This is a genomic window from Psychrobacillus sp. PGGUH221, from assembly GCF_042055255.1.
Lineage (GTDB): Bacteria > Bacillota > Bacilli > Bacillales_A > Planococcaceae > Psychrobacillus.
This window is the reverse complement of the sequence record NZ_JAQMHQ010000004.1, coordinates 57,672-115,342: the sequence shown is the minus strand read 5'-3', so window position 1 is coordinate 115,342 and position 57,671 is coordinate 57,672. Positions and strand designations below refer to the sequence as shown.

The following is a 57,671-nucleotide window of genomic DNA, read 5'->3' as shown; positions in this document are numbered from 1 at the left end:
GCCATCTCTGATGAGCAGTTTTGATCGACAGACATAACCATTGAAATTACTTGAACTTCATTACGAAATCCATCTGGGAATAAAGGACGAATTGGACGGTCAATTAAACGACTAGTTAAAATTGCTCTTTCAGAAGGGCGTCCTTCACGTTTAATAAATCCACCAGGAATCTTACCAACAGCATATAATTTTTCTTCATAATTAACTGTCAATGGGAAGAAATCCAGATTCTTAGGATTCTTTGAAGCAGTTGCTACTGATAATACGCTTGTATCACCATATCTTACTAAAACTGCACCGTTTGCTTGTTTTGCAAGTTGTCCTATTTCCACTTGCAATGTACGGCCAGCCCATTCGTACGTAAACACTTTCTTTTCACTCATTTAATCAGAACTCCTCTCAACTTAAAAAAAACTCCTTATACAGGGCATATAAAAGTATATGTATCATAAGTAGTGTATCAAAAATATCGAAACTATGCGAAGTATTTTATGCAAAAGAAAAAGCGGGACGAATCCCGCTTTCAGACTGATGACAAACGCTTTCATTCTTCGTTCCTTGCATATCGTTGTAAGCTCATGAACCATTAGTTCAATTCGCTTCCGCCTCATGCTGGCGCGCCTAGACTGACAAGCGTTTTCAAGCCAGACTGAAGTAAAAACTTCAACAAACTTTTGTCACAATCTAAAAGGGGAAAATAATCCCGCTTTCTTCCATGTTATAATTATCGACGTAAACCAAGTTTAGCGATTAACTCGCGGTAACGTTGTACTTCGTTTTCACGTAAGTATTTTAACAAGTTACGGCGACGTCCAACCATTTTGAAAAGACCACGACGTGAATGATGATCTTTCTTATGTGTACGCAAATGTTCGTTTAAAGAATTGATTTCTTCTGTAAGAATTGCGATTTGAATATCAGCAGATCCAGTGTCACTTTCGTGAGTTCTGAACTCAGCGATAAGTTCATTTTTGCGTTCTTGTGTAATTGCCATGTTATTTTCCTCCTAAAATTTCATAGTATCCCCAGTTCCTGAGCAATCGTTGGAGAATCGAAAAAGCCAAGGAATGGTTAAGTACAGTTTTGTACTTTTAAAATATACCATAGGAATGAATGAGAATCAACTTATACGTTTTCTTTAAAAAAATTAATAGCAACTAATTTATCTTTGGCAATCTGTTCTTTTAATTCCTCTATGCCATTAAATTTCTTTTCTGAACGTATTCTCTTGTACCAATGTACATCGACTTCTTCTCCATAAATAGACTTATCGAAATCTATAATATGTACTTCAATCGAAAGTTTTTTATCATCTGGATTGTTAAAAGTTGGTTTATATCCAACATTGCATACACCTTCAAACCAATTTTCCTGTACTCTAATTTTCACAGCGTAGACACCCGTTGCAGGCGTATATTGGCCTTCTATTGGTTGTACATTTGCAGTTGGAAAATTAATCGTTCTTCCTCTTTTATCTCCGTGAATAACTACCCCCGAAAGTGTAAAAGGACGACCTAAAAGTTCTTTAACTTCTCCTACGTTACCCGCTTTAAGATTAGCTCTAATTCGAGTAGAACTGATTTTCTCTTCATTCATTTCTTGTTTATCGACAACTGAGACAGAATACTTTCCTTCAGCAAGTAAATCCATTTCTTTCATAGTCCCTTTACCATAAGCTCCAAATGTAAAATCAAAACCAGCTGTCACATGCTTTACATTTGCTTTTTTGATAAAAGCTTCAATAAATTCAGCTGGGGTTAACTTAGCAAAATCGGAAGTAAAACGAACTACAAATAAAGTATCTACGTCTAGTTTTTTTAGAATTTCTATTTTCTGCTCCAATGGAGTAATATAAAATACTTGTTCTTTACTTTTACCAAGCACTAAAGATGGATGAGGATCGAAGGTCATCACAGCAGTTTTGATATGAAGCTCTTTAGCCTTTTTGTATGCTTCTTGAATAACTGCTTGATGCCCTCTATGTACTCCATCAAAAAAACCTATAGCTAAAGAGAAGCTATCCTTGTTTAAATTCTCAAATAAATGATTTGGGTAAGATAAGTGATGTACTTCCATATTAATCTCCTTTTTCCGTTGAAAACATTTTCTCCGGTTTCATCATACCATTTTTTGTTGGATGCTTTACATAAACTGCTCTAGGTACCGAATTTTGCGTATATACAATTTTTTCATCTTTTTCAAGGAGTGAATGTGCTTTAATCACCTGTCCATTTTCTATACTTTTTTCTACTTCTGCTGTAATCTCAATACTTGGCCAACTTTGCAAAGCATATTTTATCGGAAACATAAAATCATTTAACCGCTCGTCATCCTTGGCAATTTCTACCTCTGATAATGTTAGACATTGCTCTTTTGTAAAGCTCCCTGAAGCAGTCCGAACTAAAGAAGACATATGTGCAGGGTACCCTAATAGCTCACCAATTTGCACCGCAAGCGTCCGAATATACGTACCTTTACTGCAACTTATTTCAATTGAAAAGGAAACATTTTCACCGATGAAATCCTTTGTTTCATCTAATAGATTTAATTGGTAAATGGAAACTTTTCTACTTGGACGTTCGACTTCTTTACCTTCTCTTGCATACTCATATAACTTTTTCCCATTTACTTTTACTGCTGAATACATCGGTGGGGTTTGAACAATTTCACCTGTCAATTGATCCAGAACGGTTAAAATTTGTTCACGAGTAAAATGTTTTTCGGTTTGATCGTGGTGAACAATTTCACCATCGGCATCCTCAGTTGTAGTAGAAGCTCCAATACTGACTGTAGCAATATAAGTTTTTCCTTGCTCCATAATATATTCAGAAACTTTAGTAGCCTGACCTAGACAAATTGGTAATACACCTTCGACACTTGGATCAAGCGTACCTGTGTGTCCAATTCTTTTCATTTTTAATATTTTTCGCAGTTTAAATACACAATCATGGGAAGTCATCCCCTTTTCCTTCCATAACGGAAGTATACCTTCATACATCTTTTCACCTCTTATAACAATAATTTACAACAAAAAAGTCTGCTTGTAATAGTAAGCAGACTTCTCTTGTTTTTTATTCTTCTGATGATTTGTTAATTTCTCGTAATAAATCATCAATACGATTTCCATAAGCTGCAGATTCATCAAATTTAAATAGTAGCTCTGGCGTAATTCGAAGTCTTATTCTATGTCCAATTTCGGAGCGAATAAATCCTTTTGCTTTTTCTAAAGCTTTTAAAGTATCATCACGTTTTGTTTCTCCGCCAAGAACAGTTAAATAAATTGTCGCTTGTTGAAGATCTCCCGTAACTTCTACATCCGTTACAGTAACAAAACCGATACGAGGATCTTTAAGTTTTCGGACAATAATTTCGCCTAACTCTTTTTTCATTTGTTCAGCAACTCGGTTTGCGCGCATAGACATGATCGCTACACCTCATATTCTGATTATAAATATTCTTTTCTTAATTCAATACGTTCCCACTCAGGGTTAGAATCAAGATAGCGGATGGCATGCATTAGTTCACGCTCTGCTGCTACTTTATCTGAGGCAACAGTCACTATACCAATACATGTTCTCTGCCATACATCCTGATGATCCAACTCTCCAATAGAAACATTAAATTTTTGTTTTGTTCTTGTGAGCATTCGTTGAAGAACAGCTCTTTTTTCTTTTAAGGAATGTGCAGTAGAAATGATGTATTCACACTCTGCATATACAATCATTATCGTTTAATCTCTTCCATGATAAATGCTTCAATAATGTCGTTTTCTTTAATATCATTAAAGTTTTTAATCGTTATACCACATTCATAGCCTTTTGCAACTTCTTTTGCATCGTCTTTGAAACGTTTTAACGTATCTAATTCACCCTCAAAGATAACGATAGAATCACGGATAATACGAACACCGCTATCTCTTGAAATTTTACCTTCCGTTACGTAAGACCCTGCAATTGTTCCTACTTTAGAAACCTTGAACGTTTCACGCACTTCTGCTTGACCAATAATTTTTTCTTGGAATTCAGGATCTAAAAGTCCTTTCATAGCAGACTCAATCTCTTCAATTACTTTATAAATAACTCGGTGTAAACGAATATCTACGCCTTCTTGGTCAGCTGCTCGTTTTGCATTCACATCAGGACGAACATTAAACCCAATAACGATAGCATTAGAAGCAGCTGCTAATGTTACATCCGACTCAGTAATCGCTCCTGCCCCAGTGTGAATGATTCGAACATTTACACCTGCTACTTCAATTTTCATCAAGGAAGCAGCCATTGCCTCTACAGTACCTTGAACGTCTGCTTTAACAATAATGTTTAATTCTTTCATTTCCCCTCGTTTCATTTGATCAAACAAATTATCTAATGTTACACGGGTTTTTTCAGAACGTTGGTTAACTTGAGCTTGTGATGCACGAGTTTCCCCTACTTGACGAGCAGTTTTTTCATCTTCAAATACGACGAATCGATCCCCTGCTTGTGGTACTTCATTTAATCCAGTGATTTCCACTGGCGTTGATGGGCCAGCATCTTTTACACGACGTCCTAAATCATTAACCATAGCACGAACACGCCCGTATGCATGACCTACTACAATTGGGTCACCTATTCGTAAAGTTCCATCTTGAACTAGTAATGTTGCAACTGAACCTCTACCTTTATCTAGCTGTGCTTCGATAACTGTACCAAGTGCTAGGCGTTTTGGATTTGCTTTTAATTCTGCTACTTCTGAAACAAGTAATACCATTTCAAGAAGGTTGTCGATACCTTCCCCTTTTAAAGCAGAAATTGGTACGAAAATTGTTTCTCCACCCCATGCTTCTGGTACTAATCCATGCTCAGTTAACTCTTGCATTACACGGTCAGGATTAGCTGATGGTTTATCCATTTTGTTTACAGCAACAATAATTGGTACTTCGGCTGCTTTTGCATGATTAATCGCTTCGACTGTTTGAGGCATTACACCATCATCAGCAGCAACTACAAGAATGGTAATATCAGTCACTTTAGCACCACGAGCACGCATTGTTGTAAAGGCTGCATGTCCAGGGGTATCAAGGAACGTGATCTTTTTACCATTATCAACGATTTGATATGCTCCAATATGTTGAGTAATTCCACCTGCTTCACCAGCAGTAACCTTTGTATGACGAATGGAATCAAGTAAAGTTGTTTTACCGTGGTCAACGTGTCCCATGATTGTAACTACTGGAGGACGTTCCTTCAGGTTAGCTTCATCATCTTCTGTCGATTCGAAATGCACTTCTAAATCAGTGATATCGATTTTGATTTCTTCTTCCACTTCTACACCATAGTCTGCACATATTAATTCAATTGCATCCTTGTCAAGTTCCTGGTTAATTGTTGCCATTACTCCAAGTAAAAACAGTTTTTTAATAATTTCAGATGGTTCACGACCTAATTTTTTCGCTAGCTCTGTTACTGTTAATGACTCAGTGAATGTAATTTTTTCAGGGAGTTCTCTTTCTTTTCTTGGTACTGGTGGTTGAACAGGAGTAGTAGGTCCTTTTCTTCTCTTTTGAAATTTTTGACCTGGTCGATTTTGTCCACCTGGTCTGTTTTGCCCTCCTGGACGATTATTATTGAAAGGTTTTTTATCTTTCGAATAATTGTTTGATCCTTGGGAAGTATTTCCTTGGGAAGATTGTCCTTGGTTAGAAGGTCTAGCTTGCCCTTGGTTTGATGGTCTTGATTGACCTTGATTTGATGGTCTTGATTGACCTTGATTTGATGGTCTTGCTTGACCTTGATTCGAAGGTCTAGAACCTTGGATTGAAGGCTTTGATTGACCTTGCCCTGTTGGTTTTGATTGTCCTTGATTTGATGGTCTTGATTGTCCTTGATTTGATGGTCTTGATTGTCCTTGATTTGATGGACGATTGCTTTGTCCTACTTGTTGTGATTTTGTAGAAATCTGTGGTGTTGATTGAGCAGTGTTATTAGTAGTTTCTGTTGATTTTTTGTAAACACTATCTAATTTTTTTACAGCGTCTCCTTCAAGCATTGACATATGGTTAGCTACTTGTATATTAAGCTTTCCTAATTGCTCGATAACTTCTTTACTAGATTTTTCTATTTGTTTCGCGTACTCATGAACTCTGATTTTAGTCATTAGCTCACCCCCGGTTATATTCGTTGAGAAGGCCGGACAGTTTTTTGGCGAAACCGTCATCCATAATGGCTATTGCCACTCTGGCCTCTTTTCCCGTCGCATGTCCGAGATCGTGCCGGTCTCCAAAGACATGCAGCTCAACGTTAAAAGATGCACATTTATCATTAATTTTTTTTGCAGTATTTTGAGAAGCATCTGAAGCCAGTAAGACTAGCTTCGCTTTTTTGCTTCTTATTTCTTTTACTACTAATTCTTCACCAGAAATAGTTTTTCTCGCTCTTGTTGCAAGTCCTAATAATTGTGTTATTTGTTGCTCTACTGTCATTTTAATTTTTCTCTTTCAATTATGACGATTAACTCATCATAAATTTCATTTGGTATAGGTGCTTCTAAATGATTACCTAAGGAGTTTTTCTTTTTAGCTTGATTTACCGCTTCAATCGTTTTTGAAACGTATGCGCCTCTTCCTGACTTTTTACCAGTCAGATCGACAGAAACTTCTCCTTCTTTTGATCGGACGATGCGAATCATCTCTTTTTTAGGATACATTTCGCCTGTAGCAACACATTTGCGCAATGGAATTTTCTTTTGAACTGCCATCCAAACTCACCATCCTTGCTTACTCTTCGTCTTTATAGAAGTCAAAGTCATCCATTTCATCGTCTAGAGTTTCTAAAATAACTTCAGGAGAATTCTCATTCGGATAAATACCTAATTCTCTTGCGTCCGTTTCACTTTTAATATCAATTTTCCAACCAGTTAGTTTTGCAGCTAGACGTGCATTTTGCCCTCTTTTACCAATTGCAAGAGAAAGTTGATAATCAGGTACAACAACAGTTGTAGATTTTTCTTCCTCATTTACTTGTACATCTAACACTTTGGATGGACTAAGTGCATTTGCAACAAAGACAACTGGATCTTCTGACCATTCTACGATATCAATCTTTTCTCCGCTTAACTCGTTCACTATTGTTTGTACACGTGCACCCTTTGCTCCAACACAAGAACCAACTGGATCAATTTCATCATTGTGAGCAAATACAGAAATTTTTGAACGATCTCCTGCTTCACGAGCAATCGATTTAATTTCTACAATTCCTTCAAATATCTCAGGTACTTCCATTTCAAATAAACGACGAAGTAAACCTGGATGCGTTCTAGATACAAATACTTGTGGACCGCGAGTTGTGCGCTCTACTTTTGTAATATAAACTTTAATACGATCATGTGGACGATACGTTTCAGTTTGAATTTGTTCATTCACTGGTAATACAGCTTCCACTTTACCCAAGCCAACATAGATATTGCGTGCATCTAAGCGTTCAACGATACCATTGACAATATCATCTTCACGATCCACATATTCTTCATAGATGAGACCACGTTCCGCTTCACGAACTCTTTGTGTTACAACTTGTTTAGCTGTTTGTGCTGCGATACGTCCAAAATTACGAGGTGTAACTTCTTCCTCTACTACATCCCCCACTATATAGTGTGGGTTAATAGCTCTTGCATCATCTAGAGAAATTTGTAAACGATCATCTTCTACTTCTTCTACTACATCTTTTCTTGAATACACAAGCATAGTACCTGTTGCTAAATTTATGTCTACACGAACATTTTGCGCTTGATTGAAATTTCTTTTATAAGCTGTCACTAATGCAGCTTCAATTGCTTCTATTAATACATCTCTGGAAATTCCTTTTTGTTGTTCGAGCGCAGTTAGCGCATCTAATAAATCACTACTCATAGCTATCACTCCTCAATATACATTATGCAGAGAAATCGATTGCTAAACGAGCAAGCGCAATTTTCTCTTTATCAATTTGAATTTTAACTCTTCTAGTTTTCACACGCACTTCAATTAAAGCACCTTCATCATCTGAATAAGAAAGTAATGTCCCTTCAAATTCTTTTGCACCATTTACAGGCTCATACGTTTTAATATAAACATATTTTCCGACAGCTTTTAGAAAATCTGCATCTTTTTTCAATGGACGTTCTGCACCTGGTGATGAGACTTCTAAAAAGTAGTTTTCTTTAATTGGATCCACGACATCTAATTTTTCACTAAGCTTTTCACTAACTTGAGCACATTGCTCGATATCAATTCCACCAGCTGGTGTATCAATATATACTCGTAAAAACCAATCGCGACCTTCTTTGACATATTCAATATCTACAAGCTCTAAGTTCAACTCCTGTAAAATCGGGGTTACAAGCTCTTCAATTTTACTTGTTATATTACTCATACATACCTCCTATATAACAATATTTTCTATATAACAACAGAAAAGAGCGGGAAATCCCACTCTTTCGTCACAGAACTATGAAACATTGGTAGTTTTATATTACCATACTACTCAAATTCATGCAAATTGAGAACAAAAGTGGAAGCATTGAAGCGGTGACTTTCAAAGGAAAATTAACCCGATTCATTTTAAAACAAAGAAAGCTGGTTTGCATCTGGAAGTCCATCTAAACAACCCATTGCATCCATGTATTCAATAATTGTTTTGGAAACTTTACCTCTTTGTTGTAGATCCTCTTTAGACAAAAACTCTCCATCTTGTCTAGCTTTAACAATTTGGAATGCAACATTGGTTCCTAATCCTGGAATAGCATTAAATGGTGGTATAAGCGTATTTCCTTCAATTGTAAATTCACTTGCTTTTGACTTATATAAGTCCACTTTTTGCAAACGAATACCACGTTCTGACATTTCAAGTCCGATTTCAAGTACGGTTGCTAAACTCTTTTCTTTAGGAGATGCATCCAAACCTTTTCCATTTATTTCTTCTAATTTTGCTCGGATTGTTTGGGAACCATTAATCATGGATATCAAATCAAAATCAGAAGCACGAACAGTTAAATACGCCGCGTAATATAGTATGGGAAAATGCACTTTGAAATATGCAATACGCACAGCCATTAATACATATGCAGCCGCATGGGCTTTTGGGAACATGTATTTTATCTTTTTACAAGATTCAATATACCAATTAGGAACTCCCTCTTTTTTCATCTCTGATTCAAACTCTGGAGATAAGCCTTTCCCTTTACGAACCGATTCCATTATTTTAAATGCTAACGAAGGTTCTAGACCTTGGTAAATTAAATAAACCATAATATCATCACGACAACCTATAACGTCCGAAAGCTGACAAGTTCCATCTTGAATCAGTTCCTGTGCATTTCCTAACCATACATCTGTACCATGTGAGAGACCTGAAATTTGAACAAGCTCTGAGAAAGTAGACGGCTTCGTTTCTTCTAACATTTGTCGAACAAATCGAGTACCAAATTCGGGAATCCCGAGTGTACCAGTTTTACAATCTATTTGTTCTTGCGTAACTCCGAGAGTTTCAGTTCCGCTAAAGATTTTCATCACTTCAGGATCATCTGTAGGAATTGTTTTAGGATCAATTCCAGATAAATCTTGTAGCATACGAATAACAGTAGGATCGTCATGTCCAAGAATATCAAGTTTTAATAAGTTATCATGAATGGAGTGAAAGTCAAAATGTGTTGTTTTCCATTCAGAATCCTGTGCATCTGCTGGGAACTGTATAGGAGAAAAATCAAAAATATCCATATAATCAGGTACTACAATTATTCCCCCTGGATGTTGCCCTGTTGTACGTTTAACTCCCGTACATCCTTGTACTAATCGATCCACTTCTGCTCCGCGTAAAGTCATATTATTATCATTTGTATACCCACGGACATATCCATACGCCGTTTTTTCAGCAACAGTACCAATAGTACCTGCTCTAAAAACATTATCTTCTCCAAATAATACTTTCGTATAATTATGTGCCTGTGGTTGATATTCTCCACTAAAATTTAAATCGATATCAGGAACTTTGTCTCCTTTAAAGCCAAGAAAAGTTTCGAAAGGTATGTCTTGTCCATCCTTTACATACGGAGTATCACATTTTTCACAGTTTTTGTTTGGCAAGTCAAATCCTGACCCTACTGAACCATCTTGGAAAAACTCAGAATGCTTACAGTTAGGACACACATAGTGTGGTGGTAATGGGTTCACTTCCGTTATCTCTGTAAGCGTCGCTACTAATGAGGAACCAACCGATCCTCGGGAACCAACTAGATAACCATCATCCAGCGATTTTTTAACTAGTTTATGTGAAATTAAATAAATAACCGCAAATCCATGTCCAATAATAGAAGTTAATTCTTTTTCAATTCTTGCTTCCACAATTTCAGGTAGGTCTTCCCCATAGATTTCTCTACCTTTAGCATACGTAAGTGATCTAACTTCTTCATCTGCTCCTTCTATTTTAGGTGTATATAAGTCATCCTTAATAGGTTTTATATCTTCAATAGAATCGGCAATTTTTTGAGGATTGGTTACAACGATTTCTTTCGCTAGCTCTTCACCTAAAAATGAAAATGCATCTAGCATTTCATTTGTAGTACGAAAATGGACTTTAGGTAGTTCATGACGGTTTAGCGGATTTGCTCCACCTTGTGAGTTTACAAGTATTTTTCTAAAAATAGCATCATTTTCATTTAAATAATGGACATTACCTGTAGCAACAACCGGTAAATTAAGTTTTTTCCCTAGCTTTATCATCTTTCGAATAATATCTTCTAAATTCCATTCATCTCTTACTAATTCTAATTCAAGTAAATGAGAATAAACTTCTTTCGGATGAATTTCTAAATAATCATAGAATTTTGCAATGTCCTCTACTTGCTCTAATGGTTTTTGCATTAGGCCCTCAAATACTTCTCCTCTATCACAACCGGAACCGATGATAAGTCCAGCACGGTGTTTTTGAAGAGTAGAACGAGTAATCCGAGGAACTCTGTAAAAAGTAGAGATGTGAGAAAGAGAGACTAATTTAAATAAGTTTTTCAAACCTTCATCATTCACCGCTAGAATTGTACAATGCGATGGTCTCGCTCTTTTGTAGGAATCCCCTTGACCGATGTGTTTGTTGAAATCATCATGATACTGAATCTTTTTTTCTTCCGATTCCTTCAATAGATGCATAAGTAAATATCCAGTCGCTTCACAGTCAAATATAGCTCTATGCGCCTGAGTTAACTCTATATTAAATTTTTTAGCCAAGGATCCTAGTCTATGTGTTTTTAACTCTGGATGTAAGAATCTTGCTAGTTCTAATGTATCGATTACAGGATGAGTAAAGTGATCAATGCCACATTTACGATACCCTTCATATAAGAAGCCCATATCAAATGAGGCATTATGCGCTACTATTATTCCATTCCCTATAAATTCATAAAAATCTCTAATAACATCTTCGATTTCCGGAGCATTCCTAACCATATCATCCGTAATTCCAGTAAGTTCGATTGTAGTAGCAGATAAAGGGTGATGTGGATTAACAAAACGCTCAAACTTATCAATTATCTCACCGTTTTTCATTTTAACCGCAGCTAATTCGATGATTTTATCATAATTAGCTGACAAACCCGTAGTCTCCACATCAAATACAATATAAGTTGCATCTTCTAGCGCTATATGTTGTTCGTCATAAGCAATCGGAACGCCATCATGAACTAAATTAGCTTCTAAACCATATAAAATTTTAATCCCATTCTTTTTTCCCGCAGCATACGCTTCCGGAAAGGACTGAACATTCGCATGATCTGTAATTGCAATAGCTTTATGCCCCCATTTGGCGGCTTGAGATACTAACGCAGAAACGGATGAAACAGCATCCATTTGGCTCATAGGGGTATGTAAGTGCAATTCGACTCTTTTTTCTTGTGCCGTATCCAATCGCACAACAGGATTAATTTCAGACATATCTTGTGCCATAATGATTAAATCTCTTACGAAGGTATCGTTCTGAACTGATCCTCGAACTTTAATCCACATGCCCTTTTTCAATCGTTCCATCATTTGAGCATCCTCTTTGTCACGAGAGAACATTTTTACTAGGATGGAATCGGTATAATCTGTCACTTTTGCTGTCAACAGGGATCTTCCACTTCGTAACTCTTTTACTTCTACATCAAAAACAAATCCCTCGATCGTTACTCTGCGTTCCTCATCTTGAATCTGGCGAATATCCATGATCGGTTCTTCCTTTTTAAGTGGAATACCGAGCTGGAAGGGACCATCTGCCGCTCCATCTGCACCATTTTCCTGACGATCCTGCTCTCTTTTCTGTAAATCAACTAGAGCTTTTTTTCCAAGTTCTTCTTCTTCTAATTTTCGCTGTTCTAAAAATGCTAACTGTGCCTCAGCTAATGCTTGAGTATCCTCTACTAATTTAAAGTCTATAGCCATTTTAGGAAATCCAAAGTTAACGTATGTTTCAGCTAATTGATCTACATATTTTCTTTTTAATGTACGTAGTTCTAGTTCTTGGCCACAAGTAAGTTGGATCATTTGTCCGTTCCACTCTGGTTGTTGCTGAAGTAAACAATCTTTTAGAGGCGGTGCCATATCACTTAATTCTTTCATGACAACCATCCAATAATCTTTAATCTGGGTATCTGAAACTATTGAATTTTCACTTTCAATTGTCAAATGAACACTTGCAATACCTGTAAATTTCTCTTCTAATCTTTGTCTGAAGATAGTAAAAATATCTATCGGTAGAATAGCAGAACAATGAATGTGAAAATGCCATTGTCTCACTTTTTTATGTACAGTAAATCTAGAGATAGATGCATTTTCAAAATGTTTAACTAAAGAATCTTCCGTTAAATCAAGCTGTTGTAACAATATGTGCATTCTTGCTATGCCATCTTGCATCATGTTGAATCCCTCCCTATCAAATCGCCTTGGAATAGTGTGACATCCACCCGAGGCTTAAAATATTTCTAGCAGTTATCTGCCTAACAGAAAAAGAAAGGAAAGTTCAAATGATCGAACTTTCCCTTCTCTAAGATGTTAAATCAATTGGCCCATATGAAGCCGTTTAATAATAAAGCTTAAAAGAAGAAACGCTGTATATCATTCCATGTTACAACTACCATAAGCACCATTAAAAGCATGATTCCAACAAAGTGAATCATTCCTTCTTTTTGCTTGTCGACAGGTTTGCCTCGAATTGCTTCGAATAAGAAAAATAATAGTCGACCCCCATCTAGCGCAGGTAAAGGTAATAAATTCATGATACCTAAATTTATACTTAAAAGAGCTGCCCAGTACATTAAATTATATACACCAGATTGTGCAACCGTTTCTGTAACTTTATAAATACCAACTGGTCCTGACAAATCATCTATTGAAAATTGACCAGTTATAAGATTTCCAAGAGCTGAAAAGATTAATAGCGTAGTATCATATGTTTGTTCTGCCCCATAAGCAATTGCTTTAACCGGATTTTTTTCCATTGGACTAGTATATTGAACCCCAATTTGTCCAACTTTCTCTTTTCCAGTCGTTACTTCGTTTGGTGTAATCGTTAAATCTAATATTTCACCATTACGTTCTACAGAAAAATCCATTTTTTCATTTGGACTAACTCTTACTTCTTCAGACAACTCTTCCCAACTAGTAATAGGATTTCCATTAATCTCTGTTACTAAGTCACCGTCTTTCATTCCAGCCTGAGCTGCAGGACTATCAGCAACAACAGTTGTTATGATAGGTTCATATGTAGGAACCCCTTGCAGTAAAGCTAGTATTATAAAAATGAAAAAGGATAGTATAAAGTTGAAAAGTGGACCTGCAAAAATAGCCATTGATCTTTGTCCAACCGACTTAGAGCCAAATTGACGATCGTATGGGGCTATAAATGTTTCATTTCCATTTTCATTAATAACTGCATTTCTTGAAACTTTATAACGAACTAATCGTTCGTCCTCATCGTATCCTTCTATAAACATTTCTTTAGACAAGTCAGATCGCTCAACTTCTAAGAAAAGCATGTCAGGGAATTGTTTGTTTTGGTTTAATACAATTTGATCTATTTCATTGTTTTCATTGAGATGTATACCTAATCGATAACCTGGTTGAAGTTCCACACTGTCCATGTCTTCTCCAGCCATACGCACATACCCACCTATAGGCAATAAACGAATTGTATAAAGTGTTTCTCCTTTTACCATACCAAAAATTTTAGGTCCCATTCCAATCGCAAACTCTCGCACCATTATTCCTGCTCTTTTTGCAAAAATAAAATGACCAAGCTCATGAAAAAAAACAATACTACCAAATATTATAATAAACGCAATGGCCGTTTCCATTATACCCCACCTTTATAGTAAAACAGCATGTCCTACATTATTTCCTCATTTTATCATGTTTTGTACGGTTTTTCTCGTTTGAGTATCGACTTGTAAAATTGTTTCTAAATCTGGACTTGATATGTTCACATGTTCGTTCATTGCTCTTTCAATTAACTCATCAATCGCTAGAAAAGGAACTTTTTCTTCTAAAAACAACGCCACTGCAGCCTCATTTGCCGCGTTTAAAACTGTAGTCATAGAACCACCAGCTCTTCCTGCTTCAATTGCAAGCTTTAAAGCATGATATCTAGTATAGTTCATCTCTTCAAAATGTAACTTACCTATCTCAGCTAAATTTAACCTTTTTGCGTTCACACGCTCCAAACGATTTGGATAAGATAACGCATATTGAATAGGAACTCTCATATCAGGTGTCCCTAGCTGTGCAATAATGCTTGTATCTTTAAACTCCACCATAGAATGAATAATACTCTCTCTATGTAATAAAACCTCAATATCATCATAGGAAGTATCAAATAATACATGAGCTTCAATTACTTCCAAGCCTTTGTTCATCATAGTGGCACTATCAATCGTAATTTTTGCTCCCATTGACCAATTCGGATGGTTTAATGCATCTTTTACAGTTACATTTATTAACTCATCTCGAGTAAGATCTCGAAAGCTACCTCCCGAAGCAGTTATGACTAACTTAGAGATTTCTGATTTTTGCTCACCATTCATCGCTTGAAAAAGAGCTGAATGTTCACTATCTACCGGCAATATCGGAACATTTTTTTCTCTTGCAGCTTGCATAACAAGGTGACCAGCTGTGACAAGTGTTTCTTTGTTTGCTATCGCAATTGTAATACCTTTTTTAATGGCTTCTAAAGTTGGTTTTAATCCAATACTACCAAGTACGGCATTCACTAATACATCTGCATTTGTATTAGCAGCAACTTGAACAAGTCCTTCGTCTCCATAAAAAACATGAACTTTTGGAAACTCAGTTTGTAACAAACGAGCATCTTCTTCTTGTGATACCGAAACTACTTCAACTGAAAACTGCTTCAATATTTCCCTTGTCTTCTCCACATTTTTTCCAGCAGAGAAAGAAACTAAATGGAATTTGCTTGGATGCTCTTTAATAATATCTAATGTTTGTATCCCAATAGAACCTGTTGCTCCTAATAAGCTTATTCTTTTTGCCATGATTTAATGTCTTCTCCTTATAGAAAATGTAAAAAGTGCAATAACGGAATGACAAAAAGTAAACTGTCAAAGCGATCTAATATTCCACCATGTCCTGGCAATAACTTACCAGAATCTTTTACATTATAATGTCTTTTAATTGCTGATTCTACTAAGTCTCCTAATTGCCCAAAAATGGAAGCGGCTATCGTAATAGCTATTAATATTATATAAGATGAACTTAATGGTGTAATCCAATGAAGAATAAATGCAGCAATTAGAGCCCAAACAATTCCCCCAATAAATCCTTCTACTGTTTTATTAGGCGAAATTTCTGGCCAAAGTTTCCGTTTCCCTAACTTTCTACCTGTAAAGTATGCACCCGAATCAGTTGTCCAAACTACTAATAATGCAAAGATTACATAAGTTAAACCAACTTCTCGAGTTTCAATAAAGTAATAAAATCCAATTCCTACATATAATGTAGCCATAAGCGTAAAGGCCGCATCATCAAAGGTAAAATTATTTTTAACAAGTACTGTATAAATTAATAGAACAAATACTGCAACGAATAACCATTCTATTTTTGTATGACCAGTAACTTGAAACACATCTGTTGCAATAGAGGAAGGAATTAATAATATGAATAAAAGTAGAATTGATATTAGTCCAGCAATAGAAAATAACTTAATTCCTTTCATTCTTAAAAGTTCAAATAAGCCAACAACTGCCATTACGTAAATCAATATATTAAAAATTGGACCCCCTAACAGTACGATGGGAACAAAAAGTGCCATTGCTATTGCACCTGTGATAATACGTTGTTTCAATTAACTTCTTCCCCCTTAAGGCCGCCATACCTTCTATTTCTTGTTTGATAGCTCTCAATAGCATCAAGTAAACATGCCTCGTCAAAATCTGGCCATAAAGTATCCGTGAACCAAAATTCTGTATAAGCAAGCTGCCAGAGCATGAAGTTACTTAATCGAACTTCACCACTAGTACGAATGAGTAAATCAGGTTCCGATAAATCTTTTGTCATTAAATAGTTGTCTAATAATTTTTCAGAAATAACTTCAGCTGAAATATTGCCATCCTGTACATCATTTACGATGTTTCGCACAGCTTGAACAATCTCATCCCTGCTACCATAATTTAAAGCAAAGTTGAGTATTAGACCATCATTATGTGCGGTTTGTTCCATCGCCTTTTTGACTGCTCTTTTCGTATGTTCTGGTAAAGATTCAATGTTACCCATCATTTTCACTTGAACATTTTGCTCAATTAGTTCTGGTAAATATGTGCCAAGAAACTCTTCAGGTAAACGCATTAAAAACTCCACCTCTAATTTTGGTCTTTTCCAATTTTCCGTTGAAAAAGCATAGAGGGTTAAGGTTTTAATCCCGATTTCATTGGCAAATCGCGTTATTCTCTTTACTATTTTCATGCCTTCGTGGTGACCTGCAACACGTGGTAGGGTTCTTTTTTTGGCCCATCTACCATTTCCGTCCATAATGATAGCAATATGACTCGGCAATTGTTCTTGTTGAGCTCTCTTTATTCTTTCTGTTAAGTTAATACTTATCGTTTGTTCATTTTTACGAATAAGTTTTTTTAGCATACTCAAGCCTCCACTTTACACCAACTCGGAACATATATATCTTATCATATCAAATTTCTCCAAATTTTACTTCTATGAATTCAGAAACATAAAATTCATATGGAGTAAAAAGCAAAAATCTCCTATTTTAAATAAAAAGACGTCCCTTTTAAAGGACGCCTCTCCATATGAAAAGTTCAAAATGGCTTAATGAATCAGAATCCATTAAATAATATAAAGGATTGATTGATGTTAAACTTCCAAAATTTCTTTTTCTTTTTCTTTCGTAATAGCATCTATTTTTTCAATATTGGAGTCTGTAAGCTTTTGAATTTGCTCCGTATAGTTTCTTAAATCGTCTTCCGTGATTCCTCCAGATTTCTCTAGTTTCTTCAAATCATCGTTTCCATCACGGCGTACATTACGGATATTTACCTTTGCTTCTTCTGCTTCTTTTTTAACTTGTTTCACTAAGTCTTTACGGCGCTCTTCTGTTAACGCAGGAATTGCAATGCGAATAAGTGTTCCATCATTCGTAGGAGTAATTCCTAAATCAGATTTCATGATTGCTTTTTCAATATCACCTAAAATTGTTTTATCGTAAGGTTGAATTGTAATTAAGCGAGCTTCAGGAACAGCAATACCAGCCATTTGATTGATTGGAGTAGGTGCACCATAATAATCTACAGTAATTTTGTCAAGTAAAGATGCGCTAGCGCGACCAGCACGAATAGTTGATAGTTCTCTACTAAAAACTGCAATCGTTTTAGCCATTTTATCTTTTGTTTGTTCCAATACTTGTTTCGGCATTATGAATTCCTCCTAACGACTGTACCGATAGTTTCTCCAAGAACAGCCTTTTTAATATTTCCATTTTCCATTATTGAGAATACAATAAGTGCAATATCATTGTCCATACACAATGTAGATGCTGTTGAATCCATCACTTGTAACCCTTGTTGAATTACTTCTAGGAAAGAAAGCTCTTCGTATTTAAATGCTGTTTTATCAGTTCTTGGATCTGCTGAATAAACACCATCTACATTATTTTTAGCCATAAGAATTACGTCTGCTTCAATTTCAGCCGCTCTTAGAGCTGCTGTTGTATCTGTTGAGAAGTATGGATTTCCTGTACCAGCAGCAAAAATAACTACTCGCTTCTTTTCTAAATGACGAATTGCTCTTCTACGTATGTATGGTTCTGCAACTTGGCGCATTTCAATAGAAGTTTGAACTCGAGTTTCAATTCCTACTTTTTCTAAAGAATCCTGCAAAGCAAGTGAATTCATTACTGTTGCAAGCATCCCCATATAATCAGCTGTAGCACGGTCCATTCCCATTTCACTACCAACTTTTCCTCGCCAAATATTACCCCCACCTACTACTACTGCAACTTCAACGCCAAGTTCTACTACTTCTTTAACTTGTTCAGCCACAGATTTAATAATTGCCGGTGATAGTCCAAAACCTTGTTCTCCAGCTAACGCCTCGCCACTTAGTTTTAAAACGATTCTTTTGTATTGTGGTGTGCTCATAGGTATCCTCCGTCTCTTTATCTTGAAAAATAGGGAACACAAATTGCGTGCTCCCTAGTAGTTCTTTGTTATTTATAAAAATTCTACACTCTGATAATAAAAATTAAATTCTTATTTATGAAGTAATTGCCCAACTAAGACGCCAATCGCTTCTGCTTATAGTTCCCCACAGAGTAAAGTTGTCGATAGTTGTACACTGACTTCTATTGTTAAGAATTAGTTTCCTTTAACTTGGTTCATTACTTCTTCCGCGAAGTTGTCTTCACGTTTCTCGATACCTTCACCTACAGCGTAACGAGTGAATGATTTTAAGTTACCACCAGTAGATTCAACAAAAACGCGAACTTTTTGATCTGGATTTTTAACGAAAGATTGGTCAAGTAAGCAAACGTCCTCAAAATATTTACCAAGACGGCCTTCAACCATTTTAGCAACGATATTTTCTGGTTTGCCTTCATTTAGTGCTTGTTCTGTTAATACTTTGCGCTCATGTTCTACTTCTTCAGCAGATACTTCATCGCGAGAAATATAAGCAGGGTTTAAAGCAGCAACGTGCATCGCAACATCTTTAGCTGCTTGTGTATCAGTAGAACCTTCCAGAACTGTAAGAACACCAATACGTCCACCCATGTGTAAGTAAGGACCAAATGCATCAGCATCTGTTTTAGTTTCAACTACAAAACGACGAAGAGTAATTTTTTCTCCGATTTTTGCAACAGCGTTAGAAATTAAGTTTTCAACTGTTACACCTTCTTCAACAGTAGAAGCTAATGCTTCTTCTACTGAAGCAGGCTCAGTTGCTAATAGATGAGTAGCTACTTGTTGTACTAATTGTTGGAAAGCTTCGTTTTTAGCAACAAAGTCTGTTTCTGCATTCATTTCTAATAATACAGCTTTATTTCCTTCAACTTGGATATAAGTAGTTCCTTCAGCGGCAATACGATCTGCTTTTTTAGCAGCAGAAGAAAGACCTTTTTCACGTAAGAAGTCAATTGCTGCTTCTAAATCACCGTCTGTTTGAACTAATGCTTTTTTACAATCCATCATACCTGCGCCAGTTTTTTCACGCAATTCTTTTACCATTTGTGCTGTAACTGCCATTATAAATTCCTCCTAGTACAAATAATGTCATTGTCTCAAAAAAAGGTGATAAGTGGTTTGGCCGCTTATCACCTGTTACTTACATGTGTGTTACTCAGCAGCAACTTCAGCTGGAGCTACTTCATCTTCACCTTGTCTTGCTTCAAGTAATGCATCCGCCATTTTAGCAGTTAATAATTTTACTGCGCGAATTGCATCATCATTTGCAGGAATTACATAGTCGATTTCATCTGGATCACAGTTTGTATCAACGATACCTACTAATGGAATGTTCAATTTACGAGCTTCTGCTACAGCAATGCGCTCTTTACGTGGATCAACAACGAACATAACATCCGGGATAGCTTTCATATCACGGATACCGCCTAAGAATTTTACTAGACGTTCGTGTTCTTTTTTAAGTTGAACAACTTCTTTTTTAGGAAGTACAGAGAAAGTACCGTCTTCTTCCATTTTTTCAATCGCTTTTAGACGAGCTACACGTTTTTGAATAGTACCGAAGTTAGTTAAAGTACCACCTAACCAACGTTGGTTAATGTAGTAGTTACCTGAACGTTCCGCTTCTTCTTTAATAGCCTCTTGAGCTTGTTTTTTAGTTCCAACGAAAAGAACTTTACCACCATCTTGACCTACTTGACGCATGAAATCATAAGCTTCTTCTAATTTTTTCACCGTTTTTTGAAGATCGATGATGTAGATTCCGTTACGTTCAACAAAAATGTATTTTTTCATTTTTGGATTCCAACGGCGAGTTTGGTGACCGAAGTGTACACCAGCCTCAAGTAATTGTTTCATAGAGATTACTGACATGATTATTTCCTCCTGCTTTGGTTTAGTCTTCCGCAGTCATCATTTTTCTTTAGCTACTCTAATAAATAGAGCACCTGCTAAATCCATCCGAACTGCGTGTGTATTCATACCGTATTGTAATATACCATACATATTTTATACTTTCAACTATTTGTCTTTAAATTTTAGGAAAAGCTCCACTTCGGTCTTGCCAATTTGCAATAGTTTTGCAATTTCATCCTTGCTTTTACCTTCATCAGCATAAAACAAAACTTTTTCCTTTATCGTTACAGGCTCTTTTTTCTCAGTAGTTGCAGCCGTTTTTAAATAACTATTTGCTGCTAGTTGTTTAGAAATATACGATTTAGGTATTTCATTTGACACTTTAAATTCTTTCTTACTATTTTCATTCTTAGCGTATTCATGTGAAGTAGTAGCAATTGTTCTTTCTGAACTATTCAATTCTTGTATAAGCCTATTATTTTCATCTATTATTTCCGCGATATAAGCTCCAAAAGAATCATCCATTTCAGCTAAAACTTGTTCATGTTTTTTCTCAATATCTTTTAGGCTAGAGAATTTTGCATACAACAACGCAATTAAATAAAAACTGAATAATTGAAGTAAAATTAATATAACTAATATTACAGATGTCATAATTTCTCCTACCCACTAAAATCAACAAAGTTTCCTTTAAAAGGATGCTTTATCTCTTTCATTTCTTTTTCTCTTTTTTCACGTTTTTTTCTTTCTTGTTCTTCACGCTCTTGTTTTGAATCCTCTAATTCAGCTTTAGCCGTATTTTCCGATTTAGTTACTGTTTCTCGATTTTTTTCTAATTGTCTTTCGGATGCAGCTTGTGCATTCGCTTGATTGACAGAACTTTGCTGTTGTAGCTGTTCTGCTACTTTACCAGCATCAAATGTTTTTGGTATTGCAATTTGGAGCTCAACACCCTTTAAACTCATTTGACAGGGCCCCCTCTATCTAGACATTCATAATTTCATTCCCTAACAATTTACGAAGTTTAAACAATGCCTTAGAATGTATCTGTGAAATTCTGGATGTAGATAAACCAAGCATTTCTCCAATTACTGTTAATGTTAACTCTTCCGTATAAAAAAGACTTAATACCAATTGTTCATTCTCATTTAATTGATTAATTTGTTTGGCTAGATCTTGGATTAGTTCATGTTTTACCATGTGTTGCTCAGGTGTTTTCTGTGAATCATCTCTAATATTAAATGATTTACTATCCATTTCTTCATTGTCTTGAAGTTGTTCATCTATAGACAATACATTTGAAAAAAAATGTTCTTGGACTGTTTGATACACATCTTCAACAGGCATTTCAACAAAATCGGCAATTTCTTCTGCTGATGCATGTCTCATTAATCGCTGCTCTAGTTCTTCGATTTTGGCTTCAAGCTTTTTAGCTTTTTCTCTTGATGATCTAGGAAGCCAATCTTCTTTTCTTAGGCCATCAATGATAGCACCTCTAACCCGAAACGATGCATACGTATCAAATTTCAAGTCTCTTGAGTAGTCAAATTTATTAAGAGCATCAAATAACCCCATCATCCCAAGGCTTTTCAATTCGTCTCTTGATATATTTTTAGGGATGCTTGCACCAATACGTTGAACATGATACGAAACAAGAGGCGTGTATTTTCGTATTAATAAATCTCCAGCTTGAGGATCTTTGTATTCTATCCATTTTTTCCAAAGAAGGTCTTCTTCTGTCGAATAATGTTTTGCCACAATTATCCCCCTCTCCTAATATATCTACTGAATATGTTTATTATAGCAAATATAACTAAAAAAGGGGCGTCGAATATAAATTCGACACCACCTAGATTCACTGAGCGTAATGGAAAAGTCCTCAATGAGATTCATAATAGTATGTGGACGACAAGCTGTCGATTCTCACTTTTAATTTTGAACCCGTTAATTTCCGTTCCAGGCGGACGCGTTCCGCCGGCATGGCTTCAGCCACTTCCCTCACTACGTTCAGTCCAGGGTCTTCAGCTCATGCACCTGCCACTACGCTTTCGGTGCAGAAAACATTTGCTATTCCGGCTGGAGTCGCCGCCTTCCACTTCAATCAATTATTAACCGCTTTTCAATTTAAAAAACATTGCCATCAATAGAGCAAGTTTTTATCAATTAAATTCTTAAAATTAGTATTTATAGAAAATCGTTGAAAAAGGCGACACTCCTGCGGGAATAGCGTTAGCCGAAGACCCCGCAGTTGAGGGGAAGGCAATCTAAGTTCGCCGCATCCTGTGGCAACGATTGCATGACCAACATCGTGTTGGCCTAGGAGGCTAAGGCAACGCCCGCGGAAAGGGAGCCATTTCAAAGATTTTCTTATTTATTGGACTACATTATTTAGTAAATTCAAATTCTATAGATTTTTTCAGTGCCCTCGATTCTCTGACATTATTCATCCTCATTCAACATAGATTTCACTACTCTTGCTAAATCCTCAGAAGAAGGTAACTCGTTCATTTCTTCCGAGTTTAATGTTGTTCCTAGAACTTCTTCGTTTACAACTGGACCTTCCATTACAAAAGCAATAATTGCACGTACAAGGAATGTCAGAAAAAATACGATAATTGCAATAATACTTGCATGGAGTAATATACTCTTTGGATTAACAAATGGATGAGTTGAAAAAAAATAAATACTAAAAGCAATAAGCGCAGCCCAAAAGTTAGATAGAACTGTTCCCACCATTATATCTCTCTCACTCCTTGGTTAACGGTTCTTATATTTAGCATGCTAGTAGAAGGATTGAACTCTATTGTTCTTCCACTATTACCTCCTGTATCTTCTGAAACAATCGGTATTGTGAATTTTTTTAACTGCTCTTTTACAGCATCTACATTTCTAGGGCCAATTCGCATTGTATCTCTGCTAGAAGAAAACTGAAACATTTGTGCACCTCCAGCAATTTTTGCTCGAAGCTTAAAGGGCTGTACCCCTTCTAATTTAAGCTGCTCAATCATTGCAGGAATTCCAGTATCCGCAAATTTTGCAATATTGATGTTCTCTCCTCGTCCTAAACTAGAATCAGGAAGCATTACATGGATTAATCCTGCTATTTTAGATTTTTCGTCATATAATACTACACCTACACATGAACCAAGTCCGGAAGTCCGTATTGTATTCGGTAGTTTTGCGATATTCATATCAGCAATACCCACTTTAACTACTTGACCTTGTTCACTCATATTAACTTACTCCTAATGCTTGAAAAATAGCTTCAAATGATTCAGGATCAGGTAATAAGAAGAAATGTCCTCTTACACTTTCTTCATTTGGCACATCTTCTTCATTTATAGCAGTATCAATTACAATGACATAGTCACTAACATGAGAGACTTCTACAATTCCAAAACTTATAATTGCACCAACCATATCAATACTTAAAGCTGGAACAGTAGGGTAGATTTTCAACCCTGTGAAATCGGATAGAGCTGATAGATAAGAACCCGAGAGTATGTTTCCTAGTTCTTGCATAGCAGATGCACCGATTTCGGATATTGCACCTGATTGAAAGTCAAATTGATCATCCTGGACCAATCTTCTTATGAAACGATTTGCTTGTTCTACAGGTAACACAAAAAACATACTGCCAGTGACGTCACCTTCTATTCGTAAATAGATTCCGGCTACTACACTATCTGGTCCTCCTGCAAGTTCCATCATTTCATCAAAAGAAACCATTTCGACTTTTGGAACCTTCATGTCAATCTTTTTATTTAATAGTGTAGATAATGAGGTAGCTGCATGTGCAGCACCAATATTACCTATCTCTTTTAATACATCTAAATGCATCGACGTTATACTTTTTTCGTACATACCTTATACACCTGTCTTAATAGGATTTAATACTAGATTCAAATGTAGAAGAATTAACAACCGGCGATCTAGTTTTGCTACACCTGCTATAAAATCTTGCTCCAACCCTCCTACTACTTCCGGTTGAGGCTCGATGGCATCTGTTGGAATATCTAATACATCATTAGCAGAATCAACAATTACACCAACATTCATATTCTCTAGTGTGATAATAATGATTCTACAAGAATCGTTTAATTCACTTTCACCGAGTCCAAATCTATTTTTTAAATCGATAATCGGCGTCACTACACCTCTTAAATTAATAACACCCTTTACATAAGAAGGTGTTTTTGGAACACGTGTAATATGAATTAATTTTTCAATTCCTTGTACATGACTTACAGGTATTACATACTCTTTTCCTGCTAACTGAAAAACAACTACTTTCACACTTTTAACGTCTAAAGCTTCTGTCATATAGTTTACGCATCCTTCCTAAGAGAATTGCTCTTAAATTATTAAAGCATTGCAATCAACAATAAGAGCTACTTTACCATTACCTAAAATTGTTGCTCCTGAAATTGCAAATACACTAGTCAAATATTCTCCAAGAGATTTAAGTACAACTTCTTGTTGGCCAATAAACGAGTCAACTACTAATCCAGCTAGTTTATCTCCTTTACGTACAAGAACTACTGAGTGGAATTCTTCTTCATTACTTTCTCTAGGGACATCAAAAACGTCCTCAAGGAAAACTAGTGGGACAACTTTGCCACGGAAATCTATTACTTTTTGATTATGCGCATTTAGAATATCGGATGAACGGATAATAGCTGTTTCAATAATAGATGATAAAGGAATTGCATAAATTTCTTCTCCAAGCTCTACTAACATTACAGAAATAATGGAAAGTGTTAATGGTAACTGTATAGAAAACAATGATCCTTTTCCTTCTGTGGAAGAAATATCAATTGTTCCACCAAGCGACTCTATAGTTGTTTTTACAACATCTAGACCAACACCGCGACCAGATACATCTGAAATCTTATCTGCTGTTGAAAAACCAGAAGATAGTATAAACTCAGCTACTTGTTTGTCACTTAAAGTGGAAGCTGTCTCTTCAGATACAAGCCCTCTAGAGATCGCTTTTTTAAGAACTTTTTGACGGTTAATACCAGCACCATCATCTTCAATTTCTATAAAGACATGATTTCCACTATGGTATGCACGTAATACTACTGTACCCTCTTCTGGCTTGCCATTAGCAATACGAATTTCTGGGCTTTCAATTCCATGATCTAATGAATTTCGAATTAAGTGAACGAGTGGATCTCCAATCTCATCAATGACAGTACGATCTAATTCTGTCTCTGCGCCAATAACTTCAAGATTAATTTTTTTGTTCAAATCTCTTTCGAGTTGACGAACCATTCGTGGGAAACGATTAAAGACTGTCTCCACTGGTACCATTCGCATATTTAAAATAATATTTTGAAGATCTCCAGTTATTCTAGACATACGTTCTACAGTTTCATCTAATTCACCATTATGCAGTTCCTCTGAAATCGATTGAAGTCGACCTCGATCGATTACTAACTCCTCAAACAAATTCATGAGGATGTCTAATCGTTCAATATTTACACGTATCGTTTTATTCCCTGTAGAATGATTCGCTTTAGAAGGTGTAGATTTTTCTGTTGAAGCAGGTTTTGTTTCATTTGCGTTATTAACTTGTTCCTGTTCAACTACAATTTGTTGAGAATCTTCTACTTGGTTAAGTTCAACGTTTTGACGATTTTTTAATTGCTCGATTGTCACAGAATTGACTTTTACTTCTGTAACCTCAGAAACTTTCATTAGTTTCTTTTGAACATCATCTTTCGGTTCAGAAGTAACTAATGCAATATAGAAAATGTTATCAAATTGTTCGTCCTCTAGCTTTTCAACGGATGGAGAAGATTTAATCACATCTCCCATTTTTTCTAGTAATTCAAACACCATATATACTCGTGCAGCTTTTAATAGACAGTCTTCTCTAAGCTGTACAGAAATTTCATATGTGTGATAGTCCTGTTCAAACGATTGCTGAATCACTGTAAGCTCATAATCATCGTAAGAAAGCCAGTTCGTATCATTTACTTCCGCTTCCTCTTTTGTTTCAACTGTAGTTGCAGCAACAGGTACTTCTTCGCCGGTTTCAATTTTATGTAATTTCTGAACGGTATCTGTCACATCTAACTTTCCATCTCCCCCAGCAGCAATGTCTAGGACCATTCCTTCTAATTGATCTACCGCAACAAATACTACATCTAACAATTCAGGTGTTACATCTAATTTATTGTTTCGGATTAAATCTAAAATGTTTTCCATTTTATGTGTCAAATTTGCAATATCCTCGTAGCCCATAGTAGCGGACATACCTTTTAATGTATGTGCAGAACGAAATACTTCATTAACAATCGCAATGTTGGATGGATTTTTTTCTAGTTCTAATAAATGTTCATTACAAGCCTGTAAATGTTCTTTACTTTCTTCTATAAACATTTCTAAATATTGATTTGTATCCATGGATTAACACCCCTTTAAGGTAAGTATTGTATTATTGCCTGTGCTATATTATCTAAATCTACTACTTCATTTACTAAATTAGTTTCAACAGCTGCTTTAGGCATTCCATAAACGATGCATGTATTAGCAGATTCTGCTATTGCGACTACATTTCCCGTTTTCTTTAATTTTTGAAGTCCAAGTGAGCCGTCCGAACCCATTCCCGTCAAAATCACTGCGATTTTATCGAAATCATTAAACTTACTATTATCTTCAAATAAAACATCGACTGCTGGTCTGTGCCCTACTCTTGGAGGCTCGACGTTATCTAAAAGGATCGTATAAACACTCCCCGTTTTTTTTAATCGTAAATGATAACCTCCTGGTGCAATATAGGCATGTCCATTTCGTAAAATGTCCCCATTTGCAGCTTCCTTCACTTCTATTTCAGATAATTGATTGAGTCGATCTGCTAATGACTTTGTAAAGCCAGCGGGCATATGCTGCACAATAAGTACAGGAGCTTTCAAGTCTTTTGGGAACTTAGTAATTACTTCTTGAAGTGCTCTCGGCCCTCCCGTTGAAGTACCTATCAATACTATTTTCTTATTGTTTTTATTCCAATTGTTCACTTTACTAGAAGTAGTCAATTGTGTTGCCTTGTGCATTACAGAATCAGTTTCTACTTTTGTGTGCACTTGCTTTTGCCTGTTCAGTTTTACTAAAGGAATATTAGCTGCGTTTTCAACTTTTTGAATTAATTCTTCTTTAATTTTATGTAAATCTAATGAAATCGTACCGCTTGGTTTAGCTACAAAATCTACTGCACCATGTTCCATCGCAAGAAGTGTGCTGTCTGTACCTTTTTGAGTTGTACTGGATAACATCACAACCGCCACAGGTGTTTTCGACATTATTTCTTTTAAAGCTTCTATCCCATTCATTTCAGGCATTTCAACATCCATGGTTACTACGTCTGGTTGAAGCGTCTTAATTTTTTGAATGGCATCTTTTCCATTGCGGGCGATTCCTATAACTTCAATAACGTTATTATCTTTAAAAAAATCGGTTATTAGCTTACGCATAAATGCAGAATCATCCACAATTAATAGCTTCTTTTTTTGTAAGGGCTTCACTGATTCAAGACCTCCTCGAAAAGAGATTTTTCAATCGAGAGATGAATTTACTTTGTCTAGGAATATTTTCTTCCTCTTCTTCAAAATCAGAGAACCGATTGACAATCATTCTTAACTTTTTAGTAATTTCTGCTTCAGGATAGAGTATAGAAAATGGCACTTGCTCTTTTACTGCTTTTCTTACAACGGGATCTTCCGGTAACGAACCAAGTAGAAACACTTCTTTTGATAAGAATTTAGACATTGCTAATTTCAGTCGAGAAACTGTATCAATTCCTTCCTCTTCGCTGAAGGCTCTGTTACAAAGCAGAAAAAAGTTCTTATCAGGATCCTTGTAATAAATGAACTTCATCATAGAGTAAGCGTCAGTTATAGATGTCGGTTCTGCAGTTGAAATGACGATAATATCATCAACTGATACGAGCAAATCCAATGTCTGATTGGTCGCTCCCGCACCCATATCAAATACGATATAATCATAGTTTTTTTGTAAAAACTCGAATGCCTCAATTAATCGTGTGAACATACCTTCATTCCATTCCATTACGCCTGATAAACCAGAGCCACCTGAAATATATTGAAGATTATTTGGTCCTTCGAATAACACTTCATCTATTGATGCGTCACCTACTAAGTAATCTTTCAAATTTGTTTGCACGGTTTTTCCAAGTAAAATATGAATATTACCCATTCCTATATCCATATCGATTAATACAACTTTTTTGCCTAAAGAACTTAACATAGTAGTAAAGTTCATAGAAAAATTACTTTTTCCAACTCCTCCTTTACCACTAACTACCGCAATAGAACGACCTAATTTATTTTGAGTACGAAGCATTTTAATTCTTAATTCCTCAGCTTGATCTCTCATAACGAATCCCCTTTAAAAGCAAATTGAGTAATTCATTTAGATTAGCCTCAACAATATCCTCAGGGACTTCTTGCCCATCCGTATAGTAAGCAAGTCCCTTCTTATATTTAACCATTAAATTAATGATAGAGCCAATAGAATTTGTTTCGTCTAGCTTCGTAAAAATAAATTTTTCAATTGGAAAATCCATAAATTGTTCAATAATGACTTCCATGTCCTTTTGTTTAGATGTTGTAGACAACACTAGGAAGGTTTCTGTATTTTCTTCTAGATTAATTAACTTCTGCAAATCTTCCACAAACTTTATTTCTTTATAGTTGCGACCTGCAGTATCAATAAATACAAGATCCAAAGCTTCATACTTTTCCATTGCATCTTGTAAGTCTTTCTCATTATAAACAATTTCAATTGGAGCTTGTAAAAGCCCTGCATAAGTTTTTAGCTGCTCAATTGCAGCTATTCTATATGTATCTGTTGTAATAAAGCCAACTTTTTTCTTTTTTTCTAATACTGCACGAGCAGCCATTTTTGCAATTGTTGTTGTTTTTCCTACACCAGTTGGGCCTAAAACATTAATGTATTTTTTATGAAAAGATATTCCACCAACAGGATGCTGTTCTAAAAGAGAAACAAGAACTTTCTTCGTTTTCTTGATTTGCTCAGCTAGCTCCAGTTTTTCATTATTACTTTTCATATGCACAAAAAGCTCATCACTAACTGTTGTGATAAGCTCATCTGCTAACTCTTGATCCTTTAAATGCTGAATAAGAGCTCCAAACTCAGGTGGATAATTTTCATCTAATGGAGAACGTTGAATTGATTTCACCATATGCTTTAAGTCTTCTAAATCTTTTTTAATTTCATCTGTAGCATCGCTAGCTTGAAATAATTGCATGGACTGATTTTCTTTTGGAGCAATAGGCGCATCATAAGAATCCATACCCGCTAAAACTTCAATCGATTTCTTTTTAAAGAGCCCTAGAAACCCTTTAGAATAAACAACTTTAGAATTTAAAATGACAGCATCTTCGCCTAGTTCTTTTCGGATCAATTTCATTGCTTCAGGCATTGTAGTAGCCGTATATTTTTTCATTTTCACTCTACATTCACCACCCCAACACTTTGTACCTCAATTGACGATTCTAGTTCATTGTAAGATAGAATCGGAATTTGAGGGAAATATCGTTCCGTCATTTGACGTAAATACATTCGAACTGCAGGAGAACACAAAATAATTGGTGATTGCTCCATCAATGACGCGCGTTCTATCTCTCTTGCCATAGATTCTAAAATAGCTTGTGAATCATTTGGATCGATTGATAAATAATTTCCATGCTCTGTTTGTTGAATGCTATCGGCAACAATTTTTTCTACTCTACCTGAAACAGTTAATACTTTTAATACATTACTATTACCTGCATACTGAGATGTAATTTGTTTCGCTAAAGACTGTCTAGTATATTCGGTTAATATATCGACATCTGATGTCATTTTTGAATAATCCGCCAATGTTTCAAAAATAATAGGTAAATTTCGAACAGAGACATGCTCTCGTAGTAAATTACCCAAAACTTTTTGAATTTCCCCAACAGTAAGAGGTGTTGGAGTTAATTCATCCACAAGAATTGGATATGTTTCACGAATATGATCTATTAGTTGTTTCGTTTCTTGACGGCCTAATAAATCATGCGCATTATTACGAATTATTTCAGTCATATGCGTAGAAACAACACTAGGTGGATCTACAACTGTGTAACCTAGAATTTCAGCTTCTTCTTTTACGGATTCCGTAATCCATTTAGCTGGTAACCCAAAGGAAGGCTCGATTGTATCTATCCCTTCAATTGAAACATCATCTCCAGGACTCATGGCCAAATAGTGATCAAGTAATAGTTCTCCTCTAGCCATTTCATTTCCTTTAATTTTAATACGATATTCATTTGGCTGTAACTGGATATTATCTCTAATGCGAACGACAGGAATGACAATACCAAGCTCTAAAGCAAGTTGTCTTCTTATCATCACAACACGATCCAATAAATCTCCACCTTGAACTGCATCCACTAAAGGAATTAGACCATATCCAAATTCAAACTCGATTGGGTCAACGTTTAGGAGATTAATAACATTTTCAGGACTTTTCATATTATCCGTTGTAATTTCTTCTTCAAATTCTTCTATTTCATTTGGATCTTCTTTACTTGCTTTGCTCATCATAAATGCGCCAATTGCAAGTGCGATTGAAACAGGGAATGTTAATATGATTCCAATTGGTGTTACTATCCCAAGAAGTGCAATAGTTGCTGCTGCAACATAAAGAAGTTTAGGCTGATTGAATAATTGTTCAGTAATGTCTCCACCAAGATTCCCTTTAGATGCCGCTCTTGTAACTACAATACCGGTTGCAGTAGAAATTAGCAGAGCAGGAATTTGAGATACTAGACCATCACCTACAGTTAATGTAGAAAAAAGAACTGCAGCTTCTGCAAAAGGTAGTCCTAATTGAACAACACCAATGATAATACCAAATATAAGATTAATCAGAACAATAATTATTCCTGCTATCGCATCCCCTTTTACGAATTTCGTAGCACCGTCCATCGCTCCGTAAAAGTCTGCTTCTCCACTAACCTTTTCACGTCTTTCTCTTGCTTCTTTTTCAGAAATCATCCCAGCATTTAAATCTGCATCAATGCTCATTTGTTTACCTGGCATTGCATCAAGAGTAAAACGTGCAGCAACTTCTGAAACACGCTCAGACCCTTTAGTAATGACAATAAAATTTATAATTACTAAAATAGCAAAGACCACTAGACCTACTAGCATATTCCCACCGGTTACGAACGTACCGAAAGTTTCAACTACTTTACCAGCGTCTCCTTCTGCTAAAATTGCTCTCGTAGTCGAGACGTTCAGTGCAAGTCTAAATAAGGTTACAAGTAATAAAACAGTAGGGAAAACGGAAAACTGTAAAGCCTCTTGCATATTCATAGCAGTCATTAATATCAATAACGCTATTGTAATATTGATTATTATCAGAAAACTTATCAACCAATGAGGAAGAGGTATTACTAGCATAGCCACAATTGAAATTACAGCTGCTAAAACGGATATATCGCGGATTTGCATATACTTCCACCTCAATCTTTACATCTAAATTTTTTGTTTAATACGATATACATAGGCTAATACTTCTGCAACTGCTTTAAAAAACTCATCTGGAATCCGTTGCCCTATTTCCACTTGATCATACATAGCTCTAGCAAGTGGACGGTTCTCTACCATTACTACATCATTTTCCCTTGCGATAAGCTTTATTTTTTGTGCTACAAAATCAGCACCCTTTGCCACAACAATCGGAGCATCCATTGAATCATCATCGTACTTTAATGCAATGGCAAAATGGGTTGGATTTGTAATAACTACATCTGCGGAAGGAACTTCTTGCATCATTCGACGCATAGCCATCTCCCTTTGACGCTGTCTGATCCTTGATTTAATAATAGGATCTCCGTCAGAGTTTTTATGTTCATCTTTAATGTCTTGTTTCGACATTTTTAGATTTTTTTCATAATCATAACGCTGATAAAAGAAATCTAGAACAGAAATAAATAATAGGACAGACGAAGCAGCAATTCCCATCATCCCAGTTAACCAACCAATTGTGGAAAGTGTATCCCATGGTGTTTTAAATGATAAAGATAACACTTGTTCTAAGTTCATCCATATGATGAGAGTCGTAACCGAACCGATGAAAGAAATTTTTAATAAAGATTTTAATAGCTCTATAATTGCTTTTAATGAAAATATTCTTTTTAATCCTTGGATAGGATCAATCTTTTTCAAATCAAACTTTAATGGTTCAGTTGTAAATAATAAACCAAATTGAAAAAAGTTAGCCGCTATAGCAGCAACAACAGCAACGCCCATAATGGGTAGCAAAATTATTGCCATTTCTATAAGTAAATCTTTATATATCTCGACAGCTGTTTCAATTGTTAAAGTTTCAATCAACATGTATTTAGTGAACGTTACATTGAAAAAAGAAAATATTTCTGTCCTCAGAAATCCTGCACTAAAAAACAAAAAGATAAAAACTGCAAGTAAAACAATAGCACTTGTTACATCCGCACTCTTTAAAACTTGTCCCTTTTTACGAGAATCTTGACGCTTCTTAGGTGTCGCTTTTTCTGTCTTTTCTCCAGCGAAAAACTGTAAATCTAATCGCATTTCAAACAAGTTTAGCCACCACCTAATATAATCATTAAATCTCGCATACCAATTACCATTATTTCAAACATTTTTTGAACAACAGCCATAAGAACACCCATCATCACGAGAAGCACTAAAAAACTTACCCCAATTTTAATTGGAAATCCAACAACGAATATATTTAATTGAGGAACTGTTCTGGCCGTTATCCCCAAAGCGATATCTACTAAAAACAATGTTGCAACGATTGGTATTGACATTTGAAAGGCTACCGCAAAAACACCAGCAAAAGTCTTAATAATGAATTCAACATAGTTCTCTTGCCCGAAAGCAAGTAATGTCATATCCATGGGAATAAATTGATAACTATAAAAAATACCATCCAATAACAAATGGTGACCATTTAAAGCTAGTAATAATAAGAGAGCCAAAGTATTTAAAAACTGACCAATTAACGGACTTTGGGCTCCTGTTTGTGGATCAATAACATTTGCAATGGCAAATCCCATCTGAAAATCTATGAACCCTCCGGCAATTTGAATAGCTGACATGATAATATAAGCTAGTAAGCCTATAAATAATCCAACCATTACTTCTTTGATTATTAATATTATGTAATCCCCGTTTATTTCAAATGGTGCAACATCCATCGTATAGTACATCATCCAAGAAAGGATCACTGCAAAAGCAATACGATGTGTCGCTGGAATTGTCCGATGAGAAAAAAGTGGTAAAGTGACGAAAAATGCCGATACACGAGCTATTATAAGTAATAATACGGTTAGTTTAGGTATAAGTTCATCCATTGATCTAACCTATATATCTTATTAAATTTTCAAAGATATCCGCAGCGTATGTAGTTACTTGTGATAGCATCCACGGTCCAAAAAAAACGATTCCCACAAGGACCGCAATAATTTTAGGAACAAAAGCTAATGTTTGCTCTTGAATTTGTGTAGTTGCTTGAAAAATACTTACTGCCAGACCAGTGATTAAAGCAATCAAAAGAAGAGGACCTGATGTAAGAAGAATGACCCAAATAGCGCGTTCTGCAATAGAGATTACCATTTCATTATTCATTACGATCAGCTCCTAAAAACTTTGTAAAATGGATTTCATGACTAAATACCAACCATCCACTAAAACAAACAATAATATTTTAAATGGTAATGAAATCATTACTGGTGGTAGCATCATCATACCCATTGACATTAAAACACTAGCAACAATCATATCTATTACTAGAAAAGGTATAAATATCATAAAACCAATTTGAAATGCCGTTTTGATCTCACTTAATGCAAAAGCAGGAACCATAATCGTTAAAGGTATATCATTTATAGACTCTGGTCGTTCCGCCTCAGTATATCTCAAAAACAGCTCTAAATCTTTTTGTCTCGTATGCTTACTCATAAATTCTTTAAATGGAACACTAGCACTCTCGTAAGCTTCCTCTAATGTAATATCTTCATTAAAAAGAGGAGTAAGCGCTTTTTCATTCACTTCCTGAAAAGTAGGAGCCATAATGAAAAAAGTTAAAAAGAGAGCTAAACCTACAATGACTTGATTGGGAGGCATTTGCTGTGTAGCAAGCGCCGTCCGTACAAATGATAAGATAATAACGATTCTAGCAAAGGAAGTCATGAGTATTAAAATACTTGGTGCCAAAGATAAAACCGTTAGTAATAGCATTAATTTGATTGAAGTGGAGACACTCGATGGATCACTGTCCGAAAAAAACTGGACGAAATCATTCATTTTCTTCTCGCTCCTTTGTCTTCCAATCATTTAATACATCACTACGGTCTTTTTTGATTTCTTGTAATCTTTTTTGGAACGTTTCGTTAAATGAAGGATCGTTTTTTACTTTGTTATTTGCCTTGGAAGAGATGGTGCCTTTTAAGTTATTAAAAATCTCTGCTATAAATGGCACTGTCTTTCCGATTTCTTGCTTCTCTTCATAGATTTTCGTCAGTTTAGTTATTTCCTCAGGGTCCGTTATTTCTTTTAATAATGAAACATCTTCCCCGACACCAACTAAAAATAACGAGTTACCTACTTGAAGTAATTGTACTGACTTACCTTGACTAATCCCAACTCCACCTAAATTCTGAACAAGTTGGTTTGTTTGAAACGTTCTATTTCTACTATTTACAAAGCGCAATAGTCCATATAACAAAAGAATGACGAAAAGTAAGGCAAAAATCATTTTCACATAATCCCAAATAGTTATGGAAACACCACCAGATTCTATTTCTTCTGGAGTTTCGGTTTGTTCAACCGGTGTCTTATCTTTCTCATCTTTAGTTTTGTTAAAATATTCTTCAATACTTTCATTAGAATCAGTTGCTGCATAAACTTCTGCTTTTAATGGGTAGAACACTAGTAAACAAATGAAACAGAAAACGAGGGTAAATTTCCTCATCCTATTATTACCCGATTGCTTTTGAAATTGCTTCAATTACACGGTCCGCTTGGAATGGTTTAACGATAAAATCTTTTGCCCCTGCTTGTATTGCATCAATAACCATCGCTTGTTGTCCCATTGCTGAGCACATAATAATAATGGCATTCGGATCTTTCGCTTTTATTTCTTTTAATGCAGCAATTCCGTCCATTTCTGGCATTGTAATATCCATAGTTACTAAATCTGGTTTTAATTCAGCATATTTTTCAACAGCTTGGACGCCGTCTCCAGCTTCTCCTACAACTTCAAAACCATTTTTTGATAAAATATCTTTGATCATCATACGCATAAACGCAGCGTCATCGACTATTAAAATTCTTTTTGACATGTTTTGTTTCCTCCATTGGTTATCTTAAATTATGAATGCGCTCTGCTTGACTTAAGATATCTGTAATACGAACTCCAAAATTCTCATCAATTACAACAACTTCCCCTTTTGCGATATGTCTATTATTTACAAGAATATCAACAGGTTCACCTGCTAGTTTATCTAGTTCAATGATAGATCCACTAGTGAGTTCCAGAATATCTTTTACAGTTCTTTTTGTACGACCTAATTCTACTGTTACTTGAAGTGGTATATCAAGTAGCAAATTTAAATTTCTTGATTCATTTTGAGTCAGATTAGGTGCATCGAAACTTGCAAATTGCGCTTGTTGTACTTCCACTTGCGGCGCTTGTGGACGAGGTTGCGTAAATTGCATTTGCGCTTGCGGCTGAGATTGTTCTTTTAATGGTTGTTGGTGTGATGGACTTGGAGTAGTTTCTACTCTTTCTTCCATAATTGTAGCAGCAACCTGGTCTTCTTCATCCTCACCCATCAATGATTTAACTAACTTCAATCCAAATTCTAAAGGTAGTAATTGCATAATATTTGAATCAATTAATTCTCCTACTTTTAATCGAAAGGAAATCTTTATTAGTAAATCGTCATTAGGAATTGCATCTGTTCCTTCATCTACTTCTAAGTTCATTAAATCTATAGATGGAGGAGAAATATCCACTTTTTTATTGAATACAGTTGACATAGATGTTGCTGCTGAACCCATCATTTGATTCATTGCTTCTTGTACTGCACTTAATTGAATTTCACTCATATTCGGTTGCGGGTTTGTACCATCTCCGCCCAGCATCAAATCTGCAATTATCGCAGCATCCGATTGCTTAATAACGAGTAAATTCATTCCTATAAGTCCCGCAGTGTACTGAACTTGAACCGCAACATATGGATGTGGAAACTCTTCTTTTAATTTAGTACGATTAATCATACTAATGTTAGGTGTTGTAATATCAACTTTTTGACCTAATAGTGCAGATAATGCAGTTGCTGAGCTACCAAAAGAAATATTTCCTATTTCACCAAGTGTATCTTGAGCAAATGAATCTAAATAATCCTCAACATTAATAGTCTCAGAATTTGTAGTTTTTCCTTCATCTAAAGTTGTTCCTCTAAGGAGGGCTTCAATTTCTTCTTGGGAGAGCATATCATCACTCATCATCATCCTCTCCTCCTTTCAAAGTTTCAATGACTTGTACAGCCATTCTTTTTTTTAGTTTACCAGGTTGTGCTGTAAATTTCGGTATTTCTCCAACATTAATTATTAGTGGATCTTCTATTTTTGAATTCAACTGAATAACATCACCAAGTTGTAAAAACAGTAAATCTTCAATTGAAATGTCTGTTCTTCCTAGCTCGGCAACTACTGGAATTTCAGCTGATTTTACTCGTTTCTCTAATACTTTTAATTGTTCCGGAGAAACTTCTTTTTTGTTTGTTTGCATCCAATAACGAACAGATAAGTTAGGAACAATCGGTTCTAAAACCACATGTGGTATACAAATATTAATCATACCGCTCGTTTCTCCAATTTCGGTATTGAATGAAATAACAACTACTGTTTCGTTTGGCGAAATCATTTGTAAAAATTGCGGATTTACTTCGAGCTCTGTTAAGATTGGGTCAATATCCGCAATATTAGACCATGCTTCGCGAAGATTATCAAAAGACCGCTCAAATAAGTTTGTCATAATTTTCGTTTCAATTTCTGTCATATTATTTACTTTTGCATAAGCTTCCCCTTTACCACCCATTAACAAATCTAACATAGAATAAGCGATATTCGGATTAATCTCCATGAGAATATTTCCTTCAAGAGGAGGCACTTCAAAAACATTGATTAATGTCATATGAGGTACCGAACGGATAAATTCTTCAAATGGAATTTGATCTACAGAAACTACTGAAATTTGTACATAAGTTCTTAATTGGGCAGAAAAAAATGTTGTTAACAAACGAGCGAAGTTTTCATGGATACGTGTTAAGCTACGAATCTGATCTTTTGAAAATCGAAGTGCACGTTTAAAATCATACACTCTTACTTTTCTTGCTTCTTGTTCACTCTTCATTTCATCTGCTGTCATTTCTCCTGTGGAAAGCGCACTTAACAACGCATCTATTTCGGATTGAGATAATATATCTCCTGCCAATCTGCCCACCTCCATTCAAAAAAGTTACGATTACTGAATTATATAAGATGTTATATAAACTTGTTGCACTTCTCCATCATTCATTAATTCATTTATTTTAGTTTTCAATGATGACTGAAATGTTGCTTTACCTTGTTTACCTTCTAAATCTTCTGGTGTCATTTCAGAAAGCTCTGTAATAACAATGTTTTTTACTTGAAAATCACGTTTTATTAATTCTTCCGCAGCTTCTTTACTATCCGTTTGTACTTTTAAGGAAATACGGATAAATTTATTTCCAGCTAAATTTGTCGTTATTTCTGGTATATCTATGGAAGATTCAACAATTTCATCAATTGTTGGTCCTGTCTCCTCATCTGGTTTGTTTAACTGAGAAATAAAAAGCAATGCTACAACACCAAGTAATGTAATACAAACTAAAATAATTAGCATGATGGTTAAAAGTTTATTTTTACTCTTCATGTTCTTCACCTCTTAAATGGGGGTTCGATAAAATATGTATTTCTTTATAAAACTGAGCGATTTTTTTGGCCACATCTTCTCTAGATTCTAACGCAACATACTTATGACCATTTGTGAGCGTTATCGTAGTATCCGGAAAAGATTCAACCGTCTCTATGTATAATGCATTCAACAAAAACTCTTTACCGTTTAAACGAGTCAAATTTATCAATATAAAGGGCCGGGCCATAAAAGGAACGGCCCAACCCTCCCTTACAAACATCATTTTTAATTGATTTGCTCTGTTATCGTATACTCTTGATTTCCGTTACATGCGGACGCTTTCCGCGGGCGGTCCGTGAGCCTCCTCGTCGCATGCTCCTGCGGGGTCTCACCTGGACGCGCTTTTCCCGCTGGAGTCGCCGCATTTCACTACAATCAATTAATGCCAAAAAATCAACAACAAAACATACCCTAGCAAATTTTTTTAAAATATTATCGTTTTAAGTTAACAAGTTCTTCTAGGATTTGATCAGACGTTGTAATAATTCGAGTGTTAGCTTGGAACCCACGTTGCGCAACGATCATGTCTGTGAACTCTTCAGAAAGGTCTACGTTTGACATTTCTAGGAATCCGGAGTTGACTGTTCCCATCCCCTGTTCGGTACCAACTGAATAAAATGGAGTTCCAGAGTTAGGAGATTCTTGATAATAATTCGAACCAGTTTTTTGAAGACCACCAGCATTTGGAAACTTTGCTAGTACTAATTGCCCTGCATATCGTAACTCACCAGTTGAATCAACAAATGTCACATTTCCGTTTTGAGATATAGACATACTTTGAGCATTTGTCGGTATTCTAATAGGAGTATTTACTTCCCCACCAGCAGGTACTGGTAAAACACCATCAGCAGTTGTCGGTAAAGATACAGCGTCCTTTGCTAATACAAAATCTGTGTCCGGTGTTGTTGGGTCTTGTGCAGCTGGATCAGCAAACCCATAAACATATTTACCATCTGAATTAACTAAATAACCATTTGCATCCATATAAAAATTGCCTGCCCGAGTATAAGATGGATTAGTAAAAGCAGTAGGTGGACTTGCATTTCCGTCAGCAACAATAAAAAATCCATCACCAGAAATAGCTAAATCAAGCGTATTACCTGTAGATTGCAAAGAGCCCCCAGAATGTATAGTATCTATAGCTGATAATTGGGAACCTAACCCAACTTGCTTTGCATTAATACCTCCACGACTTTGTGAAGCAGCAGAAGCACCTGAAGTTGTTTGTGAGATCAAATCTTTAAATACAGTGCGTCCTTTTTTGAAACCGTACGTGTTTACGTTTGAGATGTTGTTACCGATAACATCCAATTTTGTTTGGAAGTTTTTTAAGCCTGAAATTCCTGAGTACATTGAGCGAATCATGTATGTTTTTCTCCCTTCGATTTGCGTGCTAGCGTCTATCAGTCAGCTGCACATAGCATCCTTTTAAAGGTCCTGCTATCTATTTAGTTCAGCACAATGGTGCCGTCGATATTGGTGAATAATTGATTTTTCGCTTCCGTGCGATTCATGGCAGTAATCACTGTTGCATTTTTTGCACTTATGATTAATGCTGCTTGGTCCATCAATACTAATGAGTCATTCACACCTTTTGAGCGTGCTTCTGTTACTTTGTCACTCACCAGTTGCCATTCTGCATCTGTTATGTGAATATTTCTCTCAACTAAACGTTGATTTGCATGTTTACTTACTTTCAATTCTATTTTTGCATTAGCCTCGTGCAATTGTTGCAAAAACGATTGTTTTGGCGAAGTGACTTGTTTAGATGTGAGTGGTTGACGGATTGTAGTTTGCAGCGGAACGCGATTAATATTAATTTTGTCCATTGCATATCTCCGTTCTAATTTATTTTATTGCTGTAATTTGATCTGCGGTAATAGATTTACCTCCAGCGATATTAAAGACAATCTTTCCATCTTTTTTCGAAACAGATTCAACTTGAGCAGCGCTTTCTGCTTCCCCGTCCATATAGCTTACTGTTTTTCCAATTAACATACTTGCTTCTACTAAACTATTGGAATTTGAGTTATTCGACAGAACTTCTGATATATTGCCTGGTGTAATAACTTTTCCATCAGCAAGAGTGAATTGTACTCCCCCATTAACAAACTTAACTCCAGCAATTGTACCGGTACCTTCTTTTGTAATTGGTTTACCATCTTCGCCTAATTCATCTGTTATTTCATGCCATTTCACAGACTTCCCAACGAAATTAGTATATTCAATCATTTGGGTTTGTTCTTGCGCCAACGCATATTTTTCAAATGCTGCCGTCAAGTTAGTCATTTGTTCTAACGAAGAAAACTGAGCCATTTGTGCAATGAATTCGTTGTCTTTCATTGGATTCGTTGGATCCTGGTTTTGTAATTGGGCCATTAATATTTTCAAAAATTCATCTTTTCCAAGCGTACTATTCCCTGTGGTACGTGTTGCTTTTTCCTTTGGCAAGTACATGCTGCTTGTGATCGGATTCATTTCAGCCATATATTAAACCTCCACTTCTTTTAAAAAGTCTTCGAAAGTAGCAATTTCTTCTTTCTCATCCTTTTTAGTTTCTTGTCGTTCTTGTTGTTGTCTAAATGATTCTTGGAAAGATTGATTTCTTTCCTGCCTTGCTGAATCTTGTACAGATTGTGTTATCTCTAATTTCTCAATTTGAATGTTCTGGTTAACTAACCCTTGCCTTAACTGATTTGAATGAGAATCTAACAAATCTTTACCAAGTGTAGTCGAAGCTAGCATTTTAGCTGTAAGCATTCCATCTTTTTGAATTAATTCAATTCGAATTGTTCCGAGATGTTCAGGATAAAGCTTGACGACAAGTCTATTTGCTCCACCTGCTTGTCCAAATTGAACACGATTCATCACTTTTTGCAAATCTTTTAGAAATTCCTCTGATTGTCCAGGTTTTTCATTTGGCAATGTTACTGAAACAGTTTCAACCTTTGTTTGTACAATCATTGACGACTGACCTTGTATAGGAGAAACTACTTCTCTCGTCTCAATTACTTTTTCGGTCGGTGTTGCTACTTGTTTAATTACAACTTGTTGAACACTTGGTTTCATTGTTTGATCTAGTGAAAGCTTATTCATAGTAGTATTTACAGCCTTATTGTTAGACATATCAGTTGGAAGTGTCAATGGAAGTTTAACTTCTTTAGATACAGCATCTTTCAGGTCTTTCACTAATTGATTTAAATCAAATAAAGTAGATTCTTGTTTTAGTGTCAAATCAGATTTCTTTCCAATAAGTTGTATTATCTTCAACAATTGCACAGCTTGACTTGCTTCTACAGAAGATACAGGACCTTGTCCATTTAAAGATTGAACGATTGCATCTTTCAGTTGGCTAGCTTGTACATTTGTACCTGCTAACAAATCCCATACGTTAGATTCTGATAACTCTTCATCTGTTGTCGCATTTTCACCTAAGAGCTTACTTAATAATTCTTTCAGTTCTTTTGGATTTACTATCAAGTCTTTAGAACCTATTAGACTTTCCGCTTCTTCCAATGCATCTACATCTAAAATGTTAAGTAACTCTTGTACAAGATTTACTTGAGAATCATCAGGTATAGGGGGTGACTGAACTTGTTGATTAGATAATACTTGTCCAAAAACATTTCCAAATAGTTGATTATTCGTATTCATATCTGGTACTTTACCTTTTGATTGGACCACTATATTATTTCCTAGATTTGCAACAGCTGCGATATTCAATATTTCACCTCCTCTCAATTGAAAATCACTCTTATTGCTTTGTCATTAATTCTGTATATTTTGCTGCTTCTTCTGGTGTCATTTTTTCATAAATTTTTGCCACTGTATCTGGTTTTAAGCTATTTAAAATTCTTAATGCTTCTGCGTCACTCATTTTAGAAATGACAGGTGCAGCAGATTTCGCAGACATTTTTTCAAAAGTAGAAACTATTTCAGCGTATTCTTGTTTAGTGCTCGTTTGTTGTCGTTGTAGATTCTCTATTTCATCCAACAAACGTTGCTGTTCAACTAATAAATCCTCATTTTTTTTTGCCGAATTATCTATTTCTGATTGTAAGTTATCTATTTCTACTTCTTTTTCTTGGATTTCAGCTTGTAGAGAAACGACTTTTTCCTCTAAACGGTTTGTTTTTACATCCTCTGTTACTGTTTCCGGTTGACCAGCACCTGATAATTCTTTTGCTTTTTCAAAAACATTTATATTCGCTATTTGAGCAACTATCAAGAGGACCGCTAAAGCGAATAGAAAAGGAATGATAAACCAATAAAAGAACATTTTTATTTTGCCTATGCCTTTTGTTTCATCGTCTACTTTTTCAATGTTTTTAGTTTTTTTGTTTCTATTAGCCATGTTCTACTCACCTAATCTCTTTTTTGAAACTTTAAGGATGAAATTTCATCCAATTGGATTGTTTCAAGTCTAAGTTGATCTTGCTGAAAAAGTTCGTAATCTTTTTCCTTTATCTTTTCAAATTTACGAACCTCTAAAGATTTTTCTAAAAGTTTCTCTTCAAACCAGTTCATTTTAGAACGTGCTTGCATAACTTCTTTTTGTACTTTATCTATTCTTTTTTGCAACCCGTCTATAAAGTTCGAGAAATGATGAATATGGTTAATAGATAATCCTTGCTTAAGTTGGTTATTTTGAGCATCAACTGTATCTTCTTTCTTTTTCAACAAATCATATAATTCCGTAGCAACGGTTTCAAAAGCGATAACAGATTCTTTGTATGCTAGCTCTGTTTCTGATTTTTCTTGTTCACGAACAGTCAATATCTTAGCAAATTTATACTGATAAGCAACCATTATTTAACACCACCATTTGCTAAAGTAATTATTTCATTCACACTAGACTCTAGCGACACTTTGTCTAAATAACCTTGCTTTAAATAAGAAGTTATTAAAGGTTCATATTGTATAGCCTCATCTATTTCTTTGGATGTACCTCGTTTATATGCACCAATATTAATCAGGTCTTCTGATTTGTTGTAGGTGAAATACAAATCACGTAAACGTTCAGCTGCTTTTTTGTGTTCTTCATCAGATATATGGTTCATTAATCGACTAATGCTTTTTAAAACGTTAATCGCAGGGTATTGACCTTTATTTGCGAGAGAACGATCGAGTACTATATGTCCATCGAGAATCCCTCGTACTGTATCAGCAATTGGTTCATTCATATCATCACCATCAACTAAAACTGTATAAAAGGCTGTAATCGTCCCATTCTCATTTGTACCTGTACGCTCAAGAAGTTTTGGTAAGATGGAAAATACAGATGGGGTATAACCCCTTGTAGCAGGTGGTTCACCAACTGCTAAACCTATCTCACGCTGTGCCATAGCAACACGTGTGACAGAGTCCATCATTAACATGACGTTAAGTCCTTTATCACGAAAATATTCTGCTATAGCAGTAGCTGTAAAAGCCCCTTTTATACGCATCAGAGCAGGTTGATCGGAAGTAGCGGCGATAACAATAGATCGTGCTAAACCTTCTTTACCCAAATCTCTTTCTATAAATTCTCGTACTTCTCGCCCACGCTCTCCAATAAGAGCTATGACATTTAAATCTGCATTTGTATTTCTTGCAATCATACCAAGCAATGTGCTTTTCCCTACTCCAGATCCTGCAAATATCCCGACTCTTTGACCTTTCCCTACCGTAAGCATGCCATCGATTGCTTTAACTCCTACTTCAATTTGTTCATCAATTGGTGGTCTAGTTAATGGATTAGGAGGGTCTTGTTCTGTCCCAACAGTCATCAAGCCTTTTGGTAATACTGTTCCATCGATTGGGTTTCCCATTGAATCGAGGACTTTTCCAATTAAATCAGGTCCAACTTTCACTTCTAACGGTCGATTTGTTCCTTCTACTAAACAACCAGTTGAAATTTCACGGATATTTGTATAAGGCATTAATACAACAACCTCTTCTTTAAAACCAACAACCTCAGCTAAAATGACTGAATGCCCATTTTTAGAAGAATGTATGTGAATTTTACATACATCACCTATCGAACTTTCTGGCCCCTGTGACTCAATCATCAAACCAACAACACGATTCACACGTCCATATTTCTTAAAGGTTGAAAGATTAGGGATTTGTTGTATTAAATCAACTGCTTTCATCAAGTTCACTCCATACGATCCAGAATTTCTACTAGTTTTAGTCTTAATTCTTGTAGTTGTTCATCAATACTTACAACAATTCTTCCATGGTTCGTTTCAATATAACAATCTGTATCATTCATATCCTCGTCAACAAAAATCATAAACGGAACATCGACTGGGAATATGGATGCAAGTTCGTCCCGATTATTAGAAACTAACTTAAAATATGTCGGAGACACATAAAGCTTTATTTCCTTCATCTCTCTAACTTCTTTTAAACCCCGTTTGACAACAGATAGAAAGAGTTCTTCCTCTTCTTCTAACTTCGTTCCAATAATTCGCTCTGCAGTTCGAATTGCAAGTTCTAAAATAACCTGCTCCTGATGTTGTAAATAATTTGTTGCGTTTTCATGTGCTACTTGTATTGTTTCATTCGCAATAGATAAAGATTGTTGCATATCCGCTATAGCCTTATTTCTACCTTCTTCTAGCCCTTGCACAAAGCCTTCATCATAAGCAGTTTGCTGATATGCAATTTTTTGTTCTTCCCACGTTTTTAATTGTTCATCCACATATTGTTTAGTTTGTTCTATTTCTTGGGCTAATGTTTCTTTTGTCAAAGCAATTTGTTCTTCCGCTTCATGGAGCAATTGATCTCTTTCTTTCAGAATTACATCAAGCGAAAGAGGTTGATCTATATCTATTTCTTCTCTTAATTGCAGACTTTTTATTTGAATTGGTCTTGTTTTTTCACTGTTATCATTCACTTGTACGTTTCGGAAAATCCTAGACAATAATGTCATCTCCTCCACCACGAGCAATTATTATTTCACCAGCGTCTTCCAATCTTCTAATGACAGAAACAATTCTTGTTTGGGCTTCCTCTACATCTTTTAGTCGTACAGGACCCATAATTTCCATTTCTTCTTTAAAAGATTCAGCCATACGCGTAGACATATTTCTAAAGATAATATCTTTTACTTCTTCACTTGAAACCTTCATAGAAAGAAGCAAGTCTTCATTTTCACAATCACGTATAACTCGTTGAATGGAGCGATTATCAAGCGTAACAATATCTTCGAAGACAAACATTCTCTTCTTGATCTCTTCGGCAAGTTCAGGATCTTGAATTTCAAGGGCATCCAAAATTGTTTTTTCAGTTGTTCGGTCTACACCATTTAATACTTCTACGACTGCATCTACTCCACCAGTTTCTGTATAATCTTGTGTAACTGTAGAAGACAACTTTCGCTCTAGTACAGATTCAATTTCACTAATAACCTCCGGTGAGGTTGAATCCATTGTTGCAATTCGCTTGGCAATATCTGCTTGAACCTCTTGCGGTAAGGAAGAAAGAATAATACCCGCTTGTTGAGCTTCTAAGTAGGATAAAATTAGCGCAATTGTTTGTGGATGCTCGTTTTGAATAAAATTAAATAATTGCGTTGGTTCAGCTCTTCTTGCGAAATCAAATGGTCGTACTTGTAAGGATGATGTTAATCGATTAATAATCGCTTGTGCATGATCTGAACCAAGTGCTTTCTCTAACACTGTTTTTGCGTAACCAATACCACCCTGCGAAATATAATCTTGAGCGAGTGCAATATTATGAAACTCTTCTATAATATCTTCTTTAATTTCAGGCTCCACTTTTTTCACACCTGAGATTTCTAATGTCAAGCGCTCGATTTCTTCTTCGTTTAAATGCTTATAAATAGAAGCTGAAACTTCTGGGCCGAGAGAAATTAATAAGAGCGCGGCTTTTTGTTTCCCACTAAGTTCTTTTTCCTTTTTTATCATAGCCGTCCTCCATTAATCCTCTGCTATCCATGTTCGTAATAATTTTGCGAAATCTTCTGGCTTGTCCTTCGCCATTTTTTCCAATTGTTTACGTCTTAAAGTAGCTTCTGTCTCTTTTTCTTTATTAATATCATCTATTTTTAGTTCTTCTCTTTGTTCCTCAAGAATGACTAATTCTTCTTCTTCGTTTCTACGTGAACGAATAATGAAAACAATTAGTAGAATAATTGCTGCTAAAAGTATTCCTCCGATTACGTAAACCCACCAAGGAATCATTGAATCTGTTGCCGCAACTGTAGTTGCTTTTCCATTGAATGGTTGTACCGAAACAACAATTTTTTCTTGTAGTTGCTCTTCAGTTAGCTGTTCAACTTCATCTTTATCGATGGAAGTTCGTACAATCGTTGCAAGAATTTGTTCAATATCTCCTTGAACACCCTCAGGCATAGAAGTTATATCATCAGGAGTTGGTGGTTCAACCATTACTTGAATTCCTAAATCTCTGATTTTGTAAGGACTTTCTACAATTTCTTTTCGAATACGATTTACCTCATTATTAATCGTATCCTCTGTTCTTTCGTAATCTCCGTTTGCATTAGAACCCTCTACATAGTTTGTAAAATTATCGGTAGCATCCTCGCCTTGTGGTGTTCCACCTGCTGTAGGATTAGTTCCAGTAAACGTTTCTGAAATTCGTTGTGCACTTATTTCAATACCCGCCATATTTTCTTCATCAACTGGTTCCACTAAGTTCTCTTCTCTTTTTTCTTGTTGAAAGTCAATATCTGTTGTAACGGAAACTACAACTTTGTCTGGCCCCATTAAAGTACTTAACATTGTTTGTACTTGTCTTTGTAAATCGCGTTCTATTGATTTTTTAATAGCCATTTGGTCGCCGACATTAGCTCCCGTTGAATTAGAGTTAGCAGTTTGAAGATCAAAGTATTCGAAGTATTGATTTGTAATAACAATATCTTCTGTCGATAAATTCGGTACTGATTTAGATACTAAATTATAAAGAGATTGAATTTGTACATCTGTAAATTGGTATCCTGGTTCTGTATTAAGGACAATAGATGCGCTAGCTGCATCATTGCTTTGAGATAAAAATACTCCTTCCTCAGGCAATGAAATCATTACTTTTGCATCTTTAACTCCCTTTATGCCTTTAATTAAATTTGCAAGTTCTGTCTGAGTAGAGGCCAATTTTAAAACATTGAACTCATTATCAGTCATCCCAAATCCAGCATTTTGAGAAAAGAAGCTATAATCAATCATCCCTGATTCAGGGAAGCCTTCAGCTGCAAGTTGAACCAATAACGAATCAACCTGATCAGATGGAACTAATATAGATGTTCCGCCAGGAGCAATTTTATTTTCTACCCCTTGAGCATCCAATGTTTCTTTTATACGTCCTACTTCAGATGGTGCTACATCAGAATACAAAGGAACAAACTCTGTTTTTGTCGAAAAGAATGTGATAATAGCAGCGATTAGTATTACTCCAATCAAGCTTCCAATTATCGTTCCTTTTTGTATTTTCGTTCGACTCTTCCAAAATGTAGAGACATCGCTTGTGATTTTTTTTATTCGTTCATTCATTATTATCCTCCGGCTATGGTGAATATTTTTACTCGATATTTAAATATAACCGAGGGTTTATACAGGCATTCTCATGATTTCTTGATACGCTTCGATCACTTTATTTCGAATTTCCATTGTTGCATTCAAAGTTATACTTGCCTTTTGAGAAGCAATCATCACATCATGCAATTCTACATTTTCTCCACGAATTAACTTCTCAGTTACTACATCTGAAGCTTTTTGATTAGCATTTACTGACTCAATGGCACTTTTCAAAAAATCACCAAAGTTCTGTTGTGCCTCAAATGGACTAATTTTTGGAGTAGAAGAAGTTGGATTTATTTGAACTGGATTAAATAAAGAAACAGATTCTATTGCCATATTTAAGTAAACCTTCTTTCATTTCTATTTACCAATCTCTAAAGCTTTTGAAAGCATCGCTTTATTGGCATTGAACACTGTAACATTCGCTTCATAAGAACGAGTTGCAGATATTAAATCTACCATTTCTCTCAATGGGTCCACATTCGGCATTTCTACATAACCTTCTGCGTTTGCATCAATATGAGTTGGATCATACACTAGTTTAAATGGTGTTTCCGAATCTTCTTTAATACTTGAAACTTTTACGCCGTTACCAACTGTTTCTTTATTTGTTTTTCCCATAGCAACGTTTAAGAAGCTAGAGAATTGACCTTCAAGTGGTTGAAAAGTCACACTTTTTCTTCTATAGGCTTGCCATTCACCATCGACTAATTTTGCACGAGTTGTATCAACATTAGCCATATTGGATGAAATAACATCCATACGAAGACGCTGTGCAGTCAGTGCGGAGGCTGTGGTATTCATCCCATGAAAAATCGACATGATTATCTACCTCCTTTTATAACTGTTTGTAATGTATTTAACTTTCCGCTTACACGATCAACCAATGCATTGTAATAAATCTGGTTTGTCGCTAGATTTGCTTGTTCTTTATCCATGTCGACTCCATTGCCATTATGGTTATATCGGAAATTAGCGTAGTTATAAACGCCTGGAGAACTCACATTCATTTGAAAATTAAAATGCTTTTCATTCGTCCTATTTGCAGATATTGTCGATTGCTTTGCTTCCGAAAATACATCACCAAAACTAACGCTTTTTGCTTTATAATTAGGAGTGTCGACATTTGCTATATTTTGCGCTATTGCTTTCTGTTTAATAGCGGAAAAGTCTAATCCTCGTTCTAAATTCGATATCGTTCCACCAAAAATGCTCAATTATTACACCTCATTATTTTCAAATCGGAAGAATTTTAATAATTATCTATGAAAATCATAATAATTTAATTGTAATGAAAATGTAACAAAGTGTCTATTCTCTTTTTTGAATTTTTATAGGACATTTTTCCTTTTTTTTCGCCATTTTTCTCTTTTTTGTGACTAAAATCCAATTTCTCTAATTCGTACTTACTATTTTGAGGAAATTTTCAATTTACTGGATATTTATTCCTTTGACAAAAATATTTCAATAAGATGTCAAAAAAACCTCTTCTACCGATGGTAGAAGAGGTTTAAATTTCAATTCTTATTTCATTTTAAGTTGAGCTAGTTCTGCTAAAAATTTATCATTAAGAACTTTAATGTACGTACCTTTCATTCCTAATGAACGAGACTCGATTACTCCAGCACTTTCAAGTTTACGTAGAGCATTTACGATAACTGAACGAGTAATACCAACGCGGTCAGCTATTTTAGAAGCAACTAGTAAGCCTTCATTACCATCAAGCTCTTCAAATATATGTTCAATAGCTTCTAACTCACTGTATGATAAGGAATTGATAGCCATTTGTACTACAGCTTTACTTCTAGCTTCTTCTTCAATTTCTTCCGATTTTTCACGTAAAATTTCCATTCCTACAACTGTTGCACCATATTCTCCAAGAATTAAATCATCGTCATGGAATTCTTGTTGCAAACGACCAAGGATCAATGTTCCAAGACGTTCGCCACCGCCGATAATTGGCACGATTGTAGTCAAGCCCTCTTTAAACAATTCGCGGTTCTCTTCCGGGAATACTGAATGTTTACTGAAAACATCTAGATTAGATGATGTTTCATTCACATTAAATAAGTTTTTTGTATACTCTTCAGGGAATTGACGTTCTTCCATCATTTTAATCATACGATCATTTTCAATTTGCTGATGTACTTCGTGTCCAAGAAGTTTACCTTTACGGCTAACTATGAATGCGTTACATTCGATAACGTTACTTAATGTTGATGCCATTTCTTTAAAGTTAACAGGTTTACCTGCAGATGCTTGTAGCATAGAGTTAATTTTTCTTGTTTTGTCTAATAAATTCATTGTGAATCCTCCAATATAATTTTCATATTTATTTTAATATTCTAAAGGTTTTTAATTGTTTTTGAAAGCAATTCAACTTCATATTACAGGATAAATTGCGATAAGTCTCTGTTTTTCACAATATTGTCAAGTTTTTGGTCAATATAGGAAGGAGTAATTTGAATATGAGCAGGAGATATGTCAGAAGCTTCATATGAAAGGTCTTCTAAAATTTTCTCTAGAATTGTATGAAGACGTCTCGCTCCTATATTATCGGTCTCTTGGTTTACTTCATAAGCTATTTCCCCAATTCTCGCTATTGATTCATCAGAAAAAGAAATAGTTACACCTTCTGTATAAAGTAAAGCCTCGTATTGTTTTGTTAAAGAGTGCTGAGGTTCTTTTAAAATACGAATAAAATCATCTTTTGTTAATTTCTCTAATTCAACGCGAATTGGAAATCTACCTTGAAGTTCCGGGATTAAATCAGATGGTTTAGACATATGGAATGCTCCTGCAGCAATGAATAGAATATAATCAGTTTTTACCGCACCATATTTCGTATTAACGGTTGACCCTTCGACAATCGGTAATATATCTCGCTGAACACCTTCTCTAGAAACATCCGCTGAAGTAGAATTACCACTTTTATTTGCGATTTTATCCATTTCATCGATAAATATGATTCCAGTTTGCTCCGTTTTTTCAATTGCTATTTGAGATAATTCATCATTATCTATTAACTTGCTCGCTTCTTCCTGCATTAATACTTTACGAGCATCTTTTACTTTCATTTTTCTTTTTTTCTTTTTCTTTGGCATTAAACTAGAAAGGGCATCCTGCATATTCATGCCCATACTTTCCATGCCTCCACCTTGCAGTGCATCAAAAATGGATGGGGCTTGTTCTGTCACTTCAACGGTTACTATTTCATTCTCTAGTTTTCCGTCTCTTAAATCTTCTGCAATTTGTGAACGTTTTAATCGCACCTCTGTGTCATCCGCTTCTAAAGGTTCATCCTCCGACTTTCCACCGAATAATGCTTCAAAAGGGTTTTGATTTGCGTTCTTTTTCTTTAAAGAAGGAACAAGAAGTTTTACTATAGCGTCGTTTGCTAAACGAGTCGCTTGATCTTTAACTTCTTCCATTTTTTCTTCTTTTACAATTCGAATCGCTGCTTCTACTAAATCTCTAACCATAGATTCAACGTCTCTTCCGACATAACCTACTTCCGTAAATTTAGTAGCTTCCACTTTTACAAATGGAGCTTTTGTTAGCTTCGCTATTCTTCTTGCTATTTCTGTTTTCCCTACTCCAGTAGGACCAATCATTAAAATATTTTTAGGGATCACTTCATTTTTCATATCTTCATCTAGTAACTGTCTTCTATATCTATTTCGCAAAGCAACTGCAACAGCTTTTTTTGCAGCATCTTGCCCAACGATATATTTATTTAAGTGCTCAGTAATTTGCTTTGGCGTTAAGTTGTTTTCCTTCATTCACCTAAAACCTCCACGACAATTTGATGATTAGTAAATACACAAATATCTGCTGCTGTTGTTAATGCAGCTTTTGCAATTTCTTCAGCTGTTAAACGATCACCTGAATATTGTTTTAACGCTCTTCCAGCAGCTAAAGCATAATTTCCACCAGAGCCTATTGCCAAAATGCCATCATCCGGTTCTATAACTTCGCCAGTTCCTGATACGAGTAATAGATTACTTTTATCCATTACTAATAGCATCGCTTCTAATTGGCGTAGCATTTTGTCTCCACGCCATTGTTTTGCAAGCTCAACGGCTGCCCTTTGAAGGTTACCATTATACTCAAGGAGTTTTCCTTCGAACATTTCAAAAAGCGTAAAAGCATCTGCAACAGAACCAGCAAAACCAGCAACCACTTGACCATTAAATAGTCTTCTTACTTTTTTAGCAGTATGTTTCATAACAACTTGATTACCCAAAGTTACTTGTCCGTCACCTGCCATAGCTTGACTTCCATTATGACTGACAGCAAATATTGTAGTTGCATGTATATTACCCAATATTGTTTACCTCCAATACTTATGCCCTTGGATGAGCATTCATATACGTTTTTCTTAAATGTTCTTTAGTAACATGCGTATAAACTTGAGTAGAAGTTAAATGGGAATGGCCTAATAACTCTTGAACACTCCTTAAGTCAGCTCCGTTATTCAATAAATGTGTAGCAAAGGTATGACGCAGCATATGTGGAAAAATAGTTGTGTGTAAGGAAGCCTTCTTCATCATTTCATTTAATATATATTGCACTCCACGTGCTGTTAAGTGCGCTCCTCTATTGTTCACAAAGAGAAAGGGATGAGATGTAGACTTCATTAATTTTGGTCTACTTTTTTGGACGTATTCCTCTACGGCACTTAGAGCAAAATCTCCAACTGGAACATACCTTTCTTTTCTACCTTTACCCATAACACGAATAACTCCATAGCTCTTATCTATATGACTTAATTCAATAGAAATAAGTTCGCTAACACGAATTCCTGTAGCATACAATAATTCAAGTATAGCCATATTTCGTAAAGATAGCGGGTCATCTCCTTCGTTCCCTTGAAATAGTTTTTCCATTTCTTCTTCATAAAAGAAATGAGGAAGTCTTTCTTCTTTTTTAGGATGGTACAAGGATCGCAAAGCATCTTCCCGAATATCAAATTCTTTATGTAAAAACTTATAAAAAGATCGGATAGAGGAGATTTTTCTTGATATTGAAGTTCTAGCTAACTTTTTATCATAAAGGGTTGTTACATATAATCTTGCATGCACGTATTCAACCTCATTTAAATCAGTTACACCTTCTCCATCTAAAAATAGTAAAAAATGTTCAATGTCTTTTTTATATTCACGGGTAGTTAGATTAGAGTAATTTTTCTCTAATTGAATATAGTCTATAAATGAATGTAGTAAATCTGATCCAATCATTTAAACACTCCAGTTTGTATTCCCATAGTAAAAGCCTCTAAAAGTATACAACCTTTAGAGGCTTAAAGCAATTAAACCGATTTATTTTTCAAAAAATTTTGAATCGTCGTTAATGCTCGATTGGCTAATTGCTCAGTTCTTACTTTTTTGTCTCTTATTTTTGGTTGTAGCTCAGGAAATAATCCGAAGTTAATATTCATTGGTTGGAAGTTTTTAGGGTCAGCTTCTGTTATATATCGAGCCATACTACCGAGTGCAGTCTCACTTGGGAACACAACTAATTCTTCCCCTTTTGCAAGCTTAGCAGCGTTTATACCTGCAAGTAATCCACTCCCTGCTGATTCTACATAGCCCTCAACTCCAGTCATTTGACCGGCAAAGAATATTTGTTTATTTGCTTTTAGCTGATAAGTCGGTTGTAGTACAGTCGGTGAATTAATAAATGTATTTCTGTGCATAACTCCATACCGTACAATCTCCACATTTTCTAATCCTGGAATTAATTGAAGAACTTCCTTTTGAGGTCCCCATTTTAAATGTGTTTGAAATCCAACGATATTATAGAGGGTTCCAGCAGCATCGTCTTGTCTTAATTGAACAACCGCATAAGGGCGTTTACCTGTTTTAGGATCTTCTAATCCAACCGGTTTCATCGGTCCAAATAAAAGCGTTTTACGGCCTCTGCTAGCCATAACTTCTACTGGCATGCACCCTTCAAAGTAAATTTCTTTTTCAAATTCTTTTAATGGTACCACTTCTGCTTCTACAAGTGCATCGTAAAAACGATTAAACTCATCTTCCGTCATTGGACAGTTAAGATAAGCCGCTTCCCCTTTGTCGTATCGAGATTTTAAATATACTTTATCCATGTCGATGCTATCTTTTTCAACAATTGGAGCAGCTGCATCATAAAAATATAAATAATCTTGACCAGTTATTTCTTTTACTTTCTCTGCCAATGCAGGAGAAGTTAAAGGGCCAGTAGCGATTACAGTAATACCTTCTGGAATCTCGGTTACTTCTTCGTTTATGATTTCAATCATTGGATGATTGCGAATGACTTCTGTTACTCTTCCTGCAAAATCATGTCTGTCTACAGCTAGTGCTCCACCAGCAGGAACACTACTATTATCTGCAGATTGAATAATAAGTGACTCTAACATACGCATTTCTTCTTTAATAACCCCTACAGCGTTTGTTAGGGTATTAGCACGAAGCGAATTTGAACATACTAGTTCAGCAAATTTATCTGTATGATGTGCAGGTGTTTGCTTTACAGGTCGCATTTCATAAAGTCGAACTTTTACTCCGCGCTTTGCAATTTGCCATGCAGCCTCGCTTCCTGCAAGTCCTGCACCTATCACGTTTACTATTTCAGTCATGTTGGAACCTTCTTTCTTTTAACTCTGTGGATCTTCTTTATAATCACAAGCTACACATTGAATTTGTACGCCTTTTTTCAGCTTTTTCTCTACTAACATATCATTACATTTAGGACATGGTCTATTAATCGGCTTATCCCAAGAAACAAAGTCGCATGTAGGATAACGATCGCATCCATAAAAAATTCTCTTTGTTTTACTTTTACGTTCCACAATCTGCCCTTCTCCACAAGATGGACATGGAACGCCAATTTCTTTCACAATTGCTTTCGTGTTTCTACAATCTGGGAAATTACTACAAGCCATGAATTTACCATATCGTCCTAATTTATAGACCATTGGAGAACCACAGTTTTCACAATCTTCACCAGTAGGCTCATCTTTTATAACGATTTTTTCCATTTCAGCATCCGCATGCTCTACATGTTTAGCAAAATCTTTATAAAAACCATCTATGACTTCGACCCATCTAACTTGTCCTTCTTCCACACTATCTAAGTCTTTTTCCATTTGTGCTGTAAACTCGATATTTAATATATTTGGGAAAAATTCAAGTACTAGTTGATGTACGATTGTTCCAAGCTCAGTTGGTACAAAACGTTTAGTCTCTAATGCCACATACCCTCTTTTTTGTATCGTATCCAGTGTAGGAGCATATGTGGATGGTCTGCCTATCCCAAGTTCTTCTAGCGTTTTAACTAGTCTTGCTTCTGAATATCTTGGTGGTGGCTGTGTGAAATGTTGTTTAGGTTCAATCGAAAGCGCATTTACTTTATCTCCAACCTCTAATACAGGCAACAGTTTGTCTTTGTCATCCGTTTGGTCGTCCGTGCCTTCCACATACACTTTCATGAACCCTGGGAATTTTACTTGTGAACCATTTGCTCTAAATATTGCGTTCCCATTTTTCATATCAACCGAAACTGTATCTAATATTGCAGGGGCCATCTGGCTAGCAATAAATCTCTCCCAAATCAATTTATATAAACGATATAAATCTCTAGATAGGATGCTCTTTAACTGCTCTGGTGTTCTTAGAACACTTGTTGGTCTTACTGCCTCATGCGCATCCTGAGCTTTTTTGGATTGTTTTTCTTCTTTTTTACTCGTTATATATTCTGATCCGTATTCATTTTGAATGTATGCATGTGCATCAGCCTTGGCTGTATCAGAGATTCTAGTAGAATCTGTACGCATGTAGGTGATTAAACCTACAGTACCTTCTTTTTTTCCAAGGTCAATTCCTTCATACAATTGTTGCGCAAGCATCATCGTTTTTCTAGCTCGGAAGTTAAGTTTACGAGCAGCTTCCTGTTGAAGAGAAGAAGTTGTAAATGATGCAGCTGGATTTCTTTTTCTTTCTTTTTTCACGACATTTGCTACTTCAAACTTTTTGCCTTTCATTCCTTTAAGAACATCTTTTACTTCACTTTCGTTTGTTAGCTTAACTTTATCTTTATCCGTACCATAATAAAGAGCATCGAATGCTTTTTTACTTTTCTCGAATTGCCCTTCTATCGTCCAATACTCTTCTGGAACAAAGTTATTTATTTCATTTTCACGGTCAATGATTAAACGTAATGCTACAGATTGAACTCGTCCAGCAGATAAACCTTTTTTCACTTTCTTCCATAAAATTGGACTAATATTGTAGCCAACTAGGCGATCTAAAATTCTTCTAGCCTGTTGTGCATCTACTAAATCCATATTTATAGGTCTAGGATGTTTAAATGATTCTAAAATAGCGTCTTTTGTAATTTCATTGAACACAACTCGGCATTCCGAATTAATATCAACATTCAATGAGTTAGCTAAGTGCCAAGCAATTGCTTCCCCTTCTCTGTCGGGGTCAGCCGCGAGATAAACTTTCTTCGCTTTTTTTGCAGCATTTTTCAGGTCTTGCAATACGGGACCTTTTCCTCGTATAGTAATATATTTTGGTTCATAGTCATTTTCTACATCTACACCCATTTGACTTCTCGGCAAATCCCGCACGTGACCGATGGATGCTTTTACTTTATATTTTTTTCCAAGATATCGTTCAATTGTTTTTGCCTTTGCTGGCGATTCCACAATAACTAAATAATCCGACATAAATGTGCCTCCTTATAGAAGGTAACTCGCTTTAAGCTTCAAAACAAATACCTGTTGCAAAATGTATAACAGATTTCTAAAGAAAGCAAGTCTTTTCATTTATTTAATTGTTTATTTGTTCAAATTCTTGTAGTTCTTCAAGTATTTGATAACCATTCCAAACAGGCTTTGCCCCCTCTAAAATAAGATTATGTGGGCCTGCAGACAAAGGGGAATGAATAGATCCAGGTATAGCGAAAATTTCTTTTCCATTTTCTAACGCATGCTCCATTGTTGAAACTGTACCACTCTTTTCTTTAGCTTCTGTAATAATGACAGCTTGTGACAAACCGCTAATAATACGATTACGCATAGGAAAATTCCACTTTTTTGGTGTTATATATGGTGGATATTCTGTTATTAATAAATGTTCTTTCGACATTATTTTCGCTAATTCTTCATTTTGCTTCGGATATATATGAAATAAACCTGTGCCCAGAACCGCTATTGTCTTGCCTCCTAGCGCTATTGTGCTTTCATGAGCCATTGTATCTGCTCCTTTAGCAAGACCGCTTACAATAGTGAAATTTTGGCTTATTAATGGAGGTAAAATGGTTTCGATACTTTTCTTAGAATAATAGGTTGCCTCTCTAGAACCTATAATAGCTAACTTTTTATGCATGTTTAATAAAGAAGTATCTCCTTTCACATAAAGAACCGCCGGTGGATCGTAAAGATTTTTTAAACTTGTAGGATAATTGGGATTGGTAAAAATTATAGGGGTAATTTGGTGATTATCATAAATTTGTAGAAATGGGGTCTCCACAAA

The 57,671-nt window shown here is 35.6% G+C and carries 62 protein-coding genes (2 of these 62 cut by a window edge); all 62 read right to left on the bottom strand.

All coding sequences use genetic code 11. The features are described 5' to 3' along the window. Positions 1-383, bottom strand: the beginning of a protein-coding gene (pnp, locus tag PGC35_RS08125) for a polyribonucleotide nucleotidyltransferase (RefSeq protein WP_375218818.1). 1,735 nt of this gene lie to the left of the window's left edge; the window shows 383 of its 2,118 coding nt (coding positions 1-383); it begins with the start codon at positions 381-383; its stop codon lies off the left edge, out of view. A 341-nt stretch (positions 384-724) separates the two neighbouring features. Beyond that, on the bottom strand, positions 725-994 hold the full coding sequence (rpsO, locus tag PGC35_RS08120; RefSeq protein WP_053589935.1) for a 30S ribosomal protein S15: 270 nt from the start codon (positions 992-994) through the stop codon (positions 725-727). A 131-nt stretch (positions 995-1,125) separates the two neighbouring features. Next, the gene (ribF, locus tag PGC35_RS08115; protein ID WP_053589936.1) at positions 1,126-2,076 is read right to left on the bottom strand and encodes a riboflavin biosynthesis protein RibF; all 951 of its coding nucleotides are present in this window, start codon (positions 2,074-2,076) and stop codon (positions 1,126-1,128) included. 1 nt (position 2,077) lies between these two features. After that, positions 2,078-2,998 (bottom strand): tRNA pseudouridine(55) synthase TruB, encoded by a 921-nt coding sequence (truB, locus tag PGC35_RS08110; protein WP_375218817.1) that lies wholly within the window; start codon positions 2,996-2,998, stop codon positions 2,078-2,080. Positions 2,999-3,071: 73 nt separating this feature from the next. Beyond that, positions 3,072-3,422 carry a 30S ribosome-binding factor RbfA gene (gene rbfA, locus PGC35_RS08105; protein ID WP_053589938.1) on the bottom strand — a complete coding sequence of 117 codons (351 nt, stop codon included), beginning with the start codon at positions 3,420-3,422 and terminating at the stop codon, positions 3,072-3,074. 23 nt (positions 3,423-3,445) lie between these two features. Beyond that, entirely contained in the window at positions 3,446-3,724 is a 279-nt protein-coding gene (locus tag PGC35_RS08100; protein WP_053589939.1) for a DUF503 domain-containing protein, read from the bottom strand. After that, positions 3,724-6,135 (bottom strand): translation initiation factor IF-2, encoded by a 2,412-nt coding sequence (gene infB, locus PGC35_RS08095; protein ID WP_375218816.1) that lies wholly within the window; start codon positions 6,133-6,135, stop codon positions 3,724-3,726. The genes PGC35_RS08100 and infB overlap by 1 nt, the downstream gene beginning before the upstream one ends. 4 nt (positions 6,136-6,139) lie before the next feature. Beyond that, a complete protein-coding gene (locus PGC35_RS08090) occupies positions 6,140-6,460 on the bottom strand; it encodes a YlxQ family RNA-binding protein (protein ID WP_053589941.1) in 321 nt (106 codons plus the stop codon). Beyond that, positions 6,457-6,735: an RNase P modulator RnpM gene (gene rnpM / locus PGC35_RS08085; protein ID WP_056829313.1), complete on the bottom strand. Its 279-nt coding sequence runs from the start codon at positions 6,733-6,735 to the stop codon at positions 6,457-6,459. The genes PGC35_RS08090 and rnpM overlap by 4 nt, the downstream gene beginning before the upstream one ends. 19 nt (positions 6,736-6,754) lie before the next feature. Next, positions 6,755-7,885 (bottom strand): transcription termination factor NusA, encoded by a 1,131-nt coding sequence (gene nusA / locus PGC35_RS08080; RefSeq protein ID WP_053589943.1) that lies wholly within the window; start codon positions 7,883-7,885, stop codon positions 6,755-6,757. Between the two features lie 22 nt (positions 7,886-7,907). Further along, positions 7,908-8,387, bottom strand: coding sequence for a ribosome maturation factor RimP (gene rimP / locus PGC35_RS08075; protein ID WP_056829311.1), 480 nt, complete (start codon positions 8,385-8,387; stop codon positions 7,908-7,910). A 188-nt stretch (positions 8,388-8,575) separates the two neighbouring features. Continuing rightward, positions 8,576-12,895, bottom strand: a complete 4,320-nt coding sequence (locus PGC35_RS08070; RefSeq protein WP_375218815.1) for a PolC-type DNA polymerase III — start codon at positions 12,893-12,895, stop codon at positions 8,576-8,578. A 176-nt stretch (positions 12,896-13,071) separates the two neighbouring features. Next, positions 13,072-14,331 carry an RIP metalloprotease RseP gene (gene rseP / locus PGC35_RS08065; protein WP_375218814.1) on the bottom strand — a complete coding sequence of 420 codons (1,260 nt, stop codon included), beginning with the start codon at positions 14,329-14,331 and terminating at the stop codon, positions 13,072-13,074. 45 nt (positions 14,332-14,376) lie between these two features. Further along, positions 14,377-15,525, bottom strand: coding sequence for a 1-deoxy-D-xylulose-5-phosphate reductoisomerase (dxr, locus tag PGC35_RS08060; protein WP_375218813.1), 1,149 nt, complete (start codon positions 15,523-15,525; stop codon positions 14,377-14,379). 17 nt (positions 15,526-15,542) lie between these two features. Beyond that, positions 15,543-16,334, bottom strand: coding sequence for a phosphatidate cytidylyltransferase (locus tag PGC35_RS08055; protein ID WP_053589948.1), 792 nt, complete (start codon positions 16,332-16,334; stop codon positions 15,543-15,545). Beyond that, the gene (locus PGC35_RS08050; RefSeq protein ID WP_375218812.1) at positions 16,331-17,125 is read right to left on the bottom strand and encodes an undecaprenyl pyrophosphate synthase; all 795 of its coding nucleotides are present in this window, start codon (positions 17,123-17,125) and stop codon (positions 16,331-16,333) included. The genes PGC35_RS08055 and PGC35_RS08050 overlap by 4 nt, the downstream gene beginning before the upstream one ends. Before the next feature lie 231 nt (positions 17,126-17,356). Beyond that, positions 17,357-17,914 (bottom strand): ribosome recycling factor, encoded by a 558-nt coding sequence (frr, locus tag PGC35_RS08045; protein WP_053589950.1) that lies wholly within the window; start codon positions 17,912-17,914, stop codon positions 17,357-17,359. After that, positions 17,914-18,639 (bottom strand): UMP kinase, encoded by a 726-nt coding sequence (gene pyrH / locus PGC35_RS08040; RefSeq protein ID WP_375218811.1) that lies wholly within the window; start codon positions 18,637-18,639, stop codon positions 17,914-17,916. The genes frr and pyrH overlap by 1 nt, the downstream gene beginning before the upstream one ends. 216 nt (positions 18,640-18,855) lie before the next feature. After that, complete coding sequence (gene tsf / locus PGC35_RS08035; protein ID WP_053589952.1) at positions 18,856-19,740, bottom strand: translation elongation factor Ts; 885 nt, start codon at positions 19,738-19,740, stop codon at positions 18,856-18,858. Positions 19,741-19,830: 90 nt separating this feature from the next. Continuing rightward, positions 19,831-20,550 carry a 30S ribosomal protein S2 gene (gene rpsB, locus PGC35_RS08030; RefSeq protein WP_053589953.1) on the bottom strand — a complete coding sequence of 240 codons (720 nt, stop codon included), beginning with the start codon at positions 20,548-20,550 and terminating at the stop codon, positions 19,831-19,833. 147 nt (positions 20,551-20,697) lie between these two features. Next, entirely contained in the window at positions 20,698-21,186 is a 489-nt protein-coding gene (locus tag PGC35_RS08025; protein ID WP_375218810.1) for a DUF6115 domain-containing protein, read from the bottom strand. 8 nt (positions 21,187-21,194) lie between these two features. Continuing rightward, the gene (locus PGC35_RS08020) at positions 21,195-21,497 is read right to left on the bottom strand and encodes a hypothetical protein (protein WP_056829300.1); all 303 of its coding nucleotides are present in this window, start codon (positions 21,495-21,497) and stop codon (positions 21,195-21,197) included. Between the two features lie 19 nt (positions 21,498-21,516). Next, on the bottom strand, positions 21,517-22,290 hold the full coding sequence (locus tag PGC35_RS08015) for a FliA/WhiG family RNA polymerase sigma factor (protein ID WP_375218809.1): 774 nt from the start codon (positions 22,288-22,290) through the stop codon (positions 21,517-21,519). Between the two features lie 681 nt (positions 22,291-22,971). Further along, positions 22,972-23,268 (bottom strand): hypothetical protein, encoded by a 297-nt coding sequence (locus PGC35_RS08010; RefSeq protein WP_375218808.1) that lies wholly within the window; start codon positions 23,266-23,268, stop codon positions 22,972-22,974. Beyond that, positions 23,268-23,765, bottom strand: a complete 498-nt coding sequence (locus tag PGC35_RS08005; protein WP_053589958.1) for a chemotaxis protein CheD — start codon at positions 23,763-23,765, stop codon at positions 23,268-23,270. The genes PGC35_RS08010 and PGC35_RS08005 overlap by 1 nt, the downstream gene beginning before the upstream one ends. A gap of 1 nt (position 23,766) precedes the next feature. Further along, on the bottom strand, positions 23,767-24,396 hold the full coding sequence (locus PGC35_RS08000; protein ID WP_375218807.1) for a chemotaxis protein CheC: 630 nt from the start codon (positions 24,394-24,396) through the stop codon (positions 23,767-23,769). Positions 24,397-24,399: 3 nt separating this feature from the next. Then, complete coding sequence (locus PGC35_RS07995) at positions 24,400-24,855, bottom strand: chemotaxis protein CheW (protein ID WP_053589960.1); 456 nt, start codon at positions 24,853-24,855, stop codon at positions 24,400-24,402. A gap of 33 nt (positions 24,856-24,888) precedes the next feature. Beyond that, positions 24,889-26,946: a chemotaxis protein CheW gene (locus tag PGC35_RS07990; RefSeq protein WP_375218806.1), complete on the bottom strand. Its 2,058-nt coding sequence runs from the start codon at positions 26,944-26,946 to the stop codon at positions 24,889-24,891. Between the two features lie 14 nt (positions 26,947-26,960). Continuing rightward, complete coding sequence (locus PGC35_RS07985) at positions 26,961-28,010, bottom strand: protein-glutamate methylesterase/protein-glutamine glutaminase (RefSeq protein WP_375218922.1); 1,050 nt, start codon at positions 28,008-28,010, stop codon at positions 26,961-26,963. A gap of 55 nt (positions 28,011-28,065) precedes the next feature. Further along, positions 28,066-28,932: a MinD/ParA family protein gene (locus PGC35_RS07980; RefSeq protein ID WP_056829291.1), complete on the bottom strand. Its 867-nt coding sequence runs from the start codon at positions 28,930-28,932 to the stop codon at positions 28,066-28,068. Further along, positions 28,916-30,031: a flagellar biosynthesis GTPase FlhF gene (gene flhF / locus PGC35_RS07975; protein ID WP_375218805.1), complete on the bottom strand. Its 1,116-nt coding sequence runs from the start codon at positions 30,029-30,031 to the stop codon at positions 28,916-28,918. Before flhF ends, PGC35_RS07980 begins: the two co-directional genes overlap by 17 nt. Continuing rightward, positions 30,028-32,061, bottom strand: coding sequence for a flagellar biosynthesis protein FlhA (flhA, locus tag PGC35_RS07970; protein WP_375218804.1), 2,034 nt, complete (start codon positions 32,059-32,061; stop codon positions 30,028-30,030). The genes flhF and flhA overlap by 4 nt, the downstream gene beginning before the upstream one ends. A 24-nt stretch (positions 32,062-32,085) precedes the next feature. Continuing rightward, positions 32,086-33,162 carry a flagellar biosynthesis protein FlhB gene (flhB, locus tag PGC35_RS07965; RefSeq protein WP_053592150.1) on the bottom strand — a complete coding sequence of 359 codons (1,077 nt, stop codon included), beginning with the start codon at positions 33,160-33,162 and terminating at the stop codon, positions 32,086-32,088. An 11-nt stretch (positions 33,163-33,173) separates the two neighbouring features. Further along, a complete protein-coding gene (gene fliR / locus PGC35_RS07960) occupies positions 33,174-33,950 on the bottom strand; it encodes a flagellar biosynthetic protein FliR (RefSeq protein WP_375218803.1) in 777 nt (258 codons plus the stop codon). 4 nt (positions 33,951-33,954) lie between these two features. Continuing rightward, complete coding sequence (gene fliQ, locus PGC35_RS07955) at positions 33,955-34,224, bottom strand: flagellar biosynthesis protein FliQ (RefSeq protein WP_053589966.1); 270 nt, start codon at positions 34,222-34,224, stop codon at positions 33,955-33,957. Between the two features lie 12 nt (positions 34,225-34,236). Beyond that, positions 34,237-34,902, bottom strand: coding sequence for a flagellar type III secretion system pore protein FliP (fliP, locus tag PGC35_RS07950; protein ID WP_375218802.1), 666 nt, complete (start codon positions 34,900-34,902; stop codon positions 34,237-34,239). Next, on the bottom strand, positions 34,895-35,569 hold the full coding sequence (locus PGC35_RS07945) for a flagellar biosynthetic protein FliO (protein WP_375218801.1): 675 nt from the start codon (positions 35,567-35,569) through the stop codon (positions 34,895-34,897). The genes fliP and PGC35_RS07945 overlap by 8 nt, the downstream gene beginning before the upstream one ends. Positions 35,570-35,576: 7 nt before the next feature. Next, a complete protein-coding gene (locus PGC35_RS07940; protein WP_053589969.1) occupies positions 35,577-35,939 on the bottom strand; it encodes a response regulator in 363 nt (120 codons plus the stop codon). Positions 35,940-35,958: 19 nt separating this feature from the next. Next, positions 35,959-37,107: a flagellar motor switch phosphatase FliY gene (gene fliY, locus PGC35_RS07935; RefSeq protein WP_375218921.1), complete on the bottom strand. Its 1,149-nt coding sequence runs from the start codon at positions 37,105-37,107 to the stop codon at positions 35,959-35,961. Beyond that, positions 37,100-38,098 carry a flagellar motor switch protein FliM gene (gene fliM, locus PGC35_RS07930; RefSeq protein ID WP_056829279.1) on the bottom strand — a complete coding sequence of 333 codons (999 nt, stop codon included), beginning with the start codon at positions 38,096-38,098 and terminating at the stop codon, positions 37,100-37,102. Before fliM ends, fliY begins: the two co-directional genes overlap by 8 nt. A 30-nt stretch (positions 38,099-38,128) precedes the next feature. Further along, positions 38,129-38,560: a flagellar basal body-associated protein FliL gene (gene fliL, locus PGC35_RS07925; RefSeq protein ID WP_053589972.1), complete on the bottom strand. Its 432-nt coding sequence runs from the start codon at positions 38,558-38,560 to the stop codon at positions 38,129-38,131. Then, positions 38,550-38,771, bottom strand: a complete 222-nt coding sequence (locus PGC35_RS07920) for a flagellar FlbD family protein (protein ID WP_053592151.1) — start codon at positions 38,769-38,771, stop codon at positions 38,550-38,552. Before PGC35_RS07920 ends, fliL begins: the two co-directional genes overlap by 11 nt. 263 nt (positions 38,772-39,034) lie before the next feature. Continuing rightward, complete coding sequence (gene flgG / locus PGC35_RS07915) at positions 39,035-39,967, bottom strand: flagellar basal body rod protein FlgG (protein ID WP_375218800.1); 933 nt, start codon at positions 39,965-39,967, stop codon at positions 39,035-39,037. Between the two features lie 83 nt (positions 39,968-40,050). Beyond that, positions 40,051-40,431: a TIGR02530 family flagellar biosynthesis protein gene (locus PGC35_RS07910; RefSeq protein ID WP_375218799.1), complete on the bottom strand. Its 381-nt coding sequence runs from the start codon at positions 40,429-40,431 to the stop codon at positions 40,051-40,053. 19 nt (positions 40,432-40,450) lie between these two features. Beyond that, positions 40,451-41,089, bottom strand: coding sequence for a flagellar hook assembly protein FlgD (flgD, locus tag PGC35_RS07905; protein WP_375218798.1), 639 nt, complete (start codon positions 41,087-41,089; stop codon positions 40,451-40,453). A 3-nt stretch (positions 41,090-41,092) separates the two neighbouring features. Continuing rightward, positions 41,093-42,325, bottom strand: coding sequence for a flagellar hook-length control protein FliK (locus PGC35_RS07900; RefSeq protein ID WP_375218797.1), 1,233 nt, complete (start codon positions 42,323-42,325; stop codon positions 41,093-41,095). A 31-nt stretch (positions 42,326-42,356) separates the two neighbouring features. Further along, the gene (locus PGC35_RS07895; RefSeq protein ID WP_082355221.1) at positions 42,357-42,956 is read right to left on the bottom strand and encodes a MotE family protein; all 600 of its coding nucleotides are present in this window, start codon (positions 42,954-42,956) and stop codon (positions 42,357-42,359) included. An 11-nt stretch (positions 42,957-42,967) separates the two neighbouring features. Beyond that, positions 42,968-43,411, bottom strand: a complete 444-nt coding sequence (gene fliJ, locus PGC35_RS07890; RefSeq protein ID WP_053589977.1) for a flagellar export protein FliJ — start codon at positions 43,409-43,411, stop codon at positions 42,968-42,970. After that, complete coding sequence (fliI, locus tag PGC35_RS07885; protein WP_375218796.1) at positions 43,411-44,736, bottom strand: flagellar protein export ATPase FliI; 1,326 nt, start codon at positions 44,734-44,736, stop codon at positions 43,411-43,413. Before fliI ends, fliJ begins: the two co-directional genes overlap by 1 nt. Before the next feature lie 5 nt (positions 44,737-44,741). After that, complete coding sequence (gene fliH, locus PGC35_RS07880) at positions 44,742-45,521, bottom strand: flagellar assembly protein FliH (protein WP_375218795.1); 780 nt, start codon at positions 45,519-45,521, stop codon at positions 44,742-44,744. After that, positions 45,505-46,518 (bottom strand): flagellar motor switch protein FliG, encoded by a 1,014-nt coding sequence (gene fliG / locus PGC35_RS07875; protein ID WP_053589980.1) that lies wholly within the window; start codon positions 46,516-46,518, stop codon positions 45,505-45,507. Before fliG ends, fliH begins: the two co-directional genes overlap by 17 nt. A gap of 12 nt (positions 46,519-46,530) precedes the next feature. Then, a complete protein-coding gene (fliF, locus tag PGC35_RS07870) occupies positions 46,531-48,120 on the bottom strand; it encodes a flagellar basal-body MS-ring/collar protein FliF (protein WP_375218794.1) in 1,590 nt (529 codons plus the stop codon). Between the two features lie 57 nt (positions 48,121-48,177). Continuing rightward, the gene (fliE, locus tag PGC35_RS07865) at positions 48,178-48,483 is read right to left on the bottom strand and encodes a flagellar hook-basal body complex protein FliE (RefSeq protein ID WP_375218793.1); all 306 of its coding nucleotides are present in this window, start codon (positions 48,481-48,483) and stop codon (positions 48,178-48,180) included. 24 nt (positions 48,484-48,507) lie between these two features. Then, on the bottom strand, positions 48,508-48,969 hold the full coding sequence (gene flgC / locus PGC35_RS07860; protein ID WP_375218792.1) for a flagellar basal body rod protein FlgC: 462 nt from the start codon (positions 48,967-48,969) through the stop codon (positions 48,508-48,510). A gap of 2 nt (positions 48,970-48,971) precedes the next feature. Continuing rightward, entirely contained in the window at positions 48,972-49,364 is a 393-nt protein-coding gene (gene flgB / locus PGC35_RS07855; RefSeq protein ID WP_053589984.1) for a flagellar basal body rod protein FlgB, read from the bottom strand. A gap of 307 nt (positions 49,365-49,671) precedes the next feature. After that, positions 49,672-50,451, bottom strand: a complete 780-nt coding sequence (gene codY / locus PGC35_RS07850) for a GTP-sensing pleiotropic transcriptional regulator CodY (protein WP_053589985.1) — start codon at positions 50,449-50,451, stop codon at positions 49,672-49,674. Positions 50,452-50,534: 83 nt separating this feature from the next. Beyond that, entirely contained in the window at positions 50,535-51,929 is a 1,395-nt protein-coding gene (hslU, locus tag PGC35_RS07845) for an ATP-dependent protease ATPase subunit HslU (protein WP_056829264.1), read from the bottom strand. Further along, entirely contained in the window at positions 51,926-52,474 is a 549-nt protein-coding gene (hslV, locus tag PGC35_RS07840) for an ATP-dependent protease subunit HslV (protein WP_375218791.1), read from the bottom strand. Before hslV ends, hslU begins: the two co-directional genes overlap by 4 nt. A 19-nt stretch (positions 52,475-52,493) precedes the next feature. Then, a complete protein-coding gene (xerC, locus tag PGC35_RS07835) occupies positions 52,494-53,387 on the bottom strand; it encodes a tyrosine recombinase XerC (protein ID WP_375218790.1) in 894 nt (297 codons plus the stop codon). A gap of 71 nt (positions 53,388-53,458) precedes the next feature. Next, positions 53,459-54,769 (bottom strand): FADH(2)-oxidizing methylenetetrahydrofolate--tRNA-(uracil(54)-C(5))-methyltransferase TrmFO, encoded by a 1,311-nt coding sequence (gene trmFO, locus PGC35_RS07830; RefSeq protein WP_375218789.1) that lies wholly within the window; start codon positions 54,767-54,769, stop codon positions 53,459-53,461. Between the two features lie 18 nt (positions 54,770-54,787). Continuing rightward, positions 54,788-56,863, bottom strand: coding sequence for a type I DNA topoisomerase (gene topA, locus PGC35_RS07825; protein WP_275784954.1), 2,076 nt, complete (start codon positions 56,861-56,863; stop codon positions 54,788-54,790). A 103-nt stretch (positions 56,864-56,966) separates the two neighbouring features. Further along, on the bottom strand, positions 56,967-57,671 hold the 3' portion of the coding sequence (gene dprA, locus PGC35_RS07820) for a DNA-processing protein DprA (RefSeq protein ID WP_375218788.1). Its footprint extends 198 nt past the window's final position; the window shows 705 of its 903 coding nt (coding positions 199-903); the start codon falls outside the window, past its right edge — the gene reads right to left on this strand; it ends in the stop codon at positions 56,967-56,969.

What these genes read in the sequence shown, in the direction of transcription:
- rpsO (WP_053589935.1), bottom strand. Translation starts at nt 994, where the DNA reads ATGGCAATTACACAAGAACGCAAAAATGAACTTATCGCTGAGTTCAGA.
- ribF (WP_053589936.1), bottom strand. Translation starts at nt 2,076, where the DNA reads ATGGAAGTACATCACTTATCTTACCCAAATCATTTATTTGAGAATTTA.
- truB (WP_375218817.1), bottom strand. Translation starts at nt 2,998, where the DNA reads ATGTATGAAGGTATACTTCCGTTATGGAAGGAAAAGGGGATGACTTCC.
- rbfA (WP_053589938.1), bottom strand. Translation starts at nt 3,422, where the DNA reads ATGTCTATGCGCGCAAACCGAGTTGCTGAACAAATGAAAAAAGAGTTA.
- PGC35_RS08100 (WP_053589939.1), bottom strand. Translation starts at nt 3,724, where the DNA reads ATGATTGTATATGCAGAGTGTGAATACATCATTTCTACTGCACATTCC.
- infB (WP_375218816.1), bottom strand. Translation starts at nt 6,135, where the DNA reads ATGACTAAAATCAGAGTTCATGAGTACGCGAAACAAATAGAAAAATCT.
- PGC35_RS08090 (WP_053589941.1), bottom strand. Translation starts at nt 6,460, where the DNA reads ATGACAGTAGAGCAACAAATAACACAATTATTAGGACTTGCAACAAGA.
- rnpM (WP_056829313.1), bottom strand. Translation starts at nt 6,735, where the DNA reads ATGGCAGTTCAAAAGAAAATTCCATTGCGCAAATGTGTTGCTACAGGC.
- nusA (WP_053589943.1), bottom strand. Translation starts at nt 7,885, where the DNA reads ATGAGTAGTGATTTATTAGATGCGCTAACTGCGCTCGAACAACAAAAA.
- rimP (WP_056829311.1), bottom strand. Translation starts at nt 8,387, where the DNA reads ATGAGTAATATAACAAGTAAAATTGAAGAGCTTGTAACCCCGATTTTA.
- PGC35_RS08070 (WP_375218815.1), bottom strand. Translation starts at nt 12,895, where the DNA reads ATGATGCAAGATGGCATAGCAAGAATGCACATATTGTTACAACAGCTT.
- rseP (WP_375218814.1), bottom strand. Translation starts at nt 14,331, where the DNA reads ATGGAAACGGCCATTGCGTTTATTATAATATTTGGTAGTATTGTTTTT.
- dxr (WP_375218813.1), bottom strand. Translation starts at nt 15,525, where the DNA reads ATGGCAAAAAGAATAAGCTTATTAGGAGCAACAGGTTCTATTGGGATA.
- PGC35_RS08050 (WP_375218812.1), bottom strand. Translation starts at nt 17,125, where the DNA reads ATGCTAAAAAAACTTATTCGTAAAAATGAACAAACGATAAGTATTAAC.
- frr (WP_053589950.1), bottom strand. Translation starts at nt 17,914, where the DNA reads ATGCCGAAACAAGTATTGGAACAAACAAAAGATAAAATGGCTAAAACG.
- pyrH (WP_375218811.1), bottom strand. Translation starts at nt 18,639, where the DNA reads ATGAGCACACCACAATACAAAAGAATCGTTTTAAAACTAAGTGGCGAG.
- tsf (WP_053589952.1), bottom strand. Translation starts at nt 19,740, where the DNA reads ATGGCAGTTACAGCACAAATGGTAAAAGAATTGCGTGAAAAAACTGGC.
- rpsB (WP_053589953.1), bottom strand. Translation starts at nt 20,550, where the DNA reads ATGTCAGTAATCTCTATGAAACAATTACTTGAGGCTGGTGTACACTTC.
- PGC35_RS08025 (WP_375218810.1), bottom strand. Translation starts at nt 21,186, where the DNA reads ATGACATCTGTAATATTAGTTATATTAATTTTACTTCAATTATTCAGT.
- PGC35_RS08020 (WP_056829300.1), bottom strand. Translation starts at nt 21,497, where the DNA reads ATGAGTTTAAAGGGTGTTGAGCTCCAAATTGCAATACCAAAAACATTT.
- PGC35_RS08010 (WP_375218808.1), bottom strand. Translation starts at nt 23,268, where the DNA reads ATGGTGGGAACAGTTCTATCTAACTTTTGGGCTGCGCTTATTGCTTTT.
- PGC35_RS08005 (WP_053589958.1), bottom strand. Translation starts at nt 23,765, where the DNA reads ATGAGTGAACAAGGTCAAGTAGTTAAAGTGGGTATTGCTGATATGAAT.
- PGC35_RS08000 (WP_375218807.1), bottom strand. Translation starts at nt 24,396, where the DNA reads ATGTACGAAAAAAGTATAACGTCGATGCATTTAGATGTATTAAAAGAG.
- PGC35_RS07995 (WP_053589960.1), bottom strand. Translation starts at nt 24,855, where the DNA reads ATGACAGAAGCTTTAGACGTTAAAAGTGTGAAAGTAGTTGTTTTTCAG.
- PGC35_RS07990 (WP_375218806.1), bottom strand. Translation starts at nt 26,946, where the DNA reads ATGGATACAAATCAATATTTAGAAATGTTTATAGAAGAAAGTAAAGAA.
- PGC35_RS07985 (WP_375218922.1), bottom strand. Translation starts at nt 28,010, where the DNA reads ATGCGTAAGCTAATAACCGATTTTTTTAAAGATAATAACGTTATTGAA.
- PGC35_RS07980 (WP_056829291.1), bottom strand. Translation starts at nt 28,932, where the DNA reads ATGAGAGATCAAGCTGAGGAATTAAGAATTAAAATGCTTCGTACTCAA.
- flhA (WP_375218804.1), bottom strand. Translation starts at nt 32,061, where the DNA reads ATGCAAATCCGCGATATATCCGTTTTAGCAGCTGTAATTTCAATTGTG.
- flhB (WP_053592150.1), bottom strand. Translation starts at nt 33,162, where the DNA reads ATGCGATTAGATTTACAGTTTTTCGCTGGAGAAAAGACAGAAAAAGCG.
- fliR (WP_375218803.1), bottom strand. Translation starts at nt 33,950, where the DNA reads ATGGATGAACTTATACCTAAACTAACCGTATTATTACTTATAATAGCT.
- fliQ (WP_053589966.1), bottom strand. Translation starts at nt 34,224, where the DNA reads ATGAATAATGAAATGGTAATCTCTATTGCAGAACGCGCTATTTGGGTC.
- fliP (WP_375218802.1), bottom strand. Translation starts at nt 34,902, where the DNA reads ATGAATGATTTCGTCCAGTTTTTTTCGGACAGTGATCCATCGAGTGTC.
- PGC35_RS07945 (WP_375218801.1), bottom strand. Translation starts at nt 35,569, where the DNA reads ATGAGGAAATTTACCCTCGTTTTCTGTTTCATTTGTTTACTAGTGTTC.
- PGC35_RS07940 (WP_053589969.1), bottom strand. Translation starts at nt 35,939, where the DNA reads ATGTCAAAAAGAATTTTAATAGTCGATGACGCTGCGTTTATGCGTATG.
- fliY (WP_375218921.1), bottom strand. Translation starts at nt 37,107, where the DNA reads ATGAGTGATGATATGCTCTCCCAAGAAGAAATTGAAGCCCTCCTTAGA.
- fliL (WP_053589972.1), bottom strand. Translation starts at nt 38,560, where the DNA reads ATGAAGAGTAAAAATAAACTTTTAACCATCATGCTAATTATTTTAGTT.
- flgG (WP_375218800.1), bottom strand. Translation starts at nt 39,967, where the DNA reads ATGATTCGCTCAATGTACTCAGGAATTTCAGGCTTAAAAAACTTCCAA.
- PGC35_RS07910 (WP_375218799.1), bottom strand. Translation starts at nt 40,431, where the DNA reads ATGGACAAAATTAATATTAATCGCGTTCCGCTGCAAACTACAATCCGT.
- flgD (WP_375218798.1), bottom strand. Translation starts at nt 41,089, where the DNA reads ATGGCTGAAATGAATCCGATCACAAGCAGCATGTACTTGCCAAAGGAA.
- PGC35_RS07895 (WP_082355221.1), bottom strand. Translation starts at nt 42,956, where the DNA reads ATGGCTAATAGAAACAAAAAAACTAAAAACATTGAAAAAGTAGACGAT.
- fliJ (WP_053589977.1), bottom strand. Translation starts at nt 43,411, where the DNA reads ATGGTTGCTTATCAGTATAAATTTGCTAAGATATTGACTGTTCGTGAA.
- fliI (WP_375218796.1), bottom strand. Translation starts at nt 44,736, where the DNA reads ATGAAAGCAGTTGATTTAATACAACAAATCCCTAATCTTTCAACCTTT.
- fliH (WP_375218795.1), bottom strand. Translation starts at nt 45,521, where the DNA reads ATGACATTATTGTCTAGGATTTTCCGAAACGTACAAGTGAATGATAAC.
- fliG (WP_053589980.1), bottom strand. Translation starts at nt 46,518, where the DNA reads ATGATAAAAAAGGAAAAAGAACTTAGTGGGAAACAAAAAGCCGCGCTC.
- fliF (WP_375218794.1), bottom strand. Translation starts at nt 48,120, where the DNA reads ATGAATGAACGAATAAAAAAAATCACAAGCGATGTCTCTACATTTTGG.
- fliE (WP_375218793.1), bottom strand. Translation starts at nt 48,483, where the DNA reads ATGGCAATAGAATCTGTTTCTTTATTTAATCCAGTTCAAATAAATCCA.
- flgC (WP_375218792.1), bottom strand. Translation starts at nt 48,969, where the DNA reads ATGTCGATTTTTCATGGGATGAATACCACAGCCTCCGCACTGACTGCA.
- codY (WP_053589985.1), bottom strand. Translation starts at nt 50,451, where the DNA reads ATGAATTTATTAGACAAAACAAGAAAAATTAACTCTATGCTACAAGCA.
- hslU (WP_056829264.1), bottom strand. Translation starts at nt 51,929, where the DNA reads ATGAAGGAAAACAACTTAACGCCAAAGCAAATTACTGAGCACTTAAAT.
- xerC (WP_375218790.1), bottom strand. Translation starts at nt 53,387, where the DNA reads ATGATTGGATCAGATTTACTACATTCATTTATAGACTATATTCAATTA.
- trmFO (WP_375218789.1), bottom strand. Translation starts at nt 54,769, where the DNA reads ATGACTGAAATAGTAAACGTGATAGGTGCAGGACTTGCAGGAAGCGAG.
- topA (WP_275784954.1), bottom strand. Translation starts at nt 56,863, where the DNA reads ATGTCGGATTATTTAGTTATTGTGGAATCGCCAGCAAAGGCAAAAACA.